Origin of the sequence: Bacillus sp. CR71, from assembly GCF_003429245.1 — a bacterium.
Classification (GTDB): Bacteria; Bacillota; Bacilli; order Bacillales; family Bacillaceae_G; genus Bacillus_A; species Bacillus_A thuringiensis_S.
In genome coordinates this window covers 4,981,859-5,039,529 of sequence record NZ_CP031748.1, presented here as the reverse complement: position 1 = coordinate 5,039,529, position 57,671 = coordinate 4,981,859, and the positions used below count along the sequence as shown (strand labels likewise).

Genomic DNA, 57,671 nt, shown 5'->3' with positions numbered 1-57,671 from the left:
ATCGCTACGTAACGGTGCCGATATATGAGAAAAAACGTTATATCATATATAACTTGAGAGGGAGCTCTTTACAGGAGGTCGCTTTTTCTTTTTGGAAAAAATCACTTTGTGGTATGATATAAGTTATGTGTAAAAGAGAGAAGGAGGAATGTACGTGAGTCAGACAGTGGAAACATTATTTTCTATTTTTGATTCTTCTGCGGTAGTTTTACGTAAAGAATTAGATGTGACATATTTAGAGGCGCTTGTAGAAACAGGTGATAACTTGTTTGAGGGAGCGATTTTACAAGAGGAATTATCCGAATCAGCAATTGAAAGGCTGAATCGTGAATATAGTACGTTTAATGAAGAAACATATAAAGGTGAAGAAATTCGTAAAGCATTTCAGTTAGCCATCTTAAAAGGAATGAAAGAAGGCGTACAAGCGAATCATGAAATGACGCCTGATGCAGTTGGGATGTTCATGAGTTACTTATTCCATAAATTTATGCAAGGTCAAAACGAAATTACAGTTTTAGATCCTGCAATTGGAACAGGAAATTTAATGACTACAGTGTTTAATAGCGCCAAAGAAGGACTAACAATGAGTGGATTTGGTGTAGAAGTGGATGAAGTGCTAATTAAACTTGCTTTAGTAAATGCAAATTTACAGAAGCATGCAATCGAATTCTTCCATCAAGATGGACTAGCACCACTTTATATCGATCCAGTTGATGCAGTCGTTTCAGACTTACCGATTGGTTACTATCCAAACGAAATCGGTGCCAGTGAATATAAATTAAAAGCAGATGAAGGAATGTCGTATGCTCATCACTTATTTATTGAACAAAGTGTGAAACATACGAAAGAGGGCGGGTACTTATTCTTCTTAGTACCAAACTTCATTTTTGAAAGTGACCAGGCACCGAAATTACATGCATTTATTAAAGAAACATGCTTTATTCAAGGGTTATTACAGCTTCCTGTTTCCATGTTTAAAAACGAGAAAAATGCAAAAAGTATATTTGTTCTCCAAAAGAAAGGCTCTAATGTAACAATGCCAAAACAGGCGTTATTAGTGGAGTTGCCTAAATTCTCTAACATGAAGGCGATGGAGAACATTATGGATCAATTAAATACTTGGTTTGCAACACATAAATAAAGCTGGGTATATGTAACAGAGTTAGTGATTCATGTAGTACAGTTTTATATAATATGTCATATTTTTAAATATATACTAGATTTAACTGAATTTTTTTGAAATCTGTAATATATATTTTTTCTTGGTGTTACAATTTTTTCACTTGAAATATATGTCGGACGATGTTTAAATTAAAATCGTGAGTATAAAATTTGCTAATGATGAAACGTTTTCATATTTAGTAAATTTGATTAGATAAAATCGAGCGGTTTGTGGAAACATCCACACAACTACCAAGAGAAAAAGGGGCGAAAGACTAGATGTCAAAAATCATCGCGATTAACGCAGGAAGCTCTTCCTTAAAATTCCAATTATTTGAAATGCCAAGTGAAACAGTATTAACAAAAGGTTTAGTAGAACGTATCGGTTTAGAAGATAGTATCTTCACTATTACTGTAGATGGCGAAAAACAAAAAGAAATTACAAACATCCCAGATCACGCAGTAGCAGTTAATATGCTTCTTAAAAAATTAACTGAAAACGGAATCGTTAAATCTCTAGATGAGATTGGCGGTATCGGTCACCGTGTTGTTCACGGCGGCGAAAAATTTGCTGACTCTGTTTTAATTACTGATGAAGTATTAGCTGATATCGAAGAATTAAGCGATTTAGCACCACTTCATAACCCAGCAAACGTTGTTGGTATTAAAGCATTCCGAGAAGTATTACCAAACGTACCAGCAGTAGCAGTATTCGATACAGCATTCCACCAAACAATGCCGGAATCTGCATTCCTATACAGCTTACCATATGAGTACTATGAAAAATTCGGCATCCGTAAATACGGTTTCCACGGAACTTCTCATAAATATGTAACTGAGCGTGCGGCTGAATTATTAGGTCGTCCAATTGAAAGCTTAAGCTTACTTTCTTGTCACTTAGGTAACGGTGCAAGTATCGCAGCAGTAGAAGGCGGTAAATCTATCGATACTTCTATGGGCTTCACTCCACTTGCTGGTGTAACAATGGGTACACGTTCTGGTAACCTTGACCCTGCGTTAATTCCATACATCATGGAAAAAACAGGCCAAACAGTAGAAGAAGTAGTTAACGTATTAAACAAGAAGAGTGGTATGTTAGGTCTTACTGGTTACTCTAGTGACCTACGTGACATCATTGCGAAAGAAGAAGAAGGCGACCACCGTGCGAAAGTAGCACTTGATGTATTCGTAAGCCGTATCCACAAATACATCGGTTCTTACACAGCTCGTATGAAAGGTGTAGACGCAATCATCTTTACAGCTGGTGTAGGTGAAAACAGTGCGATTATTCGTGAGCGCGTATTAGAAGGCCTTGAGTACATGGGCGTATACTTCGATGTAAAACGTAATAACGTATTCGGTGAAGAAGCATTCATCAGCTTCCCACACTCTCCAGTAAAAATTATCGTAATTCCAACTGACGAAGAAGTTATGATTGCTCGTGACGTACTACGTCTTGGAGATATTGGTTAATATATAAAAAGAAAGACGAGATCCTATAGGATTTCGTCTTTTTTCTTTTGGATGTATTTTAAAATTCCATCCGGATATAATATTTTTTCTTTCTGAATGAATGCCTTAATAGGAATCCATTTCGCATATGTTACTGCTTGCTCATCTTGTATATTTAATATTTCCATTTCATATAGTGAGGTGTCTAATAAACGCAAAGAATATAGTTGAATGATTTCATGACCAATGCCCCCATCTAGATGAAAGACATTTTCTAAGCAACCTAAATAATTGGTGATTTCTATCTCCGTATGAAGCTCTTCTGTAAACTCCCGAATAACAGTATGTGCTGATTTTTCACCAAGTTCAATGGAACCGCCAAGAGGACGATAATATGTTTCGCCTTCTGTATAATATTCTTGTACGAGAAGGCGATCTTGATGTACAGCAAGACCGAAAGCTTTTGCACGTGGATACATAATAGAATCACTCCTTATTTGTTTTGTATAAGGAAGATTATAATGTATGGTGTGATAAAAGTATTCTGTATTTAAGTGTGCGGTCTAACTGTAATTTCATCAAATAAGTCTTTCCAAAATGCTTCATTGTATTGGTATACATCCATAATCGGGCATTTCATAACGCAAGTATGTTGTAATCCCCAATCTTCTTGAGTGATAGTTGGTATATCGGCAGGAATTAGTAACAGGACAGAGAATGTATGTGTAATTATTTGAGATGAAATTTGTTCTAGGGAACATGCTTCTTCGTATGTTCCTCCAGTTCGAATAAATAATATGGATTCTGCCGTTTCAATTGTAGTTAGAAAACGATTAGTTCGATGTTCGTAGTTTAACTTAATTTCTGTATAAGAAGGCCAAGTAGTTGGTGTGTTTACATCTGTTTTAAAGTCATGACAGGAGTCAATTTCATAAAGGTTGCCCCTTCATCTTAATTTTGCATCATCATCCCAAAATGAGATGAAGGATAAATTTTCTTAATTTAAAAAGCGGTCAAATCGATTTTGGAATAATAAATTTACTTTCGCTAATGAAGGACTTAGCATAAAATCAATAACGCCAAAAAATGGTGATAATTCTAATTGATATAATGCCCAAGTAGGCCAGCAGTTTTTTCCTAAGCTGAATTCTGCGTTATAATTTTGTTTTAGATTGGATAGATTCATGTGAAGCATCTCATCCTTTTTGCTATTATTTTATGTCACTCATAAAGGGTATATAAAAAGAGATATACAAGCATATTTGTAAAGAATAAGCAGAAATATGTTACAATAGAAAAAAATCGAACGAGGTGGTTGTTACGATGCGATCGAAGCGAGAACAAGCCATTTTAGACAATATAAAAGAATGGGAAGCGCAATTAGTTGAGCAAGAAGCGACCGATTTTCAAAAAGTGTTTGATAAATGGTTACATACTACAGTTGCGAAATTACCTGAGAAAAAGCGAAAAGAATTCTTCACGAAAGCAGATGGATGGCTCTTTCATTTGCATGCATTTATTCAAAGTTCACAAGCACAGTTAGATGCACGTAATCGGATTTTAGGAACATCGAGATTATTTGATGAATCGATTGAACAGCTTGAAGATTTGAAAGCATTATCTATTGATCAGTTAACATACATAGCAGAGCAGCAAACAGCACGTCATCGTCTATATTCGTTTGTGCAAGGCGGGGCGACAGGTGCTGGAGGTTTATTATTATTAACGGCAGATTTTCCGGTTATGATCGCGTTAAATGTGAAGGCAGTCCAACTTATTGCAACATCATTTGGGCATGATGTGAACAAGCCTTATGAAATGATGCTTGCGTTAAAGGTGTTTCATGCGTCATTACTACCAGGAAGACTTCAGCAATACGCATGGTACAATTTATTGCAAGAGCTGGAGCAAGAAGATTCGTTCTTTTATGAAGGAGACGAAGCAGTGTTGCAAACAGCTTCTACTGAAGTTGTGTTAAAACAAATTTTGAAGACATTTTCGATTTATGCTCTTCGTCGTAAATTATTCCAAGGTATTCCGGTAATTGGAATGGCAATTGGATCTACAGTGAACTATCGTTTAACAAGAAACGTTACTGAATTTGCAAATAGATTTTATCAAGTGCGCCATATAGTCGAGAAAGAAAAAAGAGCATAAAAAAAGCGAGAGGCCGAAGCCTTTCGCTTTTTTAATTTGTTGCATGTTTTTTGGACATTGGAACAGATACTGGCTGCTTTTCTGCTGTTTTTTCTGTTTTTGGATAATAAATTAAATCCAATGTTTTTGCCTGTACGGCAATCGAAAGAATAGTAAAAGCAATTTCTGTCCAATTTAAATAATATAATGAAAGCGCAAGAACAATCGCATCAAAGACGAAGAAAATTTGCCCAATTGTAAAACGAGTTCGTTTACTTAATACAATTGTTAAAATATCGTCTCCACCGGTTGCACCGCCAAATCGCAATATAAAACCGAGTCCAATACCAGCTAACGCACCGCCAACTATTGCAGCTATAAATAAATTATTTGATAAATCTACCGTAAATGGAGAATAATTTTCCATTAAGGAATAAAATAATCCGAATGAAATAGAACCTAAGAATGAATAGCCAACCATTTTTCTACCCAAAAATGAAGCACACAGTAAAATAATTGGGATATCCATTAATACAGTTGAAATAGATGGTGAAATATCATAAAAGTTTTGAATGAATAGTGCAATTCCTACAAAGCCACCTTCTGTTAAGTGGTTTTGGAAGTGAATGTGATATAGCGCTGCTGCTAAAATAAATGAACCGATTAAAACCATAAAAATTTCTTTAATAATTTGCCGACTTTGGATGTTCCTCATCGTTATTCCTTCTTTCCGTAGTTAGTAGTCCTTTTTGTGTTGTAAACTAACTACGAGCTCACATGTAGCTTTCAGTTAGTTTACGAAAAAACTAACTACGCTATATGTCGCTGAAGAAATAACGAATAATCCTCTCGTCCATCAATTCTCCCTACCTTCGTTTTAGTTTAAGTCTTAAAACGACTAAACAAAACGTGGAGTAGGATTCGTCATTTAGCAATCCTGCTCTTCTTTGTTTTGTTTAGTTAGTAACAATTAAGTCCTAAACAAAACGCTATGTGTAAGAAGAGTCTTTTTTTTGCCAAATTATCCTTCGGGCAATCATAATTTCCCCACTCTCGTATTTTTTTCGCTAGACTAAAGTATCTGAGCTGAAAAATACGCTACGTGTATGATTCGTCAATACGATGCCACATGCTCCTTCGAGCGATCATGATATCAAAATCCCTTCCTTCAAGATTTATACTATTATATCATACTTTTAAAAAATGTATGCGGATGGAAACCGACAATAAACGGAGGGAATCTACAAAAAATGTTATGTTTAAATATTTTTGTAGCAAAGCCTAAGTTATTTCAGAGGATTGGACAGTTTGTAACGGTTTGTCCAATAAGCAAGAAAAAAAGGGTTTTATTCCGTTGTGTTCTTTTCATCACTTTTATCTTTAAAAAACGAATCCCAACTAATTACACTTAAAAAAGTTAAAGCGATAATAACGAAAGCACGCATAAGCTTTAGACCTCCTTTTGTACATAGTATATGAATCATTCGATTCGAAATGTGTCATTTTTTTACAACTCTTAACTATTATGAGAGCATATTAATATAGATAGATGAAGGGGAGAGTGAAGATATGCTAAAAGACATGTTCAAAAGAAAAGAATTAATATGCGTTTCATGTCAGAAAAAAATTCAATATGAAGAAGAACTTGTTGCTTTTGTAAAGTTGCCGAAAGAAAGAAGTATATTAGTTGGTCCATTTGATGTGTGTTTGGCGAAAACAGCACAAGAGATATATTGTAAATCATGTTACGACAAAAAAGCATGACCCAAAGTAATTGAGGGGCATGCTTTTTTCATTGGTGTGCTTTCCCCTCAGATACATTTTGAGTGAGTCGATACCAAAGCCAAAGGTCATTAATGATGGAAGCAAGATCGGCAATTTCTGAATTTAGTTTACAAGAAACTTCGAAGTCTTCTTCGTTATTTAAATGATGTTGTTTTGTATTAATATAGTGCTCAAGTTCTTTTATACGATCAGGAATTTTCCCGCGAATTTGTTCCCATTTTAGTAAAATAGCATGCTGCATTTTTTCGGGGATATCTTCCCAATCTTCTTGTAAATGCGGAATTTCAATTCCTAGATGATTATCGTATAAGAAATACTTTTCCATAAGTTCACCCCCGTTTTCCTGCTTATATTGTACAGAAAAACAGAAAAAAGTTCGACGAAATTGTTTGAAAAAATTTGAAAATGACTCTTGATACATTTTGTAAAAGGTGTTAAAGTTTGAATTATTATAAAAGAAAATGAATATTTATTCTTTAGGGGGATGCAAAATGGAGAAGAAAAAAGTTGTATTAGCATATTCCGGAGGTCTTGATACTTCCGTTGCAATTAAATGGTTACAAGAGAAGAATTATGATGTTATCGCACTTTGTTTAGATTTAGGGGAAGGAAAAGACTTAGGGTTTGTGAAAGAAAAGGCACTTTCAGTTGGTGCAATTAAATCATATATGGTGGATGTCCAAGAAGAATTTGCGAATGAATATGCATTGATGGCGATGCAAGCACACACATTATACGAAGGGAAATACCCTCTTGTCTCTGCATTATCTCGTCCGCTTATTGCGAAGAAATTAGTAGAAATCGCAGAACAAGAAGGTGCAACTGCAGTTGCACATGGATGTACAGGAAAGGGAAATGACCAAGTTCGTTTTGAAGTTTCTATCCAAGCATTAAATCCTTACTTAGAAGTGATTGCGCCTGTACGTGAATGGAAGTGGTCACGTGAAGAAGAAATTGCATATGCAAAAGAAAACGATGTACCAATTCCGATTCATTTAGATAGCCCGTTTTCAATCGATCAAAACTTATGGGGACGCAGCAACGAATGTGGAATTTTAGAAGATCCATGGGCAGCACCACCAGAAGAGGCATATGAGATGACATTAGCATTAGAAGATACACCGAATAAACCAGAGTTTGTAGAAATCGGATTTGAAGCAGGTGTACCGACGACTTTGAATGGTACTGCATATTCACTTGCAGAATTAATTAAAACGTTAAATGCACTTGCTGGAAAACATGGCGTTGGACGTATCGATCACGTAGAAAATCGTCTTGTCGGTATTAAATCTCGTGAAGTATACGAATGCCCAGCAGCAATGACGTTAATCACTGCACATAAAGAGTTGGAAGATTTAACACACGTAAAAGAAGTAGCGCATTTTAAACCAGTGATTGAACAGAAAATAACAGAACTTATTTATAACGGTTTATGGTTCTCTCCTTTAAAACAAGCGCTTCATGCATTTTTACAAGAAACGCAAAAGAATGTAACAGGTACAGTGCGTGTAAAATTATTTAAAGGTCATGCGATTGTAGAAGGACGTAAATCTGAATACTCTTTATACGATGAAAAATTAGCAACATATACTGCTCAAGATGAATTTAATCATGATGCAGCAGTTGGATTTATTTCATTATTTGGTTTACCGACGAAAGTATACAGCCAAGTGAATCAAAAGAAGGTGGAAGCGTGAGCAAACTTTGGGGCGGACGTTTTACGGAAGAAGCGGAAGCGTGGGTTGAAGAGTTTGGAGCATCCATCTCCTTCGATCAACAATTAGTAAATCAAGATATAAAAGGGAGTATTGCACACGTAACGATGCTAGCAAAGCAAGGCATCGTTACGAAAGAAGAGGCAGAGAAAATAAAGATAGGTCTTCAATATTTATTAGAAGAAGCGAAACAAAATAAATTGCATTTTTCGGTTGAAGCTGAAGATATTCATTTAAATATTGAAAAGATGTTAATTGAAAAAATCGGTGAAGTAGGAGGGAAACTTCATACAGGCCGAAGTCGTAACGATCAAGTGGCGACAGATATGCATTTGTATTTAAAAGAAAAGGTAGAACATATTATAAAAGCTACAAAACAATTGCAAACTGTTCTTGTTCATCAAGCAGAAAATAACATTGAGACAATTATGCCTGGCTATACGCATTTACAGCGTGCCCAGCCGATTTCATTTGCTCATCATATTCTTGCTTACTTTTGGATGTTAGAGCGTGATGTGAATCGTTATGAAGATTCATTAAAGCGTATTAATATCTCCCCATTAGGAGCAGGAGCGCTAGCTGGGACGACATTCCCGATCGACCGAGAATATAGTGCGGAACTTCTTGGGTTTAATGGAATCTATGAAAATAGTTTAGATGCAGTAAGTGATCGTGATTTCATACTGGAGTTTTTAAGTAATTCATCTATGCTCATGATGCACTTATCACGTTTTTGTGAGGAACTTATTTTATGGAGTAGCCAAGAGTTTCAATTTATTGAAATGAGCGATCAATATGCGACAGGTAGCAGCATTATGCCGCAAAAGAAAAATCCGGATATGGCGGAACTAATCCGTGGTAAAACAGGCAGAGTATACGGTAATTTATTCAGTTTACTTACAGTAATGAAAGGATTACCACTCGCTTACAATAAAGACTTACAAGAAGATAAAGAAGGAATGTTTGATACAGTCAAAACAGTAGAAGGATGCCTTCATATTATGGCGGGCATGCTTGAAACGATGACTGTAAACAAAGAAAAAATGGGGCAAGCTGTGACGCAAGATTTCTCCAACGCAACAGAAATTGCCGACTACTTAGCAAACAAAGGACTACCATTCCGTCAAGCTCATGAAATTGTTGGGAAGTTAGTGCTACATTGCACACAAAAAGGAATTTATTTATTAGATGTCCCGCTTGAAACATATCAAGAAATGAGCTCTTTATTTGAAGAAGATTTGTATGAAGTTCTTTCACCATATGCGGCTGTAAAGCGTCGTAATAGTGCTGGTGGGACAGGGTTTGAACAAATCAAAAACGCTTTGGAAAAGGCGAAGGGGTTAACGAAAGAAGTTATTAAGAATTGAGTTGGGAAGTACGCCAGTCTAGTAAAGTCTGGCGTACTTTATTTTTTACTAGCATTTAAGTTACAATGTAGTAAAAAATAACAATTTAGGGGAAGTCTATGAAAAAAATAGTGTTTATCATTGTACTGGTAATTAGTTTAATTGCAAATGCTAAAGTGTTTCTTTTGGACAAATATATGTATGTTGGTGAAAAAGAAAAGCGAGAAGAAGCGATTATCGCAACGATGTGGCATTTGCAAGATAAAGGATATAAAGAAAGTGATATTGCATACATAAAACCGGCCTTTTATAGCAAAATGGATTCGTATGGAATGAATGTGCAGTTTAAAGATGAACCAAATGAATCATATACATATAGAGTTTTAAAAGATGCGAAAACAAATAAACTAACTGTACACCAAGATAGCAATGAGCAAGGTGGTATGGGCGAGAAGCATCAAGAGCTTAAATAAAGAAAGAAAACGACTGATGGCATTCGCCTGCAGTCGTTTTTCTTTTAATCATACTTATGTCGATCTTCTGTAATTCGAATATACTCAATATCCATCAAATCACGAAGTAATGCACCATTACTTAGTTCAACGCCATGTTTTTCTTTAAAATGAGTGCGAATCTTATCTAGCATTTCAATTTCTTTGCCGTTCACGTCTAAAATAATGCGTTCAGAATCATCCATATAGCATCCTCCTTTTTTACACATATATATTTTGTCCGTCTATTTCTAAAAAATGTATGTTAACGTAATGTTAGGAAATAAGAAAGGGATGGAAAATGAGACGTATTTATCCCGCATTAACGGGCAGTAAGACCCCCACCTCAAAATTTAGCGAGAGCAAAGAAGTTAGGTGGGGATCAACTGCCCGTAAAAGCCCGATTGGTTCAACTAATAATCAGTGGGGGATGAACAAAACCCCCCACTGATTAAAGTTTCACTTTATTTTATAGGGCTAATTTTGTACACGCTAATTGTATTGTATGTTGCATTCCCAAACGTATTTTCATTTGGAAATGTAGAAACAGTACACGTTGCGATATTTATTTTTTCTCTATTTGTAGTAGATTGCTGTATTTCAATATGGCTTTCGAAAAGAAAACATGTACAAGATAAAAAAGAAATGGAACGGAAAAAGAGAAAACGTTCATTTTGGATGATGACGTACTGTTTGTCTTTAGTGCTTACTGCTGCTTTTTTTAGTGAGCATATTCCATTAGAAAGATTAAATATTGGGTTTGGAGCGTTCGTATTCGCATACTATTTTTTTATGCACTTTCTTCCTTATATGAAAGAAAAGCGAGGAGAAGAGGAAGACCCGCTTGTAGAAGAGGCGAGAGAACAAGAGCATAAGAGAATAGAAGGGGATATAAAGAAACTTGGAGAACAAAAATGGTATTTAAAATCAAAAATCATATATGTTCTTTGCTTCATTACGCCGCCAATTGGCTATTTGTACGTCTTCTTACTTCGTAAAAAAATGACAGAAGATGCAAAGTAAGCATACTTAACGGTTGCGACGATTATGATGGCATTATGGTCTTTGAAGTTTCTTCCTCCCTATGTATTAGCAATTACTGTTGTTATTGTGGCTTGTCTTGTATTTATAGTGAAATATGTGAAATGAAAAACACCAAGCCCATGTGGACTTGGTGTTTTATCTATAAATTAAAGATCACCTTGCTCCTCATCACCACGAACAACAAGGACATCGCATTTCGCATAGCGAATAATATGTTCAGAGACGCTACCGATTAGGAAGCGTTCAACAGCATTTAAACCAGTCGCACCACACATAATTAAATCTACTTTATGGTTTGGAGCGATTTCTTTTGAAATTTTAGATTTAGGGTTACCAAATTCTAATACAGTTTCAATTTTTTCAAGACCAGCTTCAAGCGCAGTTTTTTTGTAGTCTTCTAATAAGTCTTCTGCAAATAGATTTGCACGTTCAGCAATTGCACGGCTATAAGCCTCTACTGCTGAGTACGCTTTTACATCAACGATATGAGCGATTGTTAATGTTGCATTGTTGCGCTTTGCGACTTGAATTGCTTTTTTAAAGGCTTTTTCTGCTTCTTTAGAACCATCCACCGCGATTAAAATATTTGTATATGTATTATTCATAGTAAATTCCTCCCAATCTGTTTTATAACTGTTTACAACTTAATTATAAAACAAATTTTGGTAACGTGCTTGCCAGAAACGTTACAGAATTTTGAAAACTCTGTTTCAATTCATTTTAGTTGTAATTGGAGCGAGAACTTGTTACATATGAAGTATAGCAATTTAAAAGGAGGCATGTTTGTGAGACACGCGCTCATTACAGCCGGTACGAAAGGTTTAGGAAAGCAAGTAACAGAAAAGTTATTGGCTAAAGGATATTCAGTAACAGTAACGTATCATAGCGATATCACGGCTATGGAAAAGTTGAAAGAAACATATAAAAATATGGAAGAGCGTCTACAATTCGTGCAAGCGGATGTCACGAAAAAGGAAGATTTACATAAAATGGTAGAAGAAGCGATAAGCCGTTTTGGCAAAATTGATTTCTTAATTAATAATGCTGGTCCATATGTATTTGAACGAAAAAAGTTAGTTGATTATGAAGAAGATGAATGGAATGAAATGATTCAGGGAAATTTAACAGCGGTATTTCATTTATTAAAACTTGTCGTTCCGGTCATGAGAAAACAGAGCTTTGGCCGTATTATTAATTACGGATTTCAAGGGGCGGATAGTGCACCGGGATGGATTTATCGTTCAGCTTTTGCAGCGGCCAAAGTAGGACTTGTTTCATTAACGAAAACAGTTGCTTATGAAGAAGCGGAGTATGGTATTACTGCGAACATGGTATGTCCTGGTGATATTATAGGCGATATGAAAGAGGCAACTATTCAAGAAGCACGTCAGCTGAAAGAGCATAACACACCGATTGGTAGATCTGGAACAGGTGAAGATATTGCAAGAACCATTTCGTTTTTATGTGAGGACGATTCCGATATGATTACCGGTACAATTATTGAAGTGACTGGTGCAGTGGATGTTATTCATAGACATCGATAGAATAAAATAAGATGAAGTTTCAAATAATTGGACAGTTTATCCATTGTGCTGAGAGGTGCGGATAATACTGTCTTTTAATATAAAATTAAATCTATCGGAAAACTTGTATTATTTTTTGTCAAATATTGAGATATTATGTTAAAATATAAGAGCGTAGAAAGCGCTTTAAAAAATGATTCAGGGGTCATTTCATAACTCAAGGGGGAACTAATCATGCGTATCGGTATTCCAACAGAAATTAAAAACAATGAAAACCGTGTGGCAATGACGCCAGCGGGAGCAGTACATTTAGTACAAAATGGTCATGAAGTTTTTGTTCAAAAAGGAGCAGGTTTAGGATCTGGTTTTACGGATGAAGAATACGTACAAGCTGGTGCGAAACTTGTAGAAACTGCTGAAGAAGCATGGAATCAAGATATGGTTATGAAGGTAAAAGAGCCAGTAGCAAGTGAATACGGCTATTTCCGTGAAGGTTTAATTTTATTCACATACTTACACTTAGCTCCAGAACCAGAATTAACGAAAGCATTAATCGATAACAAAGTTGCATCAATCGCATACGAAACAGTACAATTAGACAATCGTTCTTTACCATTACTTGCACCTATGAGTGAAGTAGCTGGTCGTATGTCCGCACAAATCGGTGCACAATTCCTTGAGAAAAACAAAGGCGGTAAAGGTATTTTACTTGCAGGCGTTCCAGGGGTAAAACGCGGCAAAGTAACAATCATCGGCGGTGGTCAAGCTGGTACAAACGCAGCTAAGATTGCAGTAGGTTTAGGTGCGGATGTAACAATCATCGACTTAAGTGCAGAACGTCTTCGTCAACTAGATGACATTTTCGGTAACCAAGTAAAAACGTTAATGTCTAATCCATACAACATTGCAGAAGCTGTTAAAGAATCTGACCTTGTTATTGGAGCAGTATTAATTCCAGGTGCAAAAGCGCCAAAACTTGTAACTGAAGAAATGATTCAATCAATGGAACCAGGTTCTGTCGTTGTAGATATTGCGATTGACCAAGGTGGTATTTTCGAAACAACTGATCGTATTACAACTCATGACAACCCAACTTACGAAAAACATGGCGTTGTTCATTATGCAGTTGCTAATATGCCAGGTGCGGTTCCACGTACGTCAACTCTTGCATTAACAAACGTAACAGTACCATATGCAGTACAAATTGCTAACAAAGGCTATAAAGATGCTTGCCTAGGCAACTCTGCATTATTAAAAGGTATTAACACATTAGATGGATATGTAACATTCGAAGCAGTTGCAGAAGCTCACGGCTTACAATACGCTGATGCGAAAGAGCTACTTGAAAAAGCTCCTGCTTTATCATAATAGAAATACATTTGAGACCTTCCTTTTCATAAGGAGGGTCTTTTTTATATGGGGAAATAACATGTGAATAATTGTTATTTATCCCGCATTAACGGGCAGTAAGACCCCCACCCAAAAATTCAGCGGAAGCAAAGAAGTTAGGTGGGGGATGAATAAAACCCCCACTGATCAAAGTTTCACTTTATTGGTGTAAATCGATTTTTATTATGATAATTTAGAATTATATAATAAAAGAGGGGATTCAATGGGGAGTAAAAAAAGGAAGCAAAAGCAAGCTAAAAGACAAAAGTACATAAAGAAAAAACAGGAACAGAACATACCTTTTTCACAGAAAGTAGTCATTACGATAGAGAAATCATTTCGGTATATTTGTATGGCTCTGTATGTAATTTTGTGTATGTATTCATTTGGAGTGTTTTACAGTTTTGAGATAACTCCTAATATTATTGAGAGTATTTTAGTATTTATCCTTGTTGCAATAGAATTAGTCTTATTCGTTATATTTTTTGATACAGTATGGCCTAGTCATGAAAGTAAAAAAGATAGAAAAAGAAGCAAAAAATCTTCATACACTTCAAGCACATCAAGTGGATTCGGTCACTACAGTAGTAGTGATTGTAGTAGCTCAAGTGATGGTGGAGGTTAAGTTAATTTTTCAGAAGAACGACTAACGAAAGGATGGGATGAAATATGGAAACTGTGAACTTAATAGAATTAACAAAAGACATTCAAGATCAACATAAAAACTTCGTCGTTTCAAATATAAACAGTCATTGTTTACGAATCGCTGTATTTACTGGTGAATATGATTGGCACTATCATTCTAATTCGGATGAATTATTTATTGTGCTAGAGGGAGAATTACTTATTGATTTTGAAGATGGAGAAACAGCGGTTTTAAAGCCAAAGGATTCTATTTTAATTCCAGCATGTACGATTCATAGAACGAGAGCATTAAAGAGAACGGTAAATCTTTGTTTTGAACATATAGAGGCTGATACGATTAAAGTGGAGCAATTATGAAAAAATTATCTGTAGCTGAGTATGGAAAAGTTCTTCCGGTTTTAGAAGGTAATACAAGAACGACGACGTTTGCTTATGCCGTATGTGATCGAATGATAGATGGTGAGGTTTTTATAAACGGGCAATTAACAGCAGGATTAATTATTACAGCTAACGGTATCTATTATTTATTTGGTGATACGGATGATCACAAGTATAACGAAGATTTATTTTCGTATATCAAAAAGGCTATTGAAAAAACAGAGAAGAGATTTACACTGTTCACTTCGAGCGAAGAATGGGAAATGATGATAGAAGAGCGTTTTAGTAATGTACTTCGGAACATCCCGCGAATGAAATTTCAAAGCGTAACCTTTGAAGAGAAACAACGAGATTTTAACAAAAATACATATGAAGTGAAGCGTATTGATATAAGAGATATAGAGCGAAGCAGTGAATTTAAAGAGGAGTACTACAAAGAGTATTGGGGATCAAAAGAAACGTTTTTGAACAGTGGTTTTGGATTTTGTATAGAACAAGATGGGATAATTGTAGCTGAATGTGTCTCAATATTTAACGGGAATGGTTTTGCTGAAATAGATATTGCAACACATGAAGCGCATCAAGGGAAAGGATTAGCTCAAGCTGTTGCGACAAGGTTCATTGAACATTGCATGCAAAATGACATTATACCGAGCTGGGATTGTTATGTAGACAATATTCCTTCGCGAAAATTAGCTAGTAAATTAAGTTTTTATCATCCAATAGAATATAGTTTGTTTGTACGTAAGAAAACGGGGGAATAAAAATGAATGTAGAATTAACAAGATTTAAAGTTAAGCCTGGTAAGAGTCATCGAGTAGATGAATGGATGCAGCTTCTTAATGACAATTTGAAAGAAGTGCTTTTGACATTAAACGACGAAAAAATGTACGTTGAGACAATTTTCCGGGAAATAAGAGATGGAGAAGAGTACTTATATTGGTATTCTGTGCAAGGAAAAGGTGGGACTCATGTCGAAAATTCGCATCATGAAATTGATAAAAAGCACTTAGCATTTTGGTATGAATGTATCGATGAAGAAGCACCGTCTATTGATATGAAAACAGAAGTTGTTATGATTCAAGATGTTGTGAAGGAAGCGATGAAATAATAGATTGTTATTTTATAACCGTAAAATGATCTTCTTTTTTGTTGGAATATATATTATTGGAGATGCTGTAGGATGAAAATTAGTAATAAATATATCACTCTCGGTGAAATAGAAATAATAAGAGAACCTTTAAATAAATTACATGAATATCATAATAATAAATCAAAACATTTTTCTGGTGATTATCCAAGAATGACATTTGAGGAACGTATTGAAAATTATAAACAGAATTCAAATTACGGAGAATATAGAATTGAATTATTAGTTGAGGCGGAAACAGATGATATATTAGGGTTTTGTATAGCGTATAGTAAAAGTGTAAGCGGAAAGATTGAAGTTTTATTCGTTGATGAAAAATACCGAAGAAACGGATTTGGCTTAAAATTAATGAATACTGCAGTGGAATGGTTTAAAGCGAAGAAGATAGATGAAATTGAATTAACAGTAGTGTATGGAAATGAAGCTGTATCGTTTTATGAAAAGTTGGAGTTCTATCCTCGTTCAATTATTATGGCAACTAAGTCATAACGATAGTATGGGGAGAGAGGAGTGGGAGTTTTTGCTTCAAAAAAATGATTCATATTTTACTAAAATATATGTGAAAAGCGCATCAAAATGGATGTGCTTTTTATTATGAAAAAATTTATAAAAGCTGCATTTGAATATCTTTAAGTGAAAATAAAGAGGGATATCGAGAATATTTTAGGATAAACTATAAAGTGAAACTTTAATCAGTGGAGTGGTTCATCCCCCACTGATTATCAGCCCTCACCAATCGGGCTTTTACGGGCAGTCCGCCCCCCACCTAATTTCTTTGCTTCCGCTGAATTTTGATGTGAGGTCTTACTGCCCGTTAATGCGGGATAAAGAAATAAAAAACACCAAACCAAAAGACTTACCAATATACGGTATAGTCGTAACAGGAAAAACAGAGGATTTACAAAGTTTACAAGGGTCACCGTATATTAAGGCTGCTGTAAGAGGTGTAACAGTTGAGAAATATTGATTACAAGTAATTAATGTGAATAATCAGAAAATTTATGTTATAATATGGGAAAAGGAGGTTTATATGAGGCAAATACATGGAGCAATTTATATTTACATAACAATGTTTTTCGTGGCGATATCCTATGGATTGGGGCACGTGTATTCGCATCCTATACTAACTTTTTTAAGTGGAGCATGTATGGCGTTTGCGCTTCTTGTCCACCTTTTCTCAGTTTGGATCGTGAAATTTCAATTAAATATTAGTGAAATAGAAGAAGGCACTTTTTGAGTGGCCTTCTTTTTTAATAATATTTTGGAAGCTCTTGTAGCAATTTTTCAATTTCGTATTCAGTTTCTTTACATATAGACATTGTACGTAATCTGAAAAATAAGCTACGTAAGAAAGATTTTGTATTTCCATATAAAAACTCGTACGATTCAATAGGTAGTGCTTGTTTTTGGACCAGTAATTGAGCTACTAAGTCACGAAGGGCTAATATGAGTATTTCTTCTTTTAGGCCATTTTGCAGCATTGCGACAATCGGATAAACGAGACGCTCGTCTTCTTCATATTTGTAGTAAATAGAATGGACACAAACTTTGTTTAACAAAGTTTTTAATATCTCTTCGTAATGTAAAGTTTCTAGTTTAGGACTATGAACAAGCGCCTCAAATGTATCGGAAGTATGTGCGATACTATGTGCCCAGCCGTGGTCTGGAACATATCCGCGGAAATCATGTTCATTGTTCATATATAGAATTAATTGATCTTTTACATTTTAAATATCAGTTTGTGATAAGAAATTATGATTTGTATCTGCATCTATAATGAGCGCAATTAATAAGGTGGTAAATGCGCGAGTAAATACAGCATCTTCGTCATCTGAATGAATTTTATACAATAAATATTTTTCACCGATGCTTTCTAATAATAGTTTCTGTAATTGTGTGTGTGAAAGGTAGTCCTTCTTGATGAGATGATAAAAAGTAGAGTAGATGAGTTTGTCCCTTAAATAGCTTCAGTATCGCCAATATGTTCAAGCATATTAGAACTTAAAGAATCAATGTTAAGTGTGTTATCCAGTATGTAATTATTATTACGAATTTCTTCTAATTGTTGTTGTAACATATAAACCCTCCTTTTTTAGAAAATTCTGTATTTAAATAGTATAATAAAAGGAAGGAATAGGCAATGAAGTGAAACTTTAATCAGTGGGGGGATTCCCCACCTAACTTCTTTGCTTTCACCGAATTTTGATGTGGGGATCTTACTGTCCGTTAACGGGATAAATAAGTGTTTTTGAATGGAGGAGGCATTATGAAGAGAGCATTATTCTTTTTCATTAGTATTTTCTTTTTAGGGAGTTGTTCGATTTGGTATGTTACTTTTTCTAGCGAGAGCAAAAGTTGGACGGGACAATATAAGGGCCATATTAAGGACGACAGTGAAGATGGAGTGTTTACGTTTCAGTACAAAGGCGGAGATGGGAATACAGAATTTAAAAATTTAGAGATTGCTATTAATGGAGCCTTTAGCACAATGACACAAACGTCAGAAAATCATAAAGGAGCAAAGATTGAAATGAAATTATCTTGTGTAAGTTGTGCGCCTTTATCTAAAGATGAACCGATAGAGGTTTTGATTAAATGGGATGATAAGTATGAGGAGAAGATGGTGTTAAATTTGAAATAGCCTAGAGTAAGGAGTTAAAAATGAATAGGCATATGAAAAAATTAATGTTTATAAGTGTATTTCTAATCATATTATCAGCGTGCACTACAAAACAAGTAGAGGTAAAAAAAGTACCTAAAGAAGGGTATATCATATTAAGAAATGACACGGTGTTTTTTGCCGATGATAAAACGTTTGAAACAAAAGTAGAGTTGCAACATTATATAGAACAACAAATGAATAAAGAGCATCCATCACATATAGTCTTGAGCTTTAAGGACAAAGACGCATATAAACAGTTAAAAACAGGGGATAAAATAAAAGTATGGTTTTCTCAAATACTTGAAAGTTATCCAGCAAAAATGATTGTAGAGAAATTTGAAATAGTAGAGAAATAGAAAAAGGCAGCAACCAAGCTGCCTTTTTTGTTATTTTACAAATTGTAATTCTTTCGGGAACTTCGTTAAAATTTCTGATCCGTCTTTTGTGATGTAAATATCATCTTCAATACGAACGCCACCTACGTTTGGTACGTAAATACCTGGCTCGATTGTGAAGACCATACCTTCTTTTAATGGAGACTCGTTGCCAGCTTTTACATCTGGATATTCGTGTACGCTAATTCCAAGTCCGTGACCAAGGCGGTGCGGGAAGAAGTCACCGTAACCTGCATCTGCGATAACAGAACGAGCAGCGTTGTCGATTGCGCCAAGTGTAACACCTGGTTTACATGCTTCAACTGCTTGTAGTTGTCCAGCAAGTACAGTGTTGTAAATGCGAGTTTGTTCTTCAGAAATCTCGCCGAATGCTACTGTACGTGTAATATCAGAGCAATAACCTTCAATGATTACACCTAAATCAAATAGTACGAAATCACCGCGCTTCATTTTGTTTGCACCAGGAATACCGTGTGGAAGAGCAGAGTTTGCACCCGCTAATACCATCGTATCAAATGACATTTTATGTATGCCTTTTGTTTTTAATTCGTGTTCAATAATTGCTAATACTTCTAGCTCGCTACGGTTTTCTTTAATTGCATTTACACCAACTTCAACAGCGTAGTCCGCCATTTTAGCTGCTTCGCGTAAAATAGAAAGTTCTTTTTCATCTTTAATTAAACGAAGTTCGCGAACTTTTTCCTCAGCTGATTTGAAAGCTGCATTTGGGAATAATTTCGTTAATTCTTCGTAGCGCTCTACGTTTAAATGTTCTTTTTCAATTGCAACTGCATTTGCATTGATGCCGCGGTCTTTAATTGCTTTTGCAATCATATCCCATGGTCTGTCAGTATCAGTAAATCCGATAATTTCATGTGCCCAGCCAGCGTTACGTGCTTGACCTTCTTCCATTTTAGGACAAATTAAAATAGGTTCTTTTTCTTGGAATACAAACATACCAAGTAATCTTTCATGCGGTTCACAGTGGAAGTTCGTCATGTAGAAGACGTTCGGTGTAGAAGTTAAGAACGCAGCTTCTACGTTTTTTTCTTTTAGCCATTGCATTAAATTTTCTAATCTAGCATTCATCGATTGGCACCCCCGAGATATTTAATTACAAATATAACTTTAACTCGGAAGAAAGCGTTATGACAAGTAAATAGATGTTAGAAAAGACAGGGAATAGAGAAATCATGTAGAATAAAAAGTGAGAATGTGAATAGGGGAGGAATGTAATAATGAAAGTATCTTATCATGGACATTCAGTTGTGAAAATTGAGGCGAATGGAAAAGTTATTTTAATTGACCCGTTTTTAACAGGTAATCCGAAAACAGATTTAAAAGCTGAAGATGTAAAAGTGGATGCAATCCTTTTATCGCATGGACACGGTGATCATGTTGGAGATACAGTAGAACTTGCGAAGAAAAATAATGCAGTTGTTGTAGCGCCATTTGAACTAGCAACATTTTTAAGTTGGCAAGGTGTAAATACACATCCGATGCATATTGGTGGTTCACATGAATTTGACTTTGGAAAAGTGAAGTTTACACAAGCATTCCACGGCTCTAGTTATATTGATGAAGCAAATAAGACGATTACATATACAGGTATGCCAGCAGGTATTTTATTTACAGCAGAAGAGAAAACAGTGTACCACGCAGGAGATACTGCACTATTCTCTGATATGAAGTTAATTGGGGAATTAAATAAAGTTGATCTAGCATTTTTACCAATTGGTGATAATTTCACAATGGGACCAGAAGATGCTGTACTAGCGGCAAAATGGATTAATTCGAAAACTGTTGTACCGATGCATTACAATACGTTCCCAGTTATTGAACAAGATCCATATCAATTTGTAGAAAAGCTACAAAATTGTACAGGGAAAGTATTAGAAGCTGGAGAAAGTATTACACTATAGAAAAGAAACCCTTCATTTGAAAAGAAAAGTGAAGGGTTTTTTACGTGTGTAGGACAGCTTTTAATGCTTGTATTTGTTTTGGTGATTCTTTTCTTTTTGTACGTGGTTGTTCAGGTGTTTCATTCAATTCCATTGCAACTTTTTTCCCATCTACGAAAGCTAAAAATATAGCACCTACAACCTCTAAAAATTTTTTCATCATGTGTACGCTCCTTTGTTTTATTTCTTGTCTTCATTGTATAGGGAATCAAGTGGGCGAACTATCGAATGAGATGACAATAGCATTACATTGTTGTAATAGAATGACTGGTGGAATGTAAGGGTCATTTTGTTATAAAAAAAATAGTACAGGTATGCAAAGAGAGAGTGTAACAGTTTTGAAAATATAGTATACTGAAAGTACAACACATGAAGAATTTAGGGAAAAGAAAGTATGGTGAAACCATTTGGCTACCAAGCATAACCAAATTTTAGAACATATTAATAGCCTGCCAGTAGGCCATAAAATTTCTGTAAGACAAATTGCGAAAGATTTGAGTGTAAGTGAAGGGACAGCTTACCGTGCAATTAAAGATGCAGAAAATAAAGGATATGTTAGTACAATTGAACGTGTCGGAACAATTCGAATTGAACAAAAGAAGAAAGAAAATATCGAAAAACTGACATATGCAGAAGTCGTTAACATTGTCGACGGTCAAGTACTTGGAGGCAGAGAAGGACTACATAAAACATTAAATAAATTTGTAATCGGAGCTATGAAATTAGAAGCGATGATGCGCTATACAGAAGCTGGGAATTTACTCATTATTGGTAACCGTACGAATGCACATCAATTAGCGCTAGAAACTGGAGCCGCTGTATTAATTACGGGTGGATTTGATACGGAAGATCATGTGAAGAAATTAGCAGACGAATTAAAGCTGCCGATTATTTCAAGTAGCTACGATACATTTACGGTCGCAACGTTAATTAACCGTGCAATTTATGATCAACTGATTAAGAAAGAAATTGTACTTGTTGAGGATATTTTAACACCAATTGAAGAAACGTTATATTTAAAGCCACATGATACAGTACAGCAATGGCATGCATATAACGAAGAGACAATGCACGGAAGATATCCAATTGTCGATGAAAATAAAAAAGTGCTAGGAATCGTAACTTCAAAAGACATGATCGGTGTAGCGAAAGAAACACCAATTGATAAAGTAATGACAAAACACCCAATTACAGTGAATGGTAAAATGTCTGTCGCAGCTGCGGCACGTATGATGGTGTGGGAAGGAATTGAATTACTTCCTGTCGTTGAGGAAGGAAATAAACTGCAAGGTATCATTAGCCGTCAAGATGTACTTCAGGCACTGCAAATGATTCAACGTCAGCCACAAGTTGGAGAAACAATTGATGATATCGTAACGAATCAATTTATGACGCCAAAAGAAGCGAAAAATGAGCATCTATATCAATTTTCGGTGACGCCGCAAATGACGAATTCAATCGGAACGTTATCGTACGGTGTATTTGCAACAATTGTGACAGAAGCGACAAATCGCGTCATTCGTGCGCAAAAGAAAAGCGATTTAATTGTTGAAAACTTAACAATTTATTTCGTGAAGCCGGTTCAAATTGATAATGTTGTATCCGTTCATCCGAAAGTATTAGAAATCGGGCGTAAATTTGGTAAGGTCGATGTAGAGGTGCATCATGAAGGTAATGTCGTTGGAAAAGCATTACTTATGGTTCAGTTAATTGATAAATAAAAAGATGGAACAAATCGTTTTGATTTGTTCCATTTTTTTTGTTGTTTTAAATTTGAAAGGCATGATTTTAGATGAGAGTTTTAGTGAAATATGTATGGGATGGAGTGGAAAAGTAACACGATAAAAGACAGAATAGTAATTTAATTTTGGTATATATTGTGTTATGATTATATTGTAAGAAAATGGATTTCTGGAAGGTGGTATACATTATGTCGTCAGCCGTACTCTTTTTTGGTAGTATCGCACTATTTTACTTTCTTGTAATGATACCGATCCAATATTTATATTTACAAGGTTTACATGAAAAAAAGGAAAAGACAGGATTATCTCAGCGAGAGCTATATGAAAAAATGTCTTTTGGAGAAGAACAATTACATTTTCACGTACAAGGTAACCCATTTAATATACCATCTGCGTTTGTTGCATATATGATTTTGAAAGTTAAGGGTCGTAAAAAAGCATCACAATATTGATGCTTTTTTTATGTTGCTTCATAGACTTCGGCTTCTTTAACTGCTAATGGTAAGAAGTGTTTGTATTGGCGAAACCCATTAAATACACTTGCACTACCAAATAGAACGAATAAAATACCAACGATAATACGAGCGGTTGAAAGTTCTAAAAAGAATTGGTTTACCCCGAAAAATAAAACGAATGAACCGAGTGCCATTGCGGATTTTCCTGAGAGCCAACCTTTTTCCATTGGGCGATTTGTACGAAAGTATTTTGTTTTGTAAAAGAGGTACAACATAAATGAGACGATAATACAGAAGACTAATACTGGCATAATGAACACTCCCATCGCTTTGTGAAAAATAATAGAAAAGAAATATCTAAACTTTCTAACTTCTATTATAAAGCAATTGTTCGCATGTATGAAATACTTTCCGTTATAATGGAGGATAAAGCGAAGAAGTTGATTAAAAAGGAGATTATACATATGCATGAGCAAATTTTAGGAGCAATTAAAGAGTTTGATACAATTATTATTCATCGCCACGTGCGTCCGGACCCAGATGCATTAGGTTCACAGGGTGGCCTTGGTACAATTCTACAAGAATCGTTTCCAGAGAAAAATATTTATACGGTTGGGTACAATGAACCGTCGTTAGCGTACTTAAGAGTAATGGATGATATTGAAGATAGTGTATACGAAAATGCGCTTGTTATCGTTTGTGATACTGCGAATCAAGAACGTGTTGACGATCAACGCTATACAAAAGGGAAGATGTTAATTAAAATTGATCATCATCCAAATGAAGACCCATATGGAGATATTACGTGGGTAGATACGGCAGCGAGTTCTACAAGTGAAATGATTTATGAGTTTTACACGTATGGAAAAGATAAAGGATTAAAAATAACAAAAGAAGCAGCTCGCCTTATTTTAGCTGGAATTGTTGGGGACACAGGTCGTTTCTTATTCCCGAATACAACAGCAAAAACACTTCGTTACGTAAGTGAGCTTGTTGATATGGGTGTGAAATTCACAGATTTATACAATGAAATGTATAAGACAAAAGAAAAAATTGCTCGTTTAAACGGTTATATTTTACAAAACTTTACGATGGTAGAAGAAGGAGCAGCTTACATTAAATTAACGAAAGAAGTATTAGAAGAGTTTGATGTACTTTCTTCTGAAGCATCTGGTGTTGTTGGAGCACTTGGCAATATTGATGGATTAAAGGCGTGGGTTCTATTTTTAGAGGAAGACGACGTAATTCGTGTTCGTCTTCGTTCAAAAGGACCAGTTATAAACAAATTAGCAATGCAATATAACGGTGGAGGACACCCGATGGCTTCTGGTGCGAAGGCATCTTCTTGGGAAGAAGCGGATCGTCTTTTTGCTGATTTACGTGAGATTTGTAAATAAGAGAGTATATGTTAGAACGAAAAGAAGGAGCAGCGCTAAAGCCCTCCTTCTTTATTTTTCTTTCTCTATAGTAATGCTAATTTCAAGCACTGTATCAAAAGATATTGTATCGACTTTAAAACGGTATAGCCGATCGTAATGTTTGTACGTCTTGTTTTCGATTACCTTTTTGAGTAGGTCTTTATTTTTTGCGATACTTTGAATGTTTTTCGTTAAAAGATGCTGGAGATCATTATGGATAGATGTAGTCATATTTTCGAGTGTAAGATTGTCTAAATCGTATTTTTCTCGATTGATAAGTTTTATTTTAATCTCTTGAATGGTTAAGAGCCGTTTATTTTCAGTGTTCAATTTTTCTTGATCTTCGAGAAGGACGTGGAGTTTTGCTTCTTGTTTTTCTATAATTTCTCTTTGTTCTGCTATTTTACTAGCCTGTTCTTCTTGAAAAACACCGTATATGTACAAAAAAATAAACCAGCTCAACACGCCTCCAACAGCAGCACCAGCTAATACTAAGTACCATCTTTTTGCTGTATTGGCACTTGGTACTCTCATACATGTTCCTGCGTTAGCCATTTAATAATAATGAGACCTGTTTGCATACCACCAGTTGCGAAAAAAATAAGGAGAATTTGTTTTACGATATCTTTCATATCTCCGCCAAAGAAACTTCTTTCAAAGCTATAAAAGGTATCGAATGTTCCGCCGATTGCTGCAACGAGTGCCCAAATTCTTAAATTTTGGGCGAATTGATTAATGTAAGTTAGAGCTGGTTTTCCGATAAGAAACGCACCAAATCCACCAATTAATGAACCGCCAAGTATAACCCCAAAGGCAATAAAATAACTAATAATAAGCAGAGAGAAAAAAGTATGTTCTCTTACATCCATCGTCATTCCCCTTTCTTCTTCATATATATGGACAAAGTATAAGAAGTATGTTTTGATTTCCGCTTTCCTCATCACCTATAATAAAAGTAGTCAAATAGGTAAAGAGAGGGTACAACAGTGAAGTTTGTGCATTTACAATGTCAAACCGTTTTTAGTTTATTAAAAAGTGCTTGTAAAATTGATGAGCTTGTAGTCAGGGCGAAAGAACTTGGTTTCTCATCGCTGGCTATTACGGATGAAAATGTTATGTATGGCGTTATTCCGTTTTATAAAGCATGTAAGAAACATGGTATACAGCCTGTTATTGGATTAACCGCTTCTATTTTTAGTGAAGAAGAAGAAAGGTCTTATCCGCTTGTATTACTTGCTGAGAATGAAATAGGCTACCAAAATTTATTAAAGATTTCTAGCAGTATTATGACAAAGTCCAAAGAAGGTATCCCTAAGAAGTGGCTTGCGCATTATGCGAAAGGATTAATTGCTATTTCACCAGGTAAAGATGGCGAAATTGAGCAATTATTACTAGAAGACAATGAGAGTCAGGCTGAAGAAGTAGCTCGAACATATCAAAATATGTTCGGCCATTTTTATATGAGTTTGCAGCATCATGCAATTCAAGATGAGTTGCTTTTACAAGAGAAGCTACCTGAATTTATTAGTAGGGTTAATATTCCAGTCGTTGCAACAAACGATGTGCGTTATATCAATCAAAGTGACGCACTTGTTCACGAATGTTTACTATCTGTTGAAAGTGGAACGAAAATGACTGATCCAGATAGGCCGAGGCTGAAAACAGATCAATATTATTTAAAATCATCGGATGAAATGGAAGCACTATTTTCCCATGCGCCGGAAGCAATCCAAAATACAATAAAAATTGCAGAGCGTTGCCAAGTAGAAATACCGTTCCATGTAAATCAACTTCCGAAGTTTCCTGTTCCGTCTAACGAAACGAGTGATATATACTTGCGTCGTGTTTGTGAAGAAGGTTTGCGGAAACGATATGGTGCGCCGAAAGAAGTGCATATAAAGCGTTTAAATCATGAATTAAATGTTATTTCTCGTATGGGATTTAGTGATTATTTCCTCATCGTATGGGATTTTATGAAGTATGCACATGAAAATCATATTTTAACAGGACCAGGTCGTGGATCGGCAGCTGGTTCACTCGTCTCATACGTATTAGAAATTACAGATATTGATCCGATTGAATACGATCTATTATTTGAAAGGTTTTTAAATCCTGAACGTGTGACGCTTCCCGATATTGATATTGATTTTCCAGACATAAGACGTGATGAGATGATTCGCTATGTGAAAGATAAATACGGTCAGCTTCGTGTTGCGCAAATTGTAACGTTTGGTACGCTTGCAGCAAAAGCAGCAATTAGAGACATTGCCCGCGTAATGGGGCTTCCGCCACGAGATATTGATATATTTTCAAAACTTATCCCATCAAAGCTCGGTATAACGTTAAAAGATGCATATGAAGAATCACAATCACTTCGTGAGTTTATACAAGGGAATCTTCTGCATGAGCGTGTGTTTGAAATCGCAAAACGTGTAGAAGGTTTACCACGTCATACGTCTATTCATGCGGCTGGCGTTATTATGAGTCAAGAACCGTTAACAGGCAGTGTAGCAATTCAAGAAGGACATAACGATGTTTATGTTACGCAATATCCAGCTGATGCGCTAGAAGAACTTGGGTTGCTTAAGATGGACTTTTTAGGGTTACGTAATTTAACGTTACTTGAAAATATTATAAAATTTATCGCGAACAAAACAGGGAAAGAAATCGATATAAGAAACTTACCTCTTCAAGATGAAAAGACGTTCCAATTATTAGGGAGAGGGGATACAACAGGTGTATTCCAGCTTGAGTCAGGTGGTATGCGAAATGTACTTCGCGGGTTAAAACCGAATGAGTTTGAAGATATCGTAGCTGTTAACTCGTTATACAGACCGGGGCCGATGGAACAGATACCAACCTTTATTGAATCGAAACATGGAAAAAGAAAAATTGAATATTTACATCCGGATTTAAAGCCAATTTTAGAAAGAACATACGGCGTCATTGTATACCAAGAACAAATTATGCAAATTGCATCGAAGTTAGCAGGGTTTTCGCTCGGAGAAGCAGATTTACTGCGCCGTGCAGTGAGTAAAAAAAATCGTGATATTTTAGATCAGGAACGTAAGCATTTTGTCCAAGGGTGTTTGCAAAATGGTTATGATGAGACGTCTGCTGAGAAAATTTATGATTTAATTGTAAGATTTGCGAATTACGGTTTTAACCGAAGTCACGCTGTAGCTTACAGTATGATCGGATATCAGCTTGCCTATTTGAAAGCGAACTATACGCTGGAATTTATGACGGCATTATTATCAAGCGCAATTGGAAATGAAGATAAAATTGTACAGTATATACGAGAAACGAAGCGGAAAGGCTTTCACGTTTTGCCGCCGTCTCTTCAGAGAAGTGGTTACAACTTCCAAATAGAAGGGAATGCGATACGTTACAGTTTACTTTCGATCCGAAATATTGGAATGGCTACAGTGACGGCATTATTAGAAGAACGAAAGAAAAAAATGTTCGAAGATTTGTTTGAATTTTGTCTCCGTATGCCGTCAAAGTTTGTAACGGAGCGCAATTTAGAAGCTTTCGTCTGGTCCGGATGTTTTGATGATTTTGGTGTTTCGAGAACGAATTTATGGAAAAGTATTAAAGGGGCATTAGAGTACGCGAATCTCGCACGTGATTTAGGAGATGCTGTTCCAAAATCAAAATACGTACAAGGAGAAGAGCTATCTTTTATTGAACAACTAAATAAAGAGAAGGAAGCACTTGGCTTTTATTTATCAAGTTATCCGACAGCGCAGTATGTAAAGTTAGCAAAAGAATTAGAAATTCCATCTCTCGCTCAGGCGATGCGACACAAGAAAAAAGTACAAAGAGCTATTGTGTATATAACAAGTGTGAGAGTGATTCGTACGAAAAAGTTTCAAAAGATGGCATTTATTACATTCTGTGATCAAAATGATGAAATGGAAGCAGTCCTCTTCCCAGAAACGTATATACATTTCTCGGACAAGTTACAAGAAGGAGCAATTGTTTTAGTTGACGGTACGATTGAGCTAAGAAATCATAAGCTGCAATGGATTGTAAATGGTCTATATCCGCTAGAGGAAATGGATGTTTATGAAGAAAAGAAAGACGCATCTGTTTACGTGAAATTGCCGTCTCAGTATGAGAAAAAGCTTTTAAATCAGGTTACGAAAATATTGTTCGACTATTCAGGTTTTGCGAAAGTACTAATTTATTATGAAAAGGAACATAAAATGGTACAATTATCTCGGAGTTTATCGATTCATCCAAGTGAAGAATGTTTAGGAGCACTTCGTGAAATTGTCGGGGAAGAAAATGTAGTTGTGAAAATATAATGGACAATTTCCCTACACTTCGATTATTATAGTAGTAGTGTTCGTGGTCAGACCACTTGGAGAAATTGATATCAGCAAGAATAATTTGAGGAGAGTGGATAGTTTGTCAACACTTCGTGAAGAAGCACTTCACATGCATAAAGTGCATCAAGGAAAATTAGAAACTGTATCAAAAGTAAAAGTAGAAAATGCAAAAGATTTAAGTCTTGCATATTCTCCAGGGGTTGCAGAACCTTGTAAAGAAATTTATGACGATAAAAGTAAGGTATATGAATATACGATGAAGGGAAATATGGTAGCAGTTGTGACAGACGGAACAGCTGTACTTGGTCTTGGTAACATTGGACCTGAAGCATCTCTTCCAGTAATGGAAGGTAAAGCTGTATTATTCAAGAGCTTTGCTGGTGTAGATGCATTCCCGATTGCCTTAAATACAAACGATGTAGATAAAATTGTTGAAACTGTAAAATTAATGGAGCCAACTTTTGGCGGCGTTAACTTAGAAGATATCGCAGCACCAAACTGCTTCATTATTGAAGAGCGTTTGAAAAAAGAAACAAATATTCCTATCTTCCATGATGATCAACACGGAACAGCTATCGTAACAGTAGCAGGTCTTGTAAATGCACTGAAATTAGTTGGAAAGAAAATGTCTGACATTAAAGTTGTCGCAAATGGCGCAGGTGCAGCAGGTATTGCAATTATTAAACTTTTATATCGCTATGGTGTACGCGACATTATTATGTGTGACCGTAAAGGGGCAATCTATGATGGTCGTCCTACAGGTATGAATCCGGTGAAGGATGAAGTTGCAAAATATACAAATAAGAATCGTATAGAAGGTTCTTTAGCTGATGTTGTACATGGTGCGGACGTATTCATTGGTGTATCTGCAGAAGGTGCATTAACAGAAGAGATGGTTCGTACAATGAATGACGATGCGATTATTTTTGCAATGGCGAATCCGGTTCCAGAAATTATGCCAGAATTGGCAAAAGCAGCGGGCGCAGCTGTTGTTGGAACAGGTCGTTCTGACTTCCCGAACCAAGTAAATAATGTACTGGCGTTCCCTGGTATTTTCCGCGGTGCACTTGACGTACATGCGACACAAATTAACGAAGAAATGAAGATGGCAGCTGTACAGGCTATTGCTGAGCTTGTAGCAGAAGATGAGTTGAATGCAGACTATATCATTCCGGCACCATTTGACGCGCGTGTAGCGCCTCAAGTAGCGGCTTACGTTGCAAAAGCAGCAATGGAAACAGGAGTAGCTCGCCGTCAAGTAGATCCAAATGAGATCGCTGAAAAAACAAAACAATTAGCGCTGATTGGTAAAGAATAAGCGAGGAATTTCCATTGACATCATCAAATACAAAAGTATATCTCGAAATTGTAAAAAAAATCCGTTCCATTATGGAAGAGGATGGATTGGTAGCGGGGGATCGTTTGCCGTCTGAGCGTGAGTTAAGTTCACGCTTAAACGTAGGACGATCCTCTGTAAGAGAAGCATTGCGTGCTTTAGAACTGGTAGGATTGATTGAAACGAGACGTGGTGAAGGGACATTTATTCGAAACTTTTATGATAACGGCCTTGTACAATTAATTGCTCCGTTCTTACTGCAAGATGAGAAAACAATTCGTGATTTATTACAAACGAAACGATTGCTTGAGAAAGATATGATTCGAATTGTATGTAATTTACCGAAAGAAACGTTTTCTAAAGTACTAAATAGATTACACCAAGTACTTGAAGGAAATGAAAACTCAATCCCAACGCTTCATCAAACGTTCTTTAAAACACTTATTGAACAAGTCGATAATTATTTACTATATCGCATTTGGATGATCGTAAATGATTACGTAGCAACTCTTTCTTGTAAAGTTTCAAGAAATTCTATCGATATGTATAGAAAGCTTTATGCTACTTTGGAAGAAAAACAAGAAAATGATGCACTAAAAATTTACGATGAATTAGTAGAGAATATACAGTTTCACTCGTAATGTATAAAATTTGTCGAAATGACCATGACACGTTATGACAAACATTCTACCGCTTAGCGGTTAAAGTTAAACGTAAAGAGTGAGGTTATTAGACAGATTGAGAAGATAAGGCTAACATCAAACTTTGGTGTTAGCCCCATTTTCTTCTTACGCTAACCTTAGCTCTCAACGAAGGGGGTCAAATTGTGCTAAGAGATTTATTCGTGAAAAAGAAAAAGTACGCTGCAATACCTTCAGAACAAGTACGAAAAGATGTACCAGATGGCGTTATGACAAAATGTCCGGAATGTAAAAAAATCATGTATACGAAAGAACTTCTAAAAAATTTAAAAGTATGTGTGAATTGTGGATATCATCATCCTATGAATGCATGGGAACGTCTTGATAGTATATTGGACGAAGGGTCATTCCGTGAGTATGACAAAGAAATGGTTTCATTAAATCCACTCGAGTTTCCAGGTTATGAAGAGAAACTAGAGAGCGATCGTAAGAAGACTGAATTAAACGAAGCGGTTGTAACTGGTGAAGGAACAATTGATGACATGCTTGTTGTTGTTGCAGTAATGGATTCTCGTTTTCGAATGGGGAGCATGGGCTCTGTGGTAGGAGAAAAAATCGCCCGTGCGGTTGAAAAGGCGTACGACTTACAAGTTCCATTTATTATCTTTACTGCTTCGGGTGGTGCCCGTATGCAAGAAGGGATATTAAGTTTAATGCAAATGGCAAAAACAAGCGTAGCTTTGAAAAAGCATAGTAATGCAGGAGGATTATTTATTTCTGTTATGACTCACCCAACGACGGGCGGGGTTTCAGCGAGTTTCGCTTCACTTGGTGATTATAATCTTGCAGAACCAGGTGCACTTATCGGATTTGCTGGTAGACGTGTAATTGAACAAACGGTGCGTGAGAAACTACCGGAAGATTTCCAAACGGCAGAATTCTTACTAGATCATGGTCAATTAGATGCGGTGGTGCATCGTGATGATATGAGAGAATCGCTTCGCAAGATTTTAGAAGTTCATCAAGGAGGGGGAATGGCTGTATGGCAGAGCTAGAATTTGAAAAACCAGTTGTTGAGCTAAGAAATAAGATTCGTGAACTGAAAGACTATACGAAAAACAGCCAGATGGACTTCAGTGAGGAGATTCGTATTTTGGAAGACAAGCTAGAAAATTTAGAGGAAGATATATACGGTAATCTGAAAGTATGGGACCGTGTTCAAATTGCTCGTCATGCAGAACGACCGACAACGCTCGATTATATTGAGCACTTATTTACTGATTTTTTCGAATGTCATGGAGATCGTCTATTTGGCGATGATGCAGCGATTGTCGGCGGCATTGCGAAATATAAAGGGATGCCTGTAACTGTAATTGGGCATCAGCGCGGAAAAGATACGAAAGAAAATATTCGCCGTAACTTTGGAATGCCTCATCCAGAAGGATATCGAAAAGCATTACGCTTAATGAAGCAGGCGGAAAAGTTCAATCGTCCTATTATTTGTTTCATTGATACGAAAGGGGCTTATCCTGGTAAAGCTGCTGAAGAACGTGGTCAAAGTGAAGCTATCGCCCGCAATTTATTTGAAATGGCAGGTTTAACTGTACCTGTTATTTGTATCGTTATCGGTGAAGGTGGTAGTGGCGGTGCGCTAGGCCTTGGAGTGGGAGATTACATTCATATGCTAGAAAATTCCACTTATTCTGTTATTACACCAGAGGGTGCAGCGGCAATTCTTTGGAAAGATGCAGGAAAAGCAAAGGAAGCTGCAGAGGCAATGAAAATTACAGCAGCAGATTTGAAAGAATTAGGTGTAATTGATGAAATTATTCCAGAGGCAAAAGGTGGAGCTCACCGTAATCTTTCGAAACAGTCAGAAAATATAGATTTAATGATTAGAAAAACTTTTGAACAATTAAACGGAATTTCGAAAGATGAATTAATCGAAAAACGTTATGAAAAATATATGAAAATTGGGCAAGTTTCGTTTTCAAACGCTTCCATTGGGATAAAATAAGAAAAGCGTGCGTTCCTCTTCGCGAATGCACGTTTTTATTATGAAAAGACACATCTTCTCCATTGTGTTTTTATATTTTTTCGTGTTATTTTATTATAAGGCAAATAATCTTTATGAGGTGAGTACAAATGAAACGTATTGGTGTATTAACAAGTGGTGGAGATTCACCTGGTATGAATGCTGCCATTCGTGCAGTTGTTCGTAAAGCGATTTTCCATGATATTGAAGTATATGGTATTTACCATGGATACGCTGGATTAATTTCTGGTCACATTGAAAAATTAGAACTTGGTTCTGTTGGCGATATTATCCACCGCGGTGGTACGAAATTATATACAGCAAGATGTCCTGAGTTTAAAGACCCAGAAGTACGACTAAAAGGTATCGAGCAATTAAAGAAACATGGTATCGAAGGACTTGTTGTTATTGGTGGAGATGGTTCTTACCAAGGCGCTAAAAAATTAACTGAACAAGGATTCCCGTGTGTTGGTGTACCAGGTACAATCGACAATGATATCCCTGGAACAGACTTCACAATTGGTTTCGATACAGCTTTAAACACTGTTATTGATGCAATTGATAAAATCCGTGACACAGCTACATCTCATGAACGTACATATGTTATCGAAGTAATGGGACGTCACGCTGGTGATATCGCATTATGGGCTGGTTTAGCTGATGGTGCAGAAACAATCTTAATTCCAGAAGAAGAGTATGACATGGATGATGTTATCGCTCGTCTGAAGCGTGGTAGTGAACGTGGTAAAAAACACAGTATTATCGTTGTAGCTGAAGGTGTTGGAAGTGCAATTGACATCGGTAAGCACATTGAAGAAGCAACAAACTTTGATACTCGTGTAACTGTATTAGGTCACGTACAACGTGGTGGATCACCAAGTGCACAAGACCGTGTATTAGCAAGTCGTCTTGGTGCAAGAGCAGTTGAATTATTAATTGCTGGTAAAGGTGGACGTTGTGTAGGTATTCAAGATAACAAACTTGTTGATCATGATATTATCGAAGCGTTAGCTCAAAAGCATACAATCGATAAAGATATGTATCAATTATCTAAAGAATTATCCATCTAATTGACGTAATGTCAGATATTTGGGAACGGTTTCATAATTTTCGGAGGTGCAATATGCGTAAAACTAAAATTGTATGTACTATAGGTCCTGCTAGTGAAAGTATTGAAAAATTAGAGCAATTAATCGAAGCAGGTATGAACGTTGCTCGTTTAAACTTCTCTCATGGTAGCCATGAAGAGCACGGAGCTCGTATTAAAAACATTCGTGAAGCTTCAAAGAAAACTGGTAAAACAGTTGGTATCTTACTTGATACAAAAGGTCCAGAAATCCGTACTCACGACTTCGTAGACGGACAAGCTGAGCTTGTAACAGGTGCAGAAGTAGTTCTTTCTACTGAGCAAGTATTAGGTACTGCAGAGAAGTTCTCTGTATCTTATGCTGGTCTTTATGACGATGTAGACCCAGGTTCTCGCATTCTAATCGATGACGGTCTTATCGAACTAGAAGTAATCGAAAAAGCTGATGGAAACATCCGTACAAAAGTTCTTAACAGCGGAACTGTAAAAAATAAAAAAGGTGTTAACGTACCAAACGTAAGCATTAAGCTTCCTGGTATCACTGAAAAAGACGTAAAAGATATCATCTTCGGTATCGAGCAAAAAGTTGATTTCATCGCAGCTTCATTCGTACGTAAAGCGTCTGACGTATTAGAAATCCGTGAATTATTAGAAGAGCATGGTGCTCAATACATCCAAATCGTACCGAAAATCGAAAACCAAGAAGGTATCGACAACATCGATTCAATCTTAGAAGTTTCTGACGGTTTAATGGTAGCTCGTGGTGATATGGGTGTAGAAATTCCACCAGAAGAAGTACCATTAGTACAAAAACGTCTAATCAAAAAATGTAACGTGTTAGGTAAACCAGTTATTACTGCGACACAAATGTTAGACTCTATGCAACGTAACCCACGTCCAACTCGTGCGGAAGCAAGTGACGTAGCTAACGCAATCTTCGATGGTACAGATGCAATCATGCTTTCAGGTGAAACAGCTGCTGGTCAATATCCGGTAGAAGCAGTAACAATGATGGCTAACATTGCAGTACGTGTTGAAAAATCATTACAATACGAAGATATGTTCAAAAAACGTATTAAAGAGTTCACTCCAACAATTACAGATGCAATTAGCCAATCTGTTGCGCATACAGCACTTGCTCTTGATGTAGCTGCAATCGTAGCTCCAACAGAAAGTGGACATACTGCGAAAATGATCTCTAAATACCGTCCAAAATCTCCAATTGTAGCTGTAACATCTGACGAGCAAGTAGGACGTCGTCTTGCGCTTGTTTGGGGTGTACAAGCGTTTATGGCTGAGAAGCGCGCAGCTTCAACTGACGAAATGTTAGATACAGCAATTCAAACAGGTATGGATGCAGGTCTAATCGGACTTGGAGATACTGTAGTAATTACTGCTGGTGTTCCAGTTGCTGAAACTGGAACAACAAACTTAATGAAAATCCACGTTGTTGGTGAAGAAGTTGCTAAAGGACAAGGAATCGGTCGTAAAGCTGCAAAAGGTAAAGTAGTTGTAGCAAAAACAGCTGCTGAAGCTGTAGCGAACGTAAACGAAGGTGATATCCTTGTTACAACAAGTACTGATAAAGATATGATTCCTGCAATCGAAAAAGCTGCTGCTTTAGTTGTAGAAGAAGGTGGCTTAACAAGCCATGCGGCTGTTGTAGGCGTATCAATCGGTATTCCTGTTATCGTTGGTGTAAACGGCGTAACAGCAACTTTAAAAAATGGCCAAGAAGTAACAGTTGATGCAGCACGCGGAATTGTTTATAATGGACATGCGGAAGTGCTATAAGTAATACGGAGAGAAGGATCGGAGTCCTTCTCTTTTTTTTACACAAAAACGAGATAGAATTAGTTTAAAGCGCCTAGAATTGCTTTTAAAAGCGGTTTGTTATGAGTTTTAGTATGAAAGGGTATCTATATTTCGTATGATGTATATAGGCGTTGTGAGGGTGTTAAAAGTGAGTTGTGAGAGGGGTGTAGAACTATGAAGTGGTTACTATTCTTGTTTATTTTAGTACCGGCGATTGAGATTACGGTCTTAATTGGATCAAGTCATGTAATAGGTTTATGGTCTACGTTCGCTATGATTGTATTTACAGGTGTTGTAGGTGTGTATTTGGCGAAAAGACAAGGATTTAAAGTGCTTGGAGAGATTCAATCTAAGTTGAATAGAGGGGAAATGCCAGGTGAGACAGTACTAGATGGTATTTTTGTATTTGTAGGAGGTATTCTCTTGGTGCTTCCTGGGTATGTGACAGATGTGCTAGGGTTTATCTGCGTGATCCCTATTACGAGAGCTTTATTGAAGCCGCTTGTTATGAAGTGGATGGAATGGAAATTTAGAAAGAACTCTACTATTATCATTCAGAAGTAGCACTTAGATTATAACGATCTAAGTGCTATTTTTTTGTCTTGTAAGAGGAGAGGGGTTTTCTGATTGAGGCTTCGCTTTACTGCGCTATTTGTGGGGGATTTCTATCTCAAAGTTGGGTTGCTCGTAAGTGTCTGATGTGGGGGCGAATGATGAGTGGGGATGAACAAAACGTCCACTTATTATATTTGCTATATAATTTTCGTTTGAACTCTTGTTGTGCTTCGATTAAACGTGTAATTTTTAAATGCTATTAATTTGGATGAATAAGATGGAGAGAAATGCAACTAAATTAAAGTTTTGCTTTCATATAAAAGGTGGGGATTGTTAGTTGAAGCCTTATTCTATGTAGTTTTGTATATTTATTCATTTACATAAAAAGTAATAAATGTAAGTAATAAATATATATAAAATAGAATAAAAATGTATTTTTGATTAGAAAATGTGTTTTTTATGCAAAAAAACAAGAGGATTATCCTTTTTCTGGGTAATGCTCTTGTTACATGTGAGTAGTGTGAAAAAATAAGTGAAAGGAATAATCAGTGGGAAATTCCCACTGATTACAGCTTGTTTTTTATATGAATTAGAAACTTTTATTTTGAAGGTGAACCTTTAATATATTTCCACAAGTCATGGAAGACATTAGCTTTGTGTAATGTATTAAGTAGTACTAAGGTGACTGGACCGATGATTAATCCTAAAAAGCCAAAAAGCTTAAAGCCGACAAATAGAGCGACGAGTGTTGCTAATGGATCGAGACCGATGTTAGATGAAAGTACTTTCGGTTCCATAATTTGTCTTTGGACAATCACGACGATGTATAAAATGAGAAGACCAATGGCGAATGCGGTATCGCCAGTGAAAAATACGTATATAACCCATGGAACGAAGACTGCGCCTGTTCCTAAATATGGTAGTAAATCTACAACTCCTGTAATAATTGCAATAGTAATGGCGTATGGTACGCGTAATATTAAAAGTCCGATCAGTACAATGACGGTTGTCATAGATACGAGTGTAAGTTGTGCTTTCACAAAACCAAATAAAGCTTTTTTTAAGTCGACAAAAATAGTTTTTCCGTAGCCATGTACACGATTTGGTAGTAATTTTCTTGTTTTTTGAGCAAGACGGTGCCAATCGTAACTAATGAAGAAAGTGGCTAATAAAATGAATACAAGGACAGTTAACGTTGTTGGCAGTGCACTAATGAAATTTGTTAATCCGCTTATAATGGCGGTTAAAAGTTCTTTCATTTGTGTTGTTGCTTCTGTTCCTAAGTTTTGAATGTTTTGTGTAATTGTATAGCGCTGTGGTTCTCCAAGATGATTAAATTTAGAGATTAAATCATCGTAGAGAGGCATAATATGATTAAGTGCAAATTGCTGAGCGAATGTAACGATATCCGGAAACTTTACTGTAACAAGTTGGAGTAAGTATGTTGTGGCAGATATTGCTTCAGTCACAAGATATGTAACAAGTCCAACGATAGCTCCAAATACGAGAATTAAGCTAACGAGTACTGCTAGTGCGCGAGGAAATTGTAGTTTTTGATTAAGGAAATTGACGACAGGATTAATCAAATAAGCAAATGCAAAAGCGATAATAAAAGGATAGATAAGCCCTGACATGTATAGTAATACATAGAACCCAGCTATCGTTGCTACAATGACAAATATGAGTCGCAATATCATATATAGTAAGTTTCGGTTCAAAGATGTATACCTCCCATTCCGATTTGGATTATCCTAATTCGTTCAACTTATAACTAGCGTGCTCTGCTGATTAAAGTCTTACTTTAGCGGCAGTAAATCTCCCGCCAAAGCCCAATTGATGAAGGCCAATAATCAGTGGAAGATGCCCAACTGATTAAAGTGTTACTTTATGTTATAGTGGAATGATGGATTTAGCCTGCTTTTTTCGGTATATGAATGGCTGTGAAAGCCTATTCGTGATGCTACTACTATATGGTAAAAACTTCATTTTCTCTTCTTTTTATTTTACCTGTTTCTTATTAGAAAAGAAAGAAGAGACGACTGTTTTCAAAAATGTATACATGCTTAAATTTTTTTGGTGAAAGTCTCTTTTTAGAATGTATAAAAAATTGAAGGTGTTATCGATAAATAGGCATCTGTATAGCATGTATAACGATAGGTTTAAAGGTATTTTTGTTTGGAAATGAGTTCATTATTTTCAGAAAGGAAGTGTAAACATGATTAGTCAGTCAACGTTATTTTTATTCATACTACTTATTATAGGACTTATTGCTAAAAACCAATCGCTTACTGTAGCTATTGGGGTGTTATTTCTATTAAAATTTACGTTTTTAGGAGATAAGGTCTTTCCTTATTTACAAACGAAAGGAATTAACCTAGGTGTAACGGTCATTACAATAGCGGTGCTAGTACCGATTGCGACGGGGGAAATAGGTTTTAAACAACTTGGAGAAGCGGCGAAATCGTATTATGCGTGGATTGCTTTAGCTTCAGGTGTAGCAGTCGCTTTGTTAGCGAAAGGCGGCGTGCAATTGTTGACAACGGATCCTCATATTACAACTGCGCTTGTTTTTGGGACAATTATAGCGGTTGCGTTATTTAATGGGGTTGCTGTTGGTCCGTTAATTGGGGCTGGAATTGCCTATGCGGTTATGAGTATTATACAAATGTTTAAATAAGGAATTTTATAGTAATATAAAATTTTTGAATTCTTTCTGTTCACAAAAGTCAGATAATTGTTTATAATAGGATTAGAAACTTTGAAAAGTTACATAACAGCAGAGACTTTACACCAGATAAAATAAAAACAACATAAAACAATTTTATAATGATATTGTTTTATGTTGTTTTTATCATAAAACTCTTCGGAATGTATTTTCCTCACTAACTTGTTGTTTTGAGCGTGAGGATTCGGGGAGACATTCACGCTCATGCTTTCCATGTAAACCATGGACAATAAGAGGGGAACATCGCAACAAATTTGCATGATCGTGCATTTTGCTTGCCTAAAGAGTGAACGGGCGTTCATAATTCATAAGGGGAGCAAATAGATATAAGGAGCAAGGTTGGGAGAATTTTCAGGAAAAGGAGAGAATGTCATGACTGTTATTCGAGGTTTAGAAGGGGTAGTAGCAACAACATCATCTGTGAGCTCTATTATTGATGATACATTAACTTATGTTGGGTATAATATTGATGATTTAGCTGAGAATGCTACGTTTGAAGAAGTAGTGTACTTATTATGGCACCGCAAGCTTCCTAATGAAAAAGAACTAGCGGAATTTAATGAAATTGTATCTGAATACTATAAAGTTCCAGGTGAGATTTTAACATATTTGAAACAAGTAGATTTAAAAATTGCACATCCGATGTCTGTTTTACGAACTGCAATTTCCATGCTATCATTATACGATGAGAGCGCTGAAATTATGGATGAAAAGTCTAATTATTTGAAAGCGGTTAAATTACAGGCTCAAGTAGGAACTTTAGTTGCTGCTTACGCGAGAATCCGTAAAGGTTTAGATATTGTTGAGCCAAGAAAGGATTTATCATTAGCTGCAAACTTCTTGTACATGTTAAATGATCGCGAGCCAAATGAAGTTGAAATTGAAGCTTTTGATAAGGCACTTGTACTTCATGCAGATCATGAGTTAAACGCTTCTACATTTACTGCACGTGTTTGCGTAGCTACACTTTCAGATGTATATTCTGGTATTACAGCAGCAATTGGTGCATTAAAAGGTCCTCTTCACGGTGGGGCAAATGAAAATGTAATGAAGATGTTAACTGAAATTGGCGAAGAAGAAAATGTAGAATCATATATTCATAATGCTCTTCAAAATAAAGTGAAAATCATGGGCTTTGGCCACCGTGTGTATGAGCAGGGTGATCCACGTGCAAAACACTTACGTGAAATGTCTAAGAGATTATGCGTGCTTTTAGGAGAAGACAAATGGTATAATATGTCTATCAAAATTGAAGACATTGTAACAAAAGAAAAAGGTCTTCCACCAAATGTTGATTTCTATTCAGCTTCTGTATACCATTGTTTAGGAATTGACCATGACTTATTTACACCTATTTTTGCAATTAGCCGTATGTCAGGCTGGTTAGCTCATATTCTAGAACAATATGAAAATAACCGTTTAATCCGTCCACGTGCTGATTATAATGGACCAACGCATCAAGTGTATGTTCCAATCGCACAAAGATAAGCAAAAAACACTATTTTGATAGTGAAAATACGCTTTCAAAAGTCTGATTTTTTCGGAAAGATGTAATGATTAGAATATTTTAATTTGACTAACGGTTTGAACTGAGGGGTTATTCCCTCAGTTTCATACATATGAAATTTCAAACATGGGGGTTATCACATTGACGACAGGTGAAAAAATTACTGTAACTAATGGTGTTATGAATGTACCAAACAATCCGATTATTCCATTTATTGAAGGAGATGGAATTGGTCCTGATATTTGGGCAGCTGCATCTCGCGTAATAGAAGCAGCAGTTGAAAAAGCTTATGATGGTGAGAAGAAAATCGTTTGGAAAGAAGTGCTTGCAGGGGAAAAAGCATTCAACCAAACAGGCGAGTGGTTACCAGAAGAGACTTTAAATTTAATCCGCGAATATTTAATCGCAATTAAAGGTCCACTTACAACTCCAGTTGGCGGTGGTATTCGTTCTCTAAACGTAGCACTTCGTCAAGAATTAGATCTATATGTATGTCTACGTCCAGTTCGTTATTTTGAAGGTGTTCCTTCACCTGTAAAACGTCCGGAAGATACTGATATGGTTATTTTCCGTGAAAATACAGAAGACATTTATGCTGGAATTGAATATGCACAAGGATCTCCAGAAGCAGAAAAAGTTCTTGCTTTCTTAAAAGAAGCAATGGGTGTTAATAAAATCCGCTTCCCAGAAACATCTGGTATTGGTATTAAACCAATCTCAGAAGAAGGGACAAAGCGTCTTGTTCGTGCTGCAATTCAATATGCAATTAACGAAAAACGCTCTTCTGTTACATTAGTTCATAAAGGAAACATTATGAAATTTACAGAAGGTGCTTTCAAAAACTGGGGTTACGAAGTAGCGGAACAAGAATTCGGCGACAAAGTATTTACTTGGGCTGAATATGATCGCATTGTTGAAAAAGATGGTAAAGATGCAGCGAATAAAGCGATGGCAGACGCTGAAGTGGCTGGAAAAATCATCGTAAAAGATTCTATTGCAGACATCTTCTTACAACAAATTTTAACTCGTCCACGTGAGTTCGATGTTGTTGCAACAATGAACTTAAATGGTGACTATATCTCTGATGCACTTGCTGCACAAGTAGGTGGAATTGGTATTGCACCTGGTGCAAACATTAACTATGTGACTGGACATGCTATCTTTGAAGCTACACATGGTACAGCTCCAAAATATGCAGGTTTAGATAAAGTAAACCCATCTTCAGTTCTTCTTTCAGGTGTATTATTATTAGAACACTTAGGATGGAACGAAGCTGCGAAATTAGTAACAGATTCAGTTGAGAAAACAATTGCATCAAAAGTAGTAACATATGACTTCGCTCGCCTAATGGAAGGTGCAACAGAAGTGAAATGTTCTGAGTTTGCTAATGAGCTTATTAAAAACATGGATGTAGCGATAATCAAAAACGCATAATTAAAGCGGGGGGTAAATTATGACAATCAAACGCAAGAAGGTTTCAGTCATCGGTGCAGGATTTACAGGAGCAACAACGGCATTCTTATTAGCACAAAAAGAACTTGCAGATGTTGTATTAGTGGACATTCCACAACTGGAAAATCCAACAAAAGGGAAAGCGTTAGATATGTTAGAAGCGAGCCCAGTACAAGGTTTTGATGCTAACATTATTGGAACATCTGATTACGCAGATACTGCTGATTCTGACGTTGTCGTTATTACAGCAGGTATTGCACGTAAGCCTGGTATGAGCCGTGATGACTTAGTAGCAACGAACTCTAAAATTATGAAAAGTATTACGCGCGACATTGCAAAACATTCACCAAATGCAATTATTGTTGTGTTAACAAATCCAGTTGATGCAATGACATATTCTGTATTTAAAGAAGCAGGATTCCCGAAAGAGCGTGTAATTGGCCAATCGGGCGTATTAGATACAGCTCGTTTCCGTACATTCATCGCACAAGAATTAAATCTTTCTGTAAAAGACATTACAGGATTTGTTCTTGGTGGACATGGTGACGACATGGTACCTCTTGTGCGTTATTCTTATGCAGGCGGTATTCCGTTAGAAACGTTAATTCCGAAAGAGCGTTTAGAAGCAATCGTAGAACGTACACGTAAAGGTGGCGGTGAGATTGTAGGCTTATTAGGAAACGGTAGTGCATATTACGCACCAGCAGCTTCTTTAGTTGAAATGACAGAAGCAATCTTAAAAGATCAACGCCGTGTATTACCAGCTATTGCGTACCTTGAAGGTGAGTATGGTTATAGTGACCTTTACTTAGGGGTACCAGTAATTCTAGGTGGTAACGGAATTGAAAAAATTATTGAATTAGAACTTCTTGCAGATGAAAAAGAAGCGTTAGATCGCTCTGTAGAATCTGTACGTAACGTAATGAAAGTTCTTGTTTAATAATTGAATAGTAGTGAAAAAGATTCGGGATTCCGAATCTTTTTCTACTATTTACCGAATTGTTTTTTTGAAATAATATGAAAACGCTATCATTTGTAATATCCTATAATGAAACTGTAGATTTATACTATACATTGCCCTCATCATAGTAAATTTCGGATAAGGTATCGCTTTTAGTAGGATAATAAGGTGAAAAAATCGGAGGGGGTTGTAACATGTTAAAGAAAAAAGTTCAAATTGGTCGTAAAATGGATGAAATTACAGTAGGAGAGAAATTATCTATCACTGAAAAAATTGAGGATAAAGATTTGTTATTGTACTTAGGGTTAACGAATGATGCCAATCCATTATATATTCAGCATGATTACGCATCCCAAACTCCGTATGAAAAGCCGATTGTACCAAGCATTATGCTAACGGGAATGATTACAACGGCAGTTACGAAATATTTACCGGGTCCAGGAAGTCATATTACTAGGAAGGACCTTACGTTCGTGAAGCATGTTCACCATTATGAAACGTTACAAATCCACTTTGAAGTTGTGGCTGTTTCTGAGGAGGAACATACAATTGATATGCTTGTATCTGCTCATGATGAAAAAGGAGAAACTGTTGTAAAGGGTTCATTAACAGTAACGCCACCTTATAAATCTGTTTCCATTATGGAAAAAGCATTAGATAATTTTTAAAAGATGAAAATATGAATAGCGCTAGCATACCTTGAATAAGGATGCTAGCGCTATTTTTAGTTGAAGAATCCTTCTTTGAACCCTTCAGCAAATTCTGAGCAACCCGTTTTAATCGTATCCCAGCTCGGAGCGTTGAAAGCAAGGATACATGTGACTGCTAAAGATAGAATGGGTAGTATTAGTCGCATAATAGACCTCCTGATTGTATTAATTTATATATTAAGATTAATGATATAAATATCGGTAATTGAAGTCAATGAAAGGAGTGATTCTTTTAAGTGAGGTGGAAAAAAGAAGAAGTTATCTTTGAAACGATACGAGAAACTGAAGTGTGGGGCGATTTGATCGCGAATGAAATGTACGGGAGATTATTTGATGGATATGAAACGCTAGATTATAAAATAGCGTATGCTCTTTCGTTTTTCCTAGCACAAAATCAAGATTTTATCCCGCATTAACGGGCAGTAAGATCCCACCTCAAAATTCAGCGAAAGCAAAGAAGTTAGGTCGGGAATCAACTGCCCGTAAAAGCCCGATTGATTCAACTAATAATCAGTGGGGAATGAACAACCCCCACTGATTAAAGTTTCACTTTATAGTTCATACGGAAGTGAGCTTTAAAGAAGAGAGAGCAATCTATAAAGTTTGGCAAAATCCTGTGTAGTTGCAGGTGAAGCGTAATTACGTCTACTTTCTCAATTCTACACAAACGATCTCCATGAATAGACAATTATATTGAGAGGGACCTTGTTTTCTAGTATGATGAGAATAACGGGGGAAATACTAGGATGAAGAAGGTTTCAAGTCTATAACTTGGAGGAAAAGAATGAACAATCGTATTTTAGTAGTTGATGATGAGGAATTTATCTTAACTTTAATTGAATTTAATTTACAACAAGCTGGGTTTGAAGTTATAACAGCGATGGATGGAGAAATGGCGCTTCAAAAAGCGACAACAGAACGCCCAGATTTAATTATATTAGATTTAATGCTTCCGAAAATGGATGGTATGGAAGTGTGTAAAGAATTACGATTGCAGCGCGTTATGACGCCGATTTTAATGTTAACGGCAAAAGATGATGAGTTTGATAAGGTGCTAGGTCTTGAACTTGGGGCAGATGATTATATGACGAAGCCATTTAGTCCAAGAGAAGTTGTTGCTCGTGTGAAGGCAATTTTGCGCCGCACGAAATTACAACAAGAAGAACAAGTTGCAGAAGCGCCAGATGAAGATAGCATTACAATTGCAGAACTTAAAATTTTACCGGAGTTTTATGAGGCTTATTTCCAAGGAAGAAAGCTTGAATTAACACCAAAAGAATTTGAACTACTTGTGTATCTCGCGAAAAATAAAAGTCGCGTGTTGACGCGTGATCAATTATTAAGTGCTGTATGGAATTACGATTTTGCTGGTGATACACGAATTGTTGATGTTCATATTAGCCATTTGCGCGATAAAATTGAACAAAATACGAAAAAACCGACGTACATTAAAACGATACGTGGTTTAGGATATAAATTAGAGGAGCCAAAAGGGAATGAATAAATTTCGTTCCAGGCTTCTTTTTACATTTGTTTCTCTTATTGTATTTATTTTAGTTGGACTAGGCTTATTGCTAGAAACTGTGTTTGAAAACTACTATATAGATCATGCTAAAGAGAGAATGGTAAAAGAGACGGAGTATGTTGCGGCGTTAGCAGAAGAGCAAGGTTTTGATAAGGTCCTAAAAAATCCATACGTATTTGAAAAGTTAGAAGAAAAAATACCAGCTTCTATCGTATTTGTGAATGAAAAAAAGAAAGTTCAATATAGAAAAGGACAAGAATTGGCATTTAGTCCAGAGACGATTCAAGAACTTTCTTCGGAAGTGGCAAAACAACGAAGTAAAGTGATTACGAAAGAGACAGATCGAAAGAATCAATTTTATCATACGGTGTTCGTTCAAGATGTAGAAGGAAAACAAGGATACATTTTGGTGAAAAGTACAATCGATCCTTTAAGAGACGTACATCAAAAAACGTGGGGATTATTAATTATCGGATTTGTCATTGCTTGTCTCGTAGTTGTATTTTTAGGTATGAAAATTACAGGGCAATATATTAGGCCGATTGAATCAGTTACGAAAGTTGCAATTGAATTGGCGAAGGGTAATTATAAAGCACGTGCATACGAAAGTCATTCGGACGAAACAGGAATGCTGAGTAAAGCAATTAATATTTTAGCTCGTAACTTACAAGAGATGACACTGGAACAAGAAATGCAGCAAGATCGTCTGCATACGTTAATTGAAAATATGGGAAGCGGAATGATTTTAATTGATAGCCGCGGATATATAAACCTTGTAAACCGCTCTTATAAGGAAACTTTTCACGTAACAGATGAAGAATATTTAGATCGCTTATATTATGAATCGTTTCATCATACAGAAATTATTGAGCTTGTAGAAGAAATCTTTATGACAGAAGTGAAAGTGCGTAAACAAATGTTATTGCCACTTGGAATTGAGCGGAAGCACTTTGAAGTATATGGAGCACCGATTATCGGGACAAACCATGAATGGAAAGGGATTGTTCTCGTATTCCATGACATAACAGAGTTAAAGAAATTAGAACAAATGAGAAAAGACTTTTTAGCGAATGTTTCTCATGAATTAAAGACACCGATTACTTCTATTAAAGGTTTTTCAGAAACACTCTTAGACGGAGCGATGGATAATAAAAAATTCTGCGAACATTTCTTGCACATTATTTTAAAAGAAAGTGAGCGCATGCAAGGGTTAATTGAAGATTTATTAGATTTGTCGAAGATCGAACAACAAGGATTTAAATTAAATATGGGAACCGTTGATATGAAGGGGCTGCTTGAAGATATTCATATGGTGCTTGATAATAAAGCAGGAGAAAAAGAAATCTCTTTACAAGTGAATGTATTAAAACGTGCCTCTGTTATTGGAGATCCAAGTCGTCTGAAACAAATCTTTATTAATTTAATTAATAACGCGATCGTATATACACCGGCTGGAGGCGTTGTTTCAGTAGAGTTAGCGGAAGATAAATATAATGCTTATATAAAAGTATCGGATACTGGAATTGGTATTAGTAAAGAGGAAATTCCGCGTATTTTTGAACGCTTTTACCGAGTGGATAAAGCGAGAAGTAGAAATACTGGTGGTACAGGCCTTGGATTATCAATTGTAAAGCATTTAGTAGAGGCGCATCAAGGTACGATTACAGTAGATAGTGAAGTTGGAGAAGGGACAACGTTTACAGTTGTTTTACCGAAATCAGCAACTGAAAAATAGGATGAAGGATGTTTACAATATATTAACAATGTCTTAATTAAATATTAATAAAGCTCTGTTAATATAATACATGAAAACCCCTTCATCCAAGGAGTAATTTTGGACGAGAATAGTTAAACTGTTCTCGTCACTTCCCTTTATGCCAATATAAGTCTGTTTTATATATGAAAGAAAAGAACCGTTATTTTTCTTCTCTCTATTAGTCATGTTAATATAGAGAGAGGAAAGGAACGGTTTTTTTCTGTGAAAAAAATCATTTCAAATTTGCATGGGGAGGTTTCTGATTTGGAAAAAAAGGTCGTATTAGTAGATGGTAATAATATCGCGTATCGTGCTTTCTTTGCACTACCGCTTTTAAATAACGACAAAGGTATACATACGAACGCAATTTACGGTTTTACAATGATGTTAATGAGAATATTAGAGGAAGAAAAACCGACGCATATGTTAGTAGCATTTGATGCGGGTAAAACGACATTCCGTCATAAAACATATAGTGAGTATAAAGGCGGACGTCAAAAGACCCCACCTGAATTATCAGAACAATTCCCGTTTATTCGTGAGATGCTTGATGCATTCAACGTACCGCGTTATGAATTGGAAAATTATGAAGCGGATGATATTATGGGAACGCTAGCAAAAGAAGCAAGCGAACAAGGAGCAAGTGTAAAAGTTATTTCAGGAGATAAAGATTTACTTCAACTTGTTTCTGATAACACGCTTGTATGTATTCCGCGAAAAGGGATTACGGAAGTAGATGAATATACGAAAGAAGCTTTATTTGAGAAATATAGCTTATCACCAAAGCAAATTATCGATATGAAAGGTTTAATGGGAGACCAATCAGATAATATTCCGGGTGTACCAGGAGTTGGTGAAAAAACTGCGATTAAATTGTTAACACAGTTTGGAACGGTTGAAGAAGTGTATGACAATCTAGATCAAGTAAGCGGGAAGAAATTAAAAGAAAAACTGGAAGCAAATAAAGACCAAGCTCTTATGAGTAAAGATCTTGCAACTATCATTACAGATGCGCCGATTACAGTGCATGTGGATGATATGGAATATAAAGGATATGAAGCAAGTGATGTCGTTCCAATGTTCGAGAGTTTAGGATTTACATCTCTTTTAAATAAATTAGGTGTTACGCCAGAAGAAACGGCTCCAGCTGAATTAGATGATATTACATTTGATATTGTGGAAGAAGTTACCGAAGAAATGCTTCAGCAAGATAGTGCGCTTATTGTTGAAGTACAAGAAGATAACTATCATAAAGCAGATATTCAAGGTTTTGGTATTCAAAATGAAAATGGTTGCTACTTTATTCAAAAGGACATTGCTCTTAAGTCAGATGCATTTAAAGACTGGCTTGCAGATGGAGAGATGAGAAAGCATACATTTGATGCGAAGCGTGCAATCGTTGCACTGAAATGGAACGGTATAGATATACAAGGGGTTGACTTTGATCTATTAATCGCTGCTTATTTACTTGATCCGGCTGATACAGATAAAGATTTCCGTACTGTAGCGAAAATGAAAGAAACGCATGCTGTGAAATCTGACGAAGAAGTTTATGGAAAAGGTGCGAAGCGTGCTGTTCCAGAGTTAAAAGTAGTAGCGGAGCATGTAGCTCGTAAAGTGCATGTATTATATGATGTAAAGCAAACATTCGTTGAAGAGTTAGAGAAGAATGAGCAATATGAACTGTTTACAGAGTTAGAATTACCACTTGCGCGTGTATTAGCTGATATGGAAGTAAAAGGTGTAAAAGTTGATACAGAGCGTCTTCGTAATATGGGAGAAGAACTTGCAGGCAGATTAAAGGAAATGGAACAGGAAATTTATAAGCTTGCGGGAACAGAATTTAATATTAATTCACCGAAGCAGCTTGGTGTTATTCTGTTTGAGAATTTAAACTTACCGGTTATTAAAAAGACGAAAACAGGTTATTCTACGTCAGCTGATGTACTAGATAAGCTTATGGATCACCATGAAATTATTCCAAACATTTTACATTATCGTCAATTAGGGAAACTAAATTCAACTTACATTGAAGGTTTACTGAAAGTTGTACATGAAGATTCATCTAAAATTCATACTCGTTTTAATCAAGTGTTAACACAAACAGGTCGATTAAGTTCGACGGATCCGAACTTGCAAAATATCCCGATTCGATTAGAAGAAGGAAGAAAGATTCGTCAGGCATTTGTTCCATCAGAAGAAGGTTGGATTATGTATGCGGCTGATTATTCACAAATCGAGCTGCGTGTATTAGCTCATATTGCAAATGATAAAGGGCTAGTTGAAGCATTCCAACATGACATGGATATTCATACGAAAACAGCTATGGATGTATTTGGCGTTGAAAAAGATGAAGTAACTTCAAATATGAGACGACAAGCGAAAGCTGTTAACTTCGGAATTGTGTATGGTATTAGTGATTATGGTCTTTCGCAAAACTTAGGGATTACAAGAAAAGCAGCAGCGGAATTTATTGAAAAGTATTTAGAAAGTTTCCCTGGTGTACAAGAATACATGGAGGACATCGTAAAAGATGCGAAACAAAAAGGATATGTGGCCACATTATTAAATCGTCGCCGTTATATTCCAGAAATTACGAGTCGTAATTTCAATTTACGTAGCTTTGCTGAGCGTACAGCGATGAATACACCAATTCAAGGTACTGCAGCAGATATTATTAAAAAAGCGATGATTATTATGGCAGATCGTTTAGAAGAAGAAGGCTTACAAGCGCGTCTTCTTCTACAAGTACACGATGAATTAATATTTGAAGCACCAAAAGAAGAAATTGAAAAATTAGAGCAGCTTGTACCTGAAGTAATGGAGCATGCAATTGAACTCGCAGTTCCGCTGAAAGTTGATTATTCTTACGGTCCAACTTGGTACGACGCAAAATAAGGAAGTGATGAAATGCCTGAATTACCAGAGGTTGAAAACGTCAGACGGACACTTGAAAATCTTGTAACAGGAAAAACGATTGAAGATGTTATTGTTACTTATCCAAAAATAGTGAAACGACCGGATGATGCAGAAATCTTTAAAGAAATGCTAAAAGGCGAGAAGATTGAAAATATAAAGCGAAGAGGAAAGTTTTTGCTTCTATATGTAACAAATTATGTTATTGTTTCACATTTGCGTATGGAAGGTAAGTTTTTACTACATCAAGAGGATGAGCCGATTGATAAACATACGCACGTCCGTTTCTTATTTACAGATGGAACTGAATTACATTATAAAGATGTGAGAAAGTTTGGTACGATGCATCTCTTTAAGAAAGGTGAAGAGATGAATCAAATGCCTCTTGTTGACTTAGGTCCGGAGCCGTTTGATGCTGAATTGACACCGCAGTATTTACAAGAAAGATTGCAAAAGACAAATCGTAAAATAAAAGTTGTGCTATTGGACCAGCGTCTTTTAGTAGGGCTTGGAAATATATATGTTGATGAAGTTTTATTCCGTTCTCAAATTCATCCGGAACGGGAAGCTTCTTCTTTAACAGTAGAAGAAATTGAGCGGATTTATGAGGCTACCGTTACAACGTTAGGTGAAGCGGTAAAACGTGGCGGAAGTACAATTCGGACGTATATCAACTCACAAGGGCAAATTGGTTCATTCCAAGAACTCCTAAATGTATATGGAAAAAAAGGAGAGCCGTGTGTAACTTGTGGTACGATATTAGAAAAAACAGTAGTTGGCGGGCGAGGAACGCATTACTGCCCAATTTGTCAGCCTAGAATATAGAAAAGAGATAACATCGGATAGGCATTTGTCATATACATACAGCAGAGCTATGTATAAGGGAGGAGCTTACCGATGTACCTTTATTTATCTCTTATTTTATTAGCTTTTACATTAAGCTTAGATAGCTGTAGTGTAGGGCTAACATATGGGTTAAGAAGCGTAAGAATTCCACTAAAATCAATTATAATTATCGGAATCTGTTCAGCGGCTGTTATGCTTGTTTCAATGGGAATTGGACATATGATCGCGAAAATATTTTCACCTGTTATCGCAACGCGTATCGGTGGGCTTGTTCTTATTGGAATAGGGATTTGGGTGTTATATCAATTTTTTCGAAGTGAGAAAAAAGAAGAACCGAAGCAAGAGGAGAAGGTCTGGAAATTAGAGATTGCCTCGCTAGGGCTAGTAATTCAAATTTTACGGAAACCGACTGTAGCAGATTTTGATAAATCAGGCACCATTTCTGCAGGAGAAGCATTACTTCTTGGTATCGCTCTTTCTGTAGATTCATTTGGTGCCGGAATTGGTGCATCTTTATTAGGGTATGCACCCGCTATGATGGCGATATTAGTTGCAGTTATGAGTTCTTTGTTTTTGTTTATTGGAATGAAACTTGGGACGGTTTTATCGAATATGAAGTGGTTACAAAAATTTACATTCCTGCCTGGAGTATTACTCATTATTATTGGAATTTGGAAAATGTAAGTATGGGCGTGGAACATTAGTTTCGCGCCTTTTATTATGAGGAGGATTATGATGACAGTAGTAATTGGATTAACAGGAGGCATTGCAAGTGGAAAAAGTACAGTGTCTCAAATGTTTCGTGAATTGAGCATACCAGTTATTGATGCAGATATTATTGCGCGAGAAGTTGTAGAGCGAGGAAAACCAGCATATAACAAAATAGTAGAAGTATTTGGAACGGAAGTGTTGCAAAAAGACGGAGAACTGGATCGGCCGAAATTAGGGAGTGTCGTTTTCTATAATGAAGAAAAACGATTGCAGTTAAACAAAATTGTTCATCCTGCAGTACGTGAGGAAATGAATAGACAAAAGGAAATGTACATAAAAGAAAGTATGCAAGCGATTGTGTTAGATATCCCTCTTTTATTTGAAAGTAAATTAACAAGTCTCGTTGACCGTGTTTTAGTTGTAGCAGTTACTCCTGATACACAATTAGAACGTTTGATGAAACGAAATGGTTTTTCCGAAGAAGAAGCAACGGCGCGTATTCAATCTCAAATGCCGTTAGCGGAAAAAGTGAAAAATGCAGATGAAGTGATAAATAATGATGGCACAATTATGGGAACGAAAACACAATTGCAGGTGATTTTAAAGAAATGGAACATTATTGACTAAAAAATTGTGAAATTAATGAAAATGCTTAGTGACATATCTCCTTTTTGTGTTATACTATTATTGGGATTGGAGATAAATAGTATAACGCATTCAAGGGGGATAACATATTATGACTCGTGTGGCAATTAATGGATTTGGACGTATTGGGAGAATGGTATTTCGTCAAGCAATAAAAGAAAGCGCATTCGAAATTGTAGCAATCAATGCAAGCTATCCATCTGAAACGTTAGCACACTTAATTAAATATGATACAGTTCATGGTAAGTTTGACGGAACAGTAGAAGCATTTGAAGATCACTTATTAGTTGATGGAAAAATGATTCGCCTTTTAAACAACCGCGATCCAAAGGAATTGCCTTGGACAGATTTAGGTGTTGAAGTTGTAATTGAAGCAACTGGTAAATTTAATTCAAAAGAAAAAGCAATTCTTCACGTTGAAGCTGGAGCGAAAAAGGTTATTTTAACAGCGCCTGGTAAAAATGAAGATGTAACAATTGTAGTTGGTGTGAATGAAGACCAATTAGATATTACAAAACATACTGTTATTTCAAATGCATCTTGTACAACAAACTGTTTAGCGCCTGTTGTAAAGGTGTTAGATGAGCAGTTCGGAATTGAAAACGGTTTAATGACGACTGTTCACGCTTATACAAATGACCAAAAAAATATTGATAACCCACATAAAGATTTAAGAAGAGCGCGTGCTTGCGGACAATCAATCATTCCGACAACGACAGGTGCCGCGAAAGCGCTAGCAAAAGTTCTTCCGCACTTGAACGGAAAACTTCATGGTATGGCACTTCGTGTACCAACGCCAAACGTGTCTCTTGTTGACTTAGTAGTAGACGTAAAACGTGATGTGACAGTTGAAGCTATTAATGAAGCTTTCAAAACGGTTGCAAACGGTGCGTTAAAAGGTATTGTAGAATTCAGCGAAGAGCCTTTAGTATCTATCGACTTTAATACAAATACACACTCAGCTATCATTGATGGTTTATCTACAATGGTAATGGGTGATCGTAAAGTGAAAGTACTTGCTTGGTATGATAACGAGTGGGGCTACTCTCGTCGTGTTGTAGATCTTGTAACGTTAGTTGTTGAAGAGTTAGCGAAACAAGAAAATGTGCAACACATTTAAGTGAATAAGGGGGAGGGCAAGGCAATATTTGCCCTCTTTTTTTATTTTTTTCTGAAAAGGAAAAAAATTATATGAGTATATTTTAAAAAGTGGACATACCACGAAACGTTGTGATTACTGCATTTGTGAATCGTTTATTTTTTTTAGGGAAAAGTAAAGAGGAAAATATGACAGAAAATCGAAAAAACTGTTGTTGCAAAATGAAAATAAACAAAGTATACTAACACTCGTAAACTTAAGAGCTGAGGTACGTAGTCACTACTTAAAGGGTTAGGACCTCTCTGGACTAACTTTCCCCCGTGGTAGTGGAGCAAGCCAAATTGCAAATTAGTTTTCAATTCGAACAGTTAGAATAAATTTACAAGGGGGAACTGTAGAATGGATACTATGGATACGATGGGTCGTCACGTGATCGCTGAACTTTGGGATTGCGATTTCGACAAGCTTAATGACATGCCGTATATTGAACAATTATTTGTGGATGCAGCACTAAGAGCTGGTGCTGAAGTGCGTGAGGTTGCTTTCCATAAATTTGCACCACAAGGTGTAAGTGGAGTAGTAATTATCTCGGAATCACATTTAACAATTCATAGCTTTCCGGAGCACGGTTACGCGAGTATTGATGTTTATACTTGTGGGGATCGTATTGATCCAAATGTTGCTGCAGAATATATTGCAGAAGGTTTAAACGCGAAAACGCGTGAGAGCATCGAGCTTCCTCGAGGCACTGGTAGCTTCGAAATTAAGCAGAGAGAAACAAAAGCTCTTTAAAAAAGAACATAATTGATTTAAAATGTAAAGAGGTGTATAATGCACCTCTTTTTTAGTTTATAAAAAAGAGGTAATATAACGTACTGGTTAGTTGAATAAATTGTACTCTTGCAAATGAGGTAGTGCCCTATATACCATCTTATTTTTAAGGATGAGATGATAAAGTGATGCGCTGAAACTTAAAGTGGTAAGAGAGTTAGAATGAGTTATATAATATTGTATATATATTTTAGGTGAAGTGAGTAGAGAAAAATAAAGAGTATAGTGTAAAGGAGTGAATGAATTGCGTTGTCCGTCCTGTTCTCATAATGGTACAAGAGTGTTAGATTCGCGTCCGGTAGACGAGGGGCGCTCTATTCGAAGAAGGAGAGAGTGTGAAAGTTGCTTAAGTCGCTTTACGACCTTTGAAAGGGTAGAAGAGTCACCTCTTATCGTTGTAAAAAAAGAAGGCACACGAGAAGAGTTTAATAAAGAAAAGATTTTACGTGGTTTAATTAAAGCGTGTGAAAAAAGACCAGTATCTTTAAGACAATTAGAAGAAGTAACACAAAGCGTGGAACGTGAACTGCGTAATTTAGGTATATCAGAAGTGAAAAGTGATATGATTGGTGAAATTGTTATGGAAGAACTTCGCGATATTGATGATGTTGCTTACGTACGCTTTGCTTCTGTATATCGTCAATTTAAAGATTTAAATGTATTTATTGAAGAATTAAAAGATATACTGCAAAAAGAAAGAGAGTAGAAGTTGTATTTTATTCTCTTTACATACCGTAAGTAATAGGATAAGAGAGCTAGAAGCGTAAGCTAATAGCTCTTTTTCACTAAGAATTTATATAATGAAGATAGAACGAATGAAGTAGAGGATAGATTGGATGAGAGAAAGGAAAAGCAATAATGGAAAAACAGTCATGGATGGAGCTATTGCCGATTGATCGTTATAAAGTAAGTGCGAAAGGGCTACTGCATAATTACGACCGAAAAGTATTAACGATGTTGTATCAGCCGTTAATAGGTAGTAGAGCTTTTAGCTTATACATGACACTATGGGGGGAGCTAGAGCAAGATCGTGTATTTGGAAAAGAGAATACACATCATTCCCTTATGGTGACTATGCAAATGCAACTTCCTGAAATATATGAGGAACGAGTAAAGTTAGAGGCAATTGGGCTTTTGAAGGTATATATTAAGAAAGAAAAAGATATTCGAATGTTCATATATGAGTTGCAACCACCTTTATCTCCAAAGCAGTTTTTTGATGATATTGTTTTAAGTATCTTTTTATACAATCGATTGAGTCGGACAAAATATAATCAAGTAAAGCAATATTTCTTAGAAGAAGAATTTGATTTTGCTTCTTATGAAAATGTTACGCGCTCTTTCAATGATGTGTTTGGTTCGTTTAATCCAGGACAGCTTGAGCATGCGCAAGAAGATCTTCGTATCCCAAAAACGACAACTATGCCAAGTAACGAGAAGGGAGACGCTCCGAAAGTTTGGAATGATTTCTTTGATTTCTCTTTATTTGTAGATGGATTGTCCGCTCTTGTTCCTAAAAAGTCGATTACAGGTCAAGTAAGAGACTGCGTTATAACACTTGCTTACGTGTATGGTGTAGATGTGTTATCGATGCAAAATATCGTTCTTGGTGCGGTGACAGAGATGCAAACAATTGATATGGAAAGGCTTAGAAAAGGAGCTCGCGATTGGTATCAATTTGAAAATGGTCAAGCATTACCGGTATTAAGTGAAAGAGTACAGCCTCATGCTGCACGTACGATGAAAGAGAAAGAGCCTTCATCGCAAGAGGAGATGCTAATAAAGCAGCTAGAGGAAATCTCGCCAAAACAATTATTGAAAGAGATTTCTGGTGGTGCAGAGGCAACGAAAGCGGACTTGCAAATCGTTGAAGATGTCATGATTAATCAAAAATTGACACCAGGAGTTGTGAATGTACTTATTTATTACGTTATGCTACGCTCAGATATGAAACTTGCGAAAACGTATGTCGAGAAGATTGCTGGGCATTGGGCACGTAAAAAGGTTGGTACAGTAGCGGACGCGATGGCGTTAGCGAAAGAAGAGAACCGTCAATATCAAGAGTGGGCTGAGACGAAGAAAAAAGGCCGTACGGCGAAGAAAACGGTACGGAAAGAAATGGTACCAGATTGGCTTAAGGAAGAAGAGCCGAAGGAACAAGAGAAAGAAACGGCGAAGAAAGATGTAAGTGTAGAAAAAGATGCAAGTACGTTAGAAGATGAACGAAAACGATTAGAAGAAGTGTTAAAAAAATATAAGCGTGATTAATAGAAGAGAATGAACGCTCTTTGAGGTGAGAAAATGGAGCATATTCAAAATTCATTTGCAAAATTAATGGGAAATGAAAAATTTAAAAATAGATATGAAGTATTAAAGGCAGAAGTAATGGCGCATCCGCGTGTGAAAGAATTTATAGACGAACATAAAGGTGAAGTAACGACTTCTATGATTGAGCGCAGTCTTGTGAAGCTATATGAATATATTGGACAAAGTGTAGGTTGCGTGGATTGTCCGGATTTAGGTTCATGTAAAAATATGCTGCAAGGGTACGAGCCAAAGCTTGTTATTCAAGGGAAAATGATTGATATTCAATATGATCGCTGCGTTAGAAAAGTAGCACATGACGAGAGAAAGAAATATGAAAAACTCGTTCAAAGTGTATATATGCCAACGGATATTTTACAGGCAACTATGGAAAACTTAGACCCTTCTGATTTAAATGCACGTATCGATGCAATTGGTGCAGCGAATGAATTTTTAAGTACATATGAACCAGGTAAAAAAGCACAAGGTTTATATTTGTACGGTAAATTTGGTGTAGGAAAAACGTACCTTTTAGGAGCAATTGCGAACGAGCTTGCTCGAAAGAAAATAAGTTCGATGCTCGTATACTTCCCAGAATTTTTACGTGAAATCAAAAGTTCGATTCAAGATAATTCGATTGGTGAAAAGATTGATGCGGTTAAACGCGTACAAGTTTTAATGTTAGATGATATCGGGGCAGAAGCAATGTCAAGCTTTGTGCGTGACGATGTGCTTGGTGCAATCTTGCAATTCCGTATGTTAGAAAACTTACCGACGTTCTTTACGTCTAATTTTGATTTTAAACAACTGGAACACCATTTAACGTATACACAGCGTGGTGAGGCTGAAGAAATGAAGGCAGCACGTATTATGGAACGAATTAAATATTTAGCGAAACCAATTCCGATTGGTGGGAAAAATCGTCGTCATAAGTAAAAGAGCAAGCTGAGAATGAACTGCACCCCAATTGTTAGACACAGTCTAACAATTGGAGGTGCAGTTTTTCTATGGCTAAATTTACAGCTGATG

The 57,671-nt window shown here is 36.3% G+C and carries 58 protein-coding genes and 4 pseudogenes; 48 read left to right on the top strand and 14 right to left on the bottom strand.

Annotated elements, in window-relative coordinates; genetic code table 11:
- Positions 1-154 precede the first annotated feature (154 nt).
- A complete protein-coding gene (locus DOS87_RS25375) occupies positions 155-1,141 on the top strand; it encodes a class I SAM-dependent methyltransferase (protein WP_000084365.1) in 987 nt (328 codons plus the stop codon).
- A gap of 299 nt (positions 1,142-1,440) precedes the next feature.
- Positions 1,441-2,634 carry an acetate kinase gene (gene ackA, locus DOS87_RS25370; protein WP_000034583.1) on the top strand — a complete coding sequence of 398 codons (1,194 nt, stop codon included), beginning with the start codon at positions 1,441-1,443 and terminating at the stop codon, positions 2,632-2,634.
- Between the two features lie 23 nt (positions 2,635-2,657).
- Here ackA and DOS87_RS25365 read toward each other — a convergent pair whose 3' ends face one another.
- Positions 2,658-3,092, bottom strand: a complete 435-nt coding sequence (locus DOS87_RS25365) for an NUDIX hydrolase (protein WP_098578054.1) — start codon at positions 3,090-3,092, stop codon at positions 2,658-2,660.
- Positions 3,093-3,163: 71 nt separating this feature from the next.
- Positions 3,164-3,799, bottom strand: a pseudogene (locus DOS87_RS30390) (DUF1796 family putative cysteine peptidase).
- A gap of 137 nt (positions 3,800-3,936) precedes the next feature.
- On the opposite strand from DOS87_RS30390, the gene DOS87_RS25355 reads away from it, so the two are divergent.
- Complete coding sequence (locus DOS87_RS25355) at positions 3,937-4,770, top strand: EcsC family protein (protein WP_001256853.1); 834 nt, start codon at positions 3,937-3,939, stop codon at positions 4,768-4,770.
- A gap of 31 nt (positions 4,771-4,801) precedes the next feature.
- On the opposite strand, the gene DOS87_RS25350 is transcribed toward DOS87_RS25355, so the two are convergent.
- Entirely contained in the window at positions 4,802-5,464 is a 663-nt protein-coding gene (locus DOS87_RS25350; protein WP_001244514.1) for a YitT family protein, read from the bottom strand.
- Between the two features lie 854 nt (positions 5,465-6,318).
- Here DOS87_RS25350 and DOS87_RS25345 point away from each other — a divergent pair.
- Positions 6,319-6,513 (top strand): hypothetical protein, encoded by a 195-nt coding sequence (locus DOS87_RS25345; RefSeq protein WP_000910278.1) that lies wholly within the window; start codon positions 6,319-6,321, stop codon positions 6,511-6,513.
- A 28-nt stretch (positions 6,514-6,541) separates the two neighbouring features.
- Here DOS87_RS25345 and DOS87_RS25340 read toward each other — a convergent pair whose 3' ends face one another.
- The gene (locus tag DOS87_RS25340; RefSeq protein ID WP_000417222.1) at positions 6,542-6,859 is read right to left on the bottom strand and encodes a hypothetical protein; all 318 of its coding nucleotides are present in this window, start codon (positions 6,857-6,859) and stop codon (positions 6,542-6,544) included.
- Between the two features lie 166 nt (positions 6,860-7,025).
- Here DOS87_RS25340 and DOS87_RS25335 point away from each other — a divergent pair, with 166 nt between their 5' ends.
- The 3 genes from DOS87_RS25335 to DOS87_RS25325 all read left to right on the top strand — a co-directional run bounded on the left by DOS87_RS25335 (position 7,026) and on the right by DOS87_RS25325 (position 10,068).
- Complete coding sequence (locus DOS87_RS25335; protein ID WP_000412339.1) at positions 7,026-8,231, top strand: argininosuccinate synthase; 1,206 nt, start codon at positions 7,026-7,028, stop codon at positions 8,229-8,231.
- Positions 8,228-9,616, top strand: a complete 1,389-nt coding sequence (gene argH / locus DOS87_RS25330) for an argininosuccinate lyase (RefSeq protein ID WP_098578053.1) — start codon at positions 8,228-8,230, stop codon at positions 9,614-9,616. Before DOS87_RS25335 ends, argH begins: the two co-directional genes overlap by 4 nt.
- Before the next feature lie 98 nt (positions 9,617-9,714).
- Complete coding sequence (locus tag DOS87_RS25325) at positions 9,715-10,068, top strand: DUF3139 domain-containing protein (RefSeq protein ID WP_000724672.1); 354 nt, start codon at positions 9,715-9,717, stop codon at positions 10,066-10,068.
- A 44-nt stretch (positions 10,069-10,112) separates the two neighbouring features.
- On the opposite strand, the gene DOS87_RS25320 is transcribed toward DOS87_RS25325, so the two are convergent.
- The gene (locus DOS87_RS25320) at positions 10,113-10,292 is read right to left on the bottom strand and encodes a hypothetical protein (RefSeq protein WP_000342753.1); all 180 of its coding nucleotides are present in this window, start codon (positions 10,290-10,292) and stop codon (positions 10,113-10,115) included.
- A gap of 244 nt (positions 10,293-10,536) precedes the next feature.
- Here DOS87_RS25320 and DOS87_RS25315 point away from each other — a divergent pair.
- A pseudogene (locus DOS87_RS25315) lies at positions 10,537-11,235 on the top strand (hypothetical protein).
- A gap of 41 nt (positions 11,236-11,276) precedes the next feature.
- Here the strand turns inward: DOS87_RS25315 and DOS87_RS25310 are convergent.
- Positions 11,277-11,735: a universal stress protein gene (locus tag DOS87_RS25310; protein ID WP_001066672.1), complete on the bottom strand. Its 459-nt coding sequence runs from the start codon at positions 11,733-11,735 to the stop codon at positions 11,277-11,279.
- Positions 11,736-11,882: 147 nt separating this feature from the next.
- Here DOS87_RS25310 and DOS87_RS25305 point away from each other — a divergent pair, with 147 nt between their 5' ends.
- From DOS87_RS25305 to DOS87_RS25265, 9 genes and pseudogenes are all read left to right on the top strand, one after another.
- The gene (locus tag DOS87_RS25305; protein WP_033668923.1) at positions 11,883-12,674 is read left to right on the top strand and encodes an SDR family oxidoreductase; all 792 of its coding nucleotides are present in this window, start codon (positions 11,883-11,885) and stop codon (positions 12,672-12,674) included.
- Between the two features lie 213 nt (positions 12,675-12,887).
- Positions 12,888-14,021: an alanine dehydrogenase gene (gene ald, locus DOS87_RS25300; RefSeq protein WP_001219401.1), complete on the top strand. Its 1,134-nt coding sequence runs from the start codon at positions 12,888-12,890 to the stop codon at positions 14,019-14,021.
- Between the two features lie 244 nt (positions 14,022-14,265).
- Positions 14,266-14,667 carry a hypothetical protein gene (locus tag DOS87_RS25295; RefSeq protein ID WP_000534953.1) on the top strand — a complete coding sequence of 134 codons (402 nt, stop codon included), beginning with the start codon at positions 14,266-14,268 and terminating at the stop codon, positions 14,665-14,667.
- Between the two features lie 44 nt (positions 14,668-14,711).
- Positions 14,712-15,044: a cupin domain-containing protein gene (locus DOS87_RS25290; RefSeq protein ID WP_000450930.1), complete on the top strand. Its 333-nt coding sequence runs from the start codon at positions 14,712-14,714 to the stop codon at positions 15,042-15,044.
- Complete coding sequence (locus DOS87_RS25285) at positions 15,041-15,829, top strand: GNAT family N-acetyltransferase (RefSeq protein WP_098578052.1); 789 nt, start codon at positions 15,041-15,043, stop codon at positions 15,827-15,829. Before DOS87_RS25290 ends, DOS87_RS25285 begins: the two co-directional genes overlap by 4 nt.
- A gap of 2 nt (positions 15,830-15,831) precedes the next feature.
- On the top strand, positions 15,832-16,176 hold the full coding sequence (locus tag DOS87_RS25280) for a DUF6176 family protein (protein WP_074790342.1): 345 nt from the start codon (positions 15,832-15,834) through the stop codon (positions 16,174-16,176).
- 72 nt (positions 16,177-16,248) lie between these two features.
- Positions 16,249-16,704 (top strand): GNAT family N-acetyltransferase, encoded by a 456-nt coding sequence (locus DOS87_RS25275; protein WP_208730137.1) that lies wholly within the window; start codon positions 16,249-16,251, stop codon positions 16,702-16,704.
- Positions 16,705-17,041: 337 nt separating this feature from the next.
- Positions 17,042-17,182: pseudogene (locus DOS87_RS25270) on the top strand (anti sigma factor C-terminal domain-containing protein); the annotation flags it as partial.
- Between the two features lie 63 nt (positions 17,183-17,245).
- A complete protein-coding gene (locus DOS87_RS25265) occupies positions 17,246-17,452 on the top strand; it encodes a hypothetical protein (RefSeq protein WP_001248905.1) in 207 nt (68 codons plus the stop codon).
- A gap of 13 nt (positions 17,453-17,465) precedes the next feature.
- On the opposite strand, the pseudogene DOS87_RS25260 reads toward DOS87_RS25265, so the two are convergent.
- A pseudogene (locus DOS87_RS25260) lies at positions 17,466-18,292 on the bottom strand (DUF2785 domain-containing protein).
- A 189-nt stretch (positions 18,293-18,481) separates the two neighbouring features.
- On the opposite strand from DOS87_RS25260, the gene DOS87_RS25250 reads away from it, so the two are divergent.
- Together DOS87_RS25250 and DOS87_RS25245 are read left to right on the top strand one after the other, a co-directional pair.
- Complete coding sequence (locus tag DOS87_RS25250) at positions 18,482-18,856, top strand: hypothetical protein (RefSeq protein WP_000816728.1); 375 nt, start codon at positions 18,482-18,484, stop codon at positions 18,854-18,856.
- 20 nt (positions 18,857-18,876) lie between these two features.
- Positions 18,877-19,233: a DUF3221 domain-containing protein gene (locus DOS87_RS25245; protein WP_001079383.1), complete on the top strand. Its 357-nt coding sequence runs from the start codon at positions 18,877-18,879 to the stop codon at positions 19,231-19,233.
- A gap of 30 nt (positions 19,234-19,263) precedes the next feature.
- Here the strand turns inward: DOS87_RS25245 and pepQ are convergent, their stop codons facing one another.
- Positions 19,264-20,361: a Xaa-Pro dipeptidase gene (gene pepQ, locus DOS87_RS25240; protein WP_000994037.1), complete on the bottom strand. Its 1,098-nt coding sequence runs from the start codon at positions 20,359-20,361 to the stop codon at positions 19,264-19,266.
- A 149-nt stretch (positions 20,362-20,510) separates the two neighbouring features.
- Between pepQ and DOS87_RS25235 the strand changes: the two genes are divergently transcribed.
- Positions 20,511-21,194, top strand: coding sequence for a metal-dependent hydrolase (locus DOS87_RS25235; protein ID WP_000868923.1), 684 nt, complete (start codon positions 20,511-20,513; stop codon positions 21,192-21,194).
- Positions 21,195-21,234: 40 nt separating this feature from the next.
- Here the strand turns inward: DOS87_RS25235 and DOS87_RS25230 are convergent, their stop codons facing one another.
- A complete protein-coding gene (locus DOS87_RS25230) occupies positions 21,235-21,396 on the bottom strand; it encodes a hypothetical protein (protein ID WP_000976014.1) in 162 nt (53 codons plus the stop codon).
- A gap of 244 nt (positions 21,397-21,640) precedes the next feature.
- Here DOS87_RS25230 and DOS87_RS25225 point away from each other — a divergent pair, with 244 nt between their 5' ends.
- Both DOS87_RS25225 and DOS87_RS25220 read left to right on the top strand, forming a co-directional pair.
- Positions 21,641-22,954 carry a CBS domain-containing protein gene (locus DOS87_RS25225; RefSeq protein WP_000201579.1) on the top strand — a complete coding sequence of 438 codons (1,314 nt, stop codon included), beginning with the start codon at positions 21,641-21,643 and terminating at the stop codon, positions 22,952-22,954.
- Positions 22,955-23,163: 209 nt separating this feature from the next.
- Positions 23,164-23,427: a DUF3949 domain-containing protein gene (locus tag DOS87_RS25220; protein ID WP_000093045.1), complete on the top strand. Its 264-nt coding sequence runs from the start codon at positions 23,164-23,166 to the stop codon at positions 23,425-23,427.
- Between the two features lie 8 nt (positions 23,428-23,435).
- On the opposite strand, the gene DOS87_RS25215 is transcribed toward DOS87_RS25220, so the two are convergent.
- A complete protein-coding gene (locus tag DOS87_RS25215) occupies positions 23,436-23,741 on the bottom strand; it encodes a YtpI family protein (protein WP_001144782.1) in 306 nt (101 codons plus the stop codon).
- 153 nt (positions 23,742-23,894) lie between these two features.
- Here DOS87_RS25215 and DOS87_RS25210 point away from each other — a divergent pair, with 153 nt between their 5' ends.
- Positions 23,895-24,827 (top strand): DHH family phosphoesterase, encoded by a 933-nt coding sequence (locus tag DOS87_RS25210; RefSeq protein WP_000545134.1) that lies wholly within the window; start codon positions 23,895-23,897, stop codon positions 24,825-24,827.
- A gap of 51 nt (positions 24,828-24,878) precedes the next feature.
- Here DOS87_RS25210 and ytrI read toward each other — a convergent pair whose 3' ends face one another.
- Both ytrI and DOS87_RS25200 read right to left on the bottom strand, forming a co-directional pair.
- Positions 24,879-25,382, bottom strand: a complete 504-nt coding sequence (gene ytrI / locus DOS87_RS25205; protein ID WP_001265736.1) for a sporulation membrane protein YtrI — start codon at positions 25,380-25,382, stop codon at positions 24,879-24,881.
- Positions 25,379-25,792 carry a YtrH family sporulation protein gene (locus tag DOS87_RS25200; RefSeq protein ID WP_002005839.1) on the bottom strand — a complete coding sequence of 138 codons (414 nt, stop codon included), beginning with the start codon at positions 25,790-25,792 and terminating at the stop codon, positions 25,379-25,381. The genes ytrI and DOS87_RS25200 overlap by 4 nt, the downstream gene beginning before the upstream one ends.
- A gap of 42 nt (positions 25,793-25,834) precedes the next feature.
- Here DOS87_RS25200 and dnaE point away from each other — a divergent pair, with 42 nt between their 5' ends.
- The 8 genes from dnaE (at position 25,835) to DOS87_RS25160 (ending at position 36,663) form a co-directional block, all read left to right on the top strand.
- Positions 25,835-29,161, top strand: coding sequence for a DNA polymerase III subunit alpha (gene dnaE, locus DOS87_RS25195; protein WP_000673723.1), 3,327 nt, complete (start codon positions 25,835-25,837; stop codon positions 29,159-29,161).
- 133 nt (positions 29,162-29,294) lie between these two features.
- Positions 29,295-30,503, top strand: coding sequence for an NADP-dependent malic enzyme (locus DOS87_RS25190; RefSeq protein ID WP_161635086.1), 1,209 nt, complete (start codon positions 29,295-29,297; stop codon positions 30,501-30,503).
- Between the two features lie 14 nt (positions 30,504-30,517).
- Positions 30,518-31,162, top strand: a complete 645-nt coding sequence (locus tag DOS87_RS25185) for a FadR/GntR family transcriptional regulator (protein WP_063675806.1) — start codon at positions 30,518-30,520, stop codon at positions 31,160-31,162.
- A gap of 185 nt (positions 31,163-31,347) precedes the next feature.
- Positions 31,348-32,217, top strand: coding sequence for an acetyl-CoA carboxylase, carboxyltransferase subunit beta (accD, locus tag DOS87_RS25180; RefSeq protein ID WP_000942858.1), 870 nt, complete (start codon positions 31,348-31,350; stop codon positions 32,215-32,217).
- Complete coding sequence (gene accA / locus DOS87_RS25175) at positions 32,205-33,179, top strand: acetyl-CoA carboxylase carboxyl transferase subunit alpha (RefSeq protein WP_000818789.1); 975 nt, start codon at positions 32,205-32,207, stop codon at positions 33,177-33,179. Before accD ends, accA begins: the two co-directional genes overlap by 13 nt.
- 128 nt (positions 33,180-33,307) lie before the next feature.
- Positions 33,308-34,267, top strand: a complete 960-nt coding sequence (gene pfkA, locus DOS87_RS25170; RefSeq protein ID WP_000821157.1) for a 6-phosphofructokinase — start codon at positions 33,308-33,310, stop codon at positions 34,265-34,267.
- A 53-nt stretch (positions 34,268-34,320) separates the two neighbouring features.
- Positions 34,321-36,078 (top strand): pyruvate kinase, encoded by a 1,758-nt coding sequence (gene pyk, locus DOS87_RS25165; protein WP_001232667.1) that lies wholly within the window; start codon positions 34,321-34,323, stop codon positions 36,076-36,078.
- Positions 36,079-36,273: 195 nt separating this feature from the next.
- Positions 36,274-36,663 (top strand): FxsA family protein, encoded by a 390-nt coding sequence (locus tag DOS87_RS25160; RefSeq protein ID WP_000871640.1) that lies wholly within the window; start codon positions 36,274-36,276, stop codon positions 36,661-36,663.
- Positions 36,664-37,253: 590 nt separating this feature from the next.
- Here the strand turns inward: DOS87_RS25160 and ytvI are convergent.
- Complete coding sequence (gene ytvI, locus DOS87_RS25155) at positions 37,254-38,372, bottom strand: sporulation integral membrane protein YtvI (RefSeq protein WP_001081375.1); 1,119 nt, start codon at positions 38,370-38,372, stop codon at positions 37,254-37,256.
- A 497-nt stretch (positions 38,373-38,869) separates the two neighbouring features.
- On the opposite strand from ytvI, the gene DOS87_RS25150 reads away from it, so the two are divergent.
- From DOS87_RS25150 to DOS87_RS25130, 5 genes are all read left to right on the top strand, one after another.
- The gene (locus DOS87_RS25150) at positions 38,870-39,331 is read left to right on the top strand and encodes a DUF441 domain-containing protein (RefSeq protein WP_000625507.1); all 462 of its coding nucleotides are present in this window, start codon (positions 38,870-38,872) and stop codon (positions 39,329-39,331) included.
- Positions 39,332-39,718: 387 nt separating this feature from the next.
- Positions 39,719-40,867 carry a citrate synthase gene (gene citZ, locus DOS87_RS25145; protein ID WP_000503651.1) on the top strand — a complete coding sequence of 383 codons (1,149 nt, stop codon included), beginning with the start codon at positions 39,719-39,721 and terminating at the stop codon, positions 40,865-40,867.
- Between the two features lie 160 nt (positions 40,868-41,027).
- Complete coding sequence (gene icd, locus DOS87_RS25140) at positions 41,028-42,320, top strand: NADP-dependent isocitrate dehydrogenase (protein WP_000206893.1); 1,293 nt, start codon at positions 41,028-41,030, stop codon at positions 42,318-42,320.
- 19 nt (positions 42,321-42,339) lie between these two features.
- Positions 42,340-43,278, top strand: a complete 939-nt coding sequence (mdh, locus tag DOS87_RS25135) for a malate dehydrogenase (RefSeq protein ID WP_000153232.1) — start codon at positions 42,340-42,342, stop codon at positions 43,276-43,278.
- Between the two features lie 215 nt (positions 43,279-43,493).
- Positions 43,494-43,967, top strand: coding sequence for a MaoC family dehydratase (locus DOS87_RS25130; protein WP_000914181.1), 474 nt, complete (start codon positions 43,494-43,496; stop codon positions 43,965-43,967).
- A gap of 56 nt (positions 43,968-44,023) precedes the next feature.
- Here DOS87_RS25130 and DOS87_RS30380 read toward each other — a convergent pair whose 3' ends face one another.
- Positions 44,024-44,155: a hypothetical protein gene (locus DOS87_RS30380; protein WP_001237011.1), complete on the bottom strand. Its 132-nt coding sequence runs from the start codon at positions 44,153-44,155 to the stop codon at positions 44,024-44,026.
- Positions 44,156-44,245: 90 nt separating this feature from the next.
- Between DOS87_RS30380 and DOS87_RS25125 the strand changes: the two genes are divergently transcribed.
- The 12 genes from DOS87_RS25125 to dnaI all read left to right on the top strand — a co-directional run bounded on the left by DOS87_RS25125 (position 44,246) and on the right by dnaI (position 57,578).
- Positions 44,246-44,425 (top strand): hypothetical protein, encoded by a 180-nt coding sequence (locus tag DOS87_RS25125; protein ID WP_001267361.1) that lies wholly within the window; start codon positions 44,246-44,248, stop codon positions 44,423-44,425.
- A gap of 368 nt (positions 44,426-44,793) precedes the next feature.
- The gene (phoP, locus tag DOS87_RS25115) at positions 44,794-45,513 is read left to right on the top strand and encodes a two-component system response regulator PhoP (RefSeq protein WP_001065220.1); all 720 of its coding nucleotides are present in this window, start codon (positions 44,794-44,796) and stop codon (positions 45,511-45,513) included.
- Positions 45,506-47,269 (top strand): sensory box histidine kinase PhoR, encoded by a 1,764-nt coding sequence (gene phoR / locus DOS87_RS25110; RefSeq protein WP_001032097.1) that lies wholly within the window; start codon positions 45,506-45,508, stop codon positions 47,267-47,269. The genes phoP and phoR overlap by 8 nt, the downstream gene beginning before the upstream one ends.
- A 285-nt stretch (positions 47,270-47,554) precedes the next feature.
- Positions 47,555-50,188 carry a DNA polymerase I gene (polA, locus tag DOS87_RS25105; protein WP_000412808.1) on the top strand — a complete coding sequence of 878 codons (2,634 nt, stop codon included), beginning with the start codon at positions 47,555-47,557 and terminating at the stop codon, positions 50,186-50,188.
- A 12-nt stretch (positions 50,189-50,200) separates the two neighbouring features.
- Positions 50,201-51,031: a DNA-formamidopyrimidine glycosylase gene (gene mutM, locus DOS87_RS25100; protein ID WP_098578051.1), complete on the top strand. Its 831-nt coding sequence runs from the start codon at positions 50,201-50,203 to the stop codon at positions 51,029-51,031.
- A 72-nt stretch (positions 51,032-51,103) separates the two neighbouring features.
- Positions 51,104-51,736: a sporulation membrane protein YtaF gene (ytaF, locus tag DOS87_RS25095; RefSeq protein WP_000281729.1), complete on the top strand. Its 633-nt coding sequence runs from the start codon at positions 51,104-51,106 to the stop codon at positions 51,734-51,736.
- Positions 51,737-51,787: 51 nt separating this feature from the next.
- The gene (gene coaE, locus DOS87_RS25090; protein ID WP_000219323.1) at positions 51,788-52,390 is read left to right on the top strand and encodes a dephospho-CoA kinase; all 603 of its coding nucleotides are present in this window, start codon (positions 51,788-51,790) and stop codon (positions 52,388-52,390) included.
- Positions 52,391-52,499: 109 nt separating this feature from the next.
- Entirely contained in the window at positions 52,500-53,528 is a 1,029-nt protein-coding gene (locus tag DOS87_RS25085) for a glyceraldehyde-3-phosphate dehydrogenase (protein ID WP_000198979.1), read from the top strand.
- Between the two features lie 387 nt (positions 53,529-53,915).
- On the top strand, positions 53,916-54,299 hold the full coding sequence (gene speD, locus DOS87_RS25080; protein ID WP_002003660.1) for an adenosylmethionine decarboxylase: 384 nt from the start codon (positions 53,916-53,918) through the stop codon (positions 54,297-54,299).
- A gap of 283 nt (positions 54,300-54,582) precedes the next feature.
- On the top strand, positions 54,583-55,044 hold the full coding sequence (gene nrdR, locus DOS87_RS25075; protein WP_001203687.1) for a transcriptional regulator NrdR: 462 nt from the start codon (positions 54,583-54,585) through the stop codon (positions 55,042-55,044).
- Between the two features lie 152 nt (positions 55,045-55,196).
- Positions 55,197-56,606, top strand: a complete 1,410-nt coding sequence (locus tag DOS87_RS25070) for a replication initiation and membrane attachment family protein (protein ID WP_000415033.1) — start codon at positions 55,197-55,199, stop codon at positions 56,604-56,606.
- A 33-nt stretch (positions 56,607-56,639) separates the two neighbouring features.
- Positions 56,640-57,578: a primosomal protein DnaI gene (gene dnaI / locus DOS87_RS25065; protein WP_000400117.1), complete on the top strand. Its 939-nt coding sequence runs from the start codon at positions 56,640-56,642 to the stop codon at positions 57,576-57,578.
- Positions 57,579-57,671: the final 93 nt, after the last annotated feature.

Excerpts from the sequence above, each read along its gene's own strand:
- DOS87_RS25210 (WP_000545134.1), top strand. The coding sequence starts at position 23,895 with ATGCATGAGCAAATTTTAGGAGCAATTAAAGAGTTTGATACAATTATT.
- DOS87_RS25365 (WP_098578054.1), bottom strand. The coding sequence starts at position 3,092 with ATGTATCCACGTGCAAAAGCTTTCGGTCTTGCTGTACATCAAGATCGC.
- DOS87_RS25265 (WP_001248905.1), top strand. The coding sequence starts at position 17,246 with ATGAGGCAAATACATGGAGCAATTTATATTTACATAACAATGTTTTTC.
- phoR (WP_001032097.1), top strand. The coding sequence starts at position 45,506 with ATGAATAAATTTCGTTCCAGGCTTCTTTTTACATTTGTTTCTCTTATT.
- DOS87_RS25345 (WP_000910278.1), top strand. The coding sequence starts at position 6,319 with ATGCTAAAAGACATGTTCAAAAGAAAAGAATTAATATGCGTTTCATGT.
- DOS87_RS25085 (WP_000198979.1), top strand. The coding sequence starts at position 52,500 with ATGACTCGTGTGGCAATTAATGGATTTGGACGTATTGGGAGAATGGTA.
- DOS87_RS25320 (WP_000342753.1), bottom strand. The coding sequence starts at position 10,292 with ATGGATGATTCTGAACGCATTATTTTAGACGTGAACGGCAAAGAAATT.
- DOS87_RS25220 (WP_000093045.1), top strand. The coding sequence starts at position 23,164 with ATGTCGTCAGCCGTACTCTTTTTTGGTAGTATCGCACTATTTTACTTT.
- dnaI (WP_000400117.1), top strand. The coding sequence starts at position 56,640 with ATGGAGCATATTCAAAATTCATTTGCAAAATTAATGGGAAATGAAAAA.
- accA (WP_000818789.1), top strand. The coding sequence starts at position 32,205 with ATGGCAGAGCTAGAATTTGAAAAACCAGTTGTTGAGCTAAGAAATAAG.
- phoP (WP_001065220.1), top strand. The coding sequence starts at position 44,794 with ATGAACAATCGTATTTTAGTAGTTGATGATGAGGAATTTATCTTAACT.
- pfkA (WP_000821157.1), top strand. The coding sequence starts at position 33,308 with ATGAAACGTATTGGTGTATTAACAAGTGGTGGAGATTCACCTGGTATG.
- DOS87_RS25160 (WP_000871640.1), top strand. The coding sequence starts at position 36,274 with ATGAAGTGGTTACTATTCTTGTTTATTTTAGTACCGGCGATTGAGATT.
- ytaF (WP_000281729.1), top strand. The coding sequence starts at position 51,104 with ATGTACCTTTATTTATCTCTTATTTTATTAGCTTTTACATTAAGCTTA.
- mdh (WP_000153232.1), top strand. The coding sequence starts at position 42,340 with ATGACAATCAAACGCAAGAAGGTTTCAGTCATCGGTGCAGGATTTACA.
- DOS87_RS25340 (WP_000417222.1), bottom strand. The coding sequence starts at position 6,859 with ATGGAAAAGTATTTCTTATACGATAATCATCTAGGAATTGAAATTCCG.
- DOS87_RS25150 (WP_000625507.1), top strand. The coding sequence starts at position 38,870 with ATGATTAGTCAGTCAACGTTATTTTTATTCATACTACTTATTATAGGA.
- DOS87_RS25325 (WP_000724672.1), top strand. The coding sequence starts at position 9,715 with ATGAAAAAAATAGTGTTTATCATTGTACTGGTAATTAGTTTAATTGCA.
- DOS87_RS25350 (WP_001244514.1), bottom strand. The coding sequence starts at position 5,464 with ATGAGGAACATCCAAAGTCGGCAAATTATTAAAGAAATTTTTATGGTT.
- DOS87_RS30380 (WP_001237011.1), bottom strand. The coding sequence starts at position 44,155 with ATGCGACTAATACTACCCATTCTATCTTTAGCAGTCACATGTATCCTT.
- DOS87_RS25280 (WP_074790342.1), top strand. The coding sequence starts at position 15,832 with ATGAATGTAGAATTAACAAGATTTAAAGTTAAGCCTGGTAAGAGTCAT.
- ackA (WP_000034583.1), top strand. The coding sequence starts at position 1,441 with ATGTCAAAAATCATCGCGATTAACGCAGGAAGCTCTTCCTTAAAATTC.
- pepQ (WP_000994037.1), bottom strand. The coding sequence starts at position 20,361 with ATGAATGCTAGATTAGAAAATTTAATGCAATGGCTAAAAGAAAAAAAC.
- DOS87_RS25250 (WP_000816728.1), top strand. The coding sequence starts at position 18,482 with ATGAAGAGAGCATTATTCTTTTTCATTAGTATTTTCTTTTTAGGGAGT.
- DOS87_RS25310 (WP_001066672.1), bottom strand. The coding sequence starts at position 11,735 with ATGAATAATACATATACAAATATTTTAATCGCGGTGGATGGTTCTAAA.
- mutM (WP_098578051.1), top strand. The coding sequence starts at position 50,201 with ATGCCTGAATTACCAGAGGTTGAAAACGTCAGACGGACACTTGAAAAT.
- DOS87_RS25070 (WP_000415033.1), top strand. The coding sequence starts at position 55,197 with ATGGAAAAACAGTCATGGATGGAGCTATTGCCGATTGATCGTTATAAA.
- DOS87_RS25355 (WP_001256853.1), top strand. The coding sequence starts at position 3,937 with ATGCGATCGAAGCGAGAACAAGCCATTTTAGACAATATAAAAGAATGG.
- DOS87_RS25235 (WP_000868923.1), top strand. The coding sequence starts at position 20,511 with ATGAAAGTATCTTATCATGGACATTCAGTTGTGAAAATTGAGGCGAAT.
- pyk (WP_001232667.1), top strand. The coding sequence starts at position 34,321 with ATGCGTAAAACTAAAATTGTATGTACTATAGGTCCTGCTAGTGAAAGT.
- DOS87_RS25275 (WP_208730137.1), top strand. The coding sequence starts at position 16,249 with ATGAAAATTAGTAATAAATATATCACTCTCGGTGAAATAGAAATAATA.
- DOS87_RS25295 (WP_000534953.1), top strand. The coding sequence starts at position 14,266 with ATGGGGAGTAAAAAAAGGAAGCAAAAGCAAGCTAAAAGACAAAAGTAC.
- coaE (WP_000219323.1), top strand. The coding sequence starts at position 51,788 with ATGACAGTAGTAATTGGATTAACAGGAGGCATTGCAAGTGGAAAAAGT.
- DOS87_RS25215 (WP_001144782.1), bottom strand. The coding sequence starts at position 23,741 with ATGCCAGTATTAGTCTTCTGTATTATCGTCTCATTTATGTTGTACCTC.
- DOS87_RS25245 (WP_001079383.1), top strand. The coding sequence starts at position 18,877 with ATGAATAGGCATATGAAAAAATTAATGTTTATAAGTGTATTTCTAATC.
- DOS87_RS25335 (WP_000412339.1), top strand. The coding sequence starts at position 7,026 with ATGGAGAAGAAAAAAGTTGTATTAGCATATTCCGGAGGTCTTGATACT.
- speD (WP_002003660.1), top strand. The coding sequence starts at position 53,916 with ATGGATACGATGGGTCGTCACGTGATCGCTGAACTTTGGGATTGCGAT.
- DOS87_RS25190 (WP_161635086.1), top strand. The coding sequence starts at position 29,295 with ATGCATAAAGTGCATCAAGGAAAATTAGAAACTGTATCAAAAGTAAAA.
- DOS87_RS25305 (WP_033668923.1), top strand. The coding sequence starts at position 11,883 with ATGAAGTATAGCAATTTAAAAGGAGGCATGTTTGTGAGACACGCGCTC.
- DOS87_RS25230 (WP_000976014.1), bottom strand. The coding sequence starts at position 21,396 with ATGATGAAAAAATTTTTAGAGGTTGTAGGTGCTATATTTTTAGCTTTC.
- DOS87_RS25130 (WP_000914181.1), top strand. The coding sequence starts at position 43,494 with ATGTTAAAGAAAAAAGTTCAAATTGGTCGTAAAATGGATGAAATTACA.
- ald (WP_001219401.1), top strand. The coding sequence starts at position 12,888 with ATGCGTATCGGTATTCCAACAGAAATTAAAAACAATGAAAACCGTGTG.
- ytrI (WP_001265736.1), bottom strand. The coding sequence starts at position 25,382 with ATGAGAGTACCAAGTGCCAATACAGCAAAAAGATGGTACTTAGTATTA.
- DOS87_RS25290 (WP_000450930.1), top strand. The coding sequence starts at position 14,712 with ATGGAAACTGTGAACTTAATAGAATTAACAAAAGACATTCAAGATCAA.
- DOS87_RS25285 (WP_098578052.1), top strand. The coding sequence starts at position 15,041 with ATGAAAAAATTATCTGTAGCTGAGTATGGAAAAGTTCTTCCGGTTTTA.